This is a genomic window from Novosphingobium sp. 1529, from assembly GCF_040544855.1.
GTDB lineage: Bacteria > Pseudomonadota > Alphaproteobacteria > Sphingomonadales > Sphingomonadaceae > Novosphingobium > Novosphingobium capsulatum.
This window is the reverse complement of the sequence record NZ_JBEPKW010000007.1, coordinates 57,444-113,947: the sequence shown is the minus strand read 5'-3', so window position 1 is coordinate 113,947 and position 56,504 is coordinate 57,444. Positions and strand designations below refer to the sequence as shown.

Annotated in this window: 51 protein-coding genes, 2 tRNA genes and 1 pseudogene (2 of these 54 cut by a window edge); 30 read left to right on the top strand and 24 right to left on the bottom strand. The window is 67.6% G+C overall.

What is annotated here, in order from left to right; all coding sequences use genetic code 11:
* From ABIC78_RS14570 to ABIC78_RS14555, 4 genes and pseudogenes are all read left to right on the top strand, one after another.
* Positions 1-51 carry the 3' end of a RecX family transcriptional regulator gene (locus ABIC78_RS14570; RefSeq protein ID WP_354490480.1) on the top strand. The gene continues 528 nt to the left of window position 1, outside the view, so 51 of the gene's 579 nt are visible here — the last part of the coding sequence; its start codon lies beyond the left edge, outside the window; it ends in the stop codon at positions 49-51.
* Entirely contained in the window at positions 35-556 is a 522-nt protein-coding gene (locus tag ABIC78_RS14565) for a DUF192 domain-containing protein (protein WP_028657556.1), read from the top strand. Before ABIC78_RS14570 ends, ABIC78_RS14565 begins: the two co-directional genes overlap by 17 nt.
* Before the next feature lie 116 nt (positions 557-672).
* Positions 673-1,086: an NADH:ubiquinone oxidoreductase subunit NDUFA12 gene (locus tag ABIC78_RS14560; protein WP_022675162.1), complete on the top strand. Its 414-nt coding sequence runs from the start codon at positions 673-675 to the stop codon at positions 1,084-1,086.
* Positions 1,086-1,505: pseudogene (locus ABIC78_RS14555) on the top strand (DUF2155 domain-containing protein); the annotation flags it as partial. The gene ABIC78_RS14560 and the pseudogene ABIC78_RS14555, both read left to right, overlap by 1 nt.
* A 35-nt stretch (positions 1,506-1,540) precedes the next feature.
* On the opposite strand, the gene aat reads toward ABIC78_RS14555, so the two are convergent.
* Positions 1,541-2,347 (bottom strand): leucyl/phenylalanyl-tRNA--protein transferase, encoded by an 807-nt coding sequence (gene aat / locus ABIC78_RS14550; protein ID WP_309806160.1) that lies wholly within the window; start codon positions 2,345-2,347, stop codon positions 1,541-1,543.
* Positions 2,348-2,416: 69 nt separating this feature from the next.
* On the opposite strand from aat, the gene ABIC78_RS14545 reads away from it, so the two are divergent.
* A tRNA-Trp gene (locus tag ABIC78_RS14545) sits at positions 2,417-2,492 on the top strand.
* An 82-nt stretch (positions 2,493-2,574) separates the two neighbouring features.
* Here ABIC78_RS14545 and ABIC78_RS14540 read toward each other — a convergent pair.
* Positions 2,575-3,129: a hypothetical protein gene (locus tag ABIC78_RS14540; protein ID WP_062787784.1), complete on the bottom strand. Its 555-nt coding sequence runs from the start codon at positions 3,127-3,129 to the stop codon at positions 2,575-2,577.
* 493 nt (positions 3,130-3,622) lie between these two features.
* Between ABIC78_RS14540 and secE the strand changes: the two genes are divergently transcribed.
* The 5 genes from secE to ABIC78_RS14515 all read left to right on the top strand — a co-directional run bounded on the left by secE (position 3,623) and on the right by ABIC78_RS14515 (position 7,046).
* Positions 3,623-3,817, top strand: a complete 195-nt coding sequence (gene secE, locus ABIC78_RS14535; protein WP_022675304.1) for a preprotein translocase subunit SecE — start codon at positions 3,623-3,625, stop codon at positions 3,815-3,817.
* Between the two features lie 30 nt (positions 3,818-3,847).
* Entirely contained in the window at positions 3,848-4,384 is a 537-nt protein-coding gene (gene nusG / locus ABIC78_RS14530; protein ID WP_022675305.1) for a transcription termination/antitermination protein NusG, read from the top strand.
* A 181-nt stretch (positions 4,385-4,565) separates the two neighbouring features.
* Entirely contained in the window at positions 4,566-4,997 is a 432-nt protein-coding gene (gene rplK / locus ABIC78_RS14525; RefSeq protein ID WP_022675306.1) for a 50S ribosomal protein L11, read from the top strand.
* A gap of 4 nt (positions 4,998-5,001) precedes the next feature.
* Positions 5,002-5,703: a 50S ribosomal protein L1 gene (gene rplA, locus ABIC78_RS14520; protein WP_022675307.1), complete on the top strand. Its 702-nt coding sequence runs from the start codon at positions 5,002-5,004 to the stop codon at positions 5,701-5,703.
* A 218-nt stretch (positions 5,704-5,921) separates the two neighbouring features.
* Positions 5,922-7,046, top strand: coding sequence for an FUSC family protein (locus tag ABIC78_RS14515; RefSeq protein ID WP_354490475.1), 1,125 nt, complete (start codon positions 5,922-5,924; stop codon positions 7,044-7,046).
* Here the strand turns inward: ABIC78_RS14515 and ABIC78_RS14510 are convergent.
* The 4 genes from ABIC78_RS14510 to ABIC78_RS14495 form a co-directional block, all read right to left on the bottom strand.
* On the bottom strand, positions 7,019-7,588 hold the full coding sequence (locus ABIC78_RS14510) for a hypothetical protein (RefSeq protein ID WP_354490473.1): 570 nt from the start codon (positions 7,586-7,588) through the stop codon (positions 7,019-7,021). The genes ABIC78_RS14515 and ABIC78_RS14510 overlap by 28 nt on opposite strands.
* On the bottom strand, positions 7,585-9,612 hold the full coding sequence (locus ABIC78_RS14505) for a DUF3857 domain-containing protein (protein WP_354490472.1): 2,028 nt from the start codon (positions 9,610-9,612) through the stop codon (positions 7,585-7,587). The genes ABIC78_RS14510 and ABIC78_RS14505 overlap by 4 nt, the downstream gene beginning before the upstream one ends.
* Positions 9,613-9,761: 149 nt before the next feature.
* Entirely contained in the window at positions 9,762-10,538 is a 777-nt protein-coding gene (locus tag ABIC78_RS14500; RefSeq protein ID WP_354490471.1) for a competence/damage-inducible protein A, read from the bottom strand.
* Positions 10,535-12,049 (bottom strand): flavin-containing monooxygenase, encoded by a 1,515-nt coding sequence (locus tag ABIC78_RS14495; protein WP_354490469.1) that lies wholly within the window; start codon positions 12,047-12,049, stop codon positions 10,535-10,537. Before ABIC78_RS14495 ends, ABIC78_RS14500 begins: the two co-directional genes overlap by 4 nt.
* Positions 12,050-12,120: 71 nt before the next feature.
* Here ABIC78_RS14495 and ABIC78_RS14490 point away from each other — a divergent pair, with 71 nt between their 5' ends.
* From ABIC78_RS14490 to ABIC78_RS14480, 3 genes are all read left to right on the top strand, one after another.
* Positions 12,121-13,110: a magnesium and cobalt transport protein CorA gene (locus ABIC78_RS14490; protein WP_062787776.1), complete on the top strand. Its 990-nt coding sequence runs from the start codon at positions 12,121-12,123 to the stop codon at positions 13,108-13,110.
* Positions 13,111-13,262: 152 nt separating this feature from the next.
* Positions 13,263-15,041 carry a HAMP domain-containing methyl-accepting chemotaxis protein gene (locus ABIC78_RS14485; protein WP_167542922.1) on the top strand — a complete coding sequence of 593 codons (1,779 nt, stop codon included), beginning with the start codon at positions 13,263-13,265 and terminating at the stop codon, positions 15,039-15,041.
* An 87-nt stretch (positions 15,042-15,128) separates the two neighbouring features.
* On the top strand, positions 15,129-16,049 hold the full coding sequence (locus ABIC78_RS14480; RefSeq protein WP_022675036.1) for a cation diffusion facilitator family transporter: 921 nt from the start codon (positions 15,129-15,131) through the stop codon (positions 16,047-16,049).
* 20 nt (positions 16,050-16,069) lie between these two features.
* Here ABIC78_RS14480 and rimO read toward each other — a convergent pair whose 3' ends face one another.
* Complete coding sequence (rimO, locus tag ABIC78_RS14475) at positions 16,070-17,476, bottom strand: 30S ribosomal protein S12 methylthiotransferase RimO (protein WP_354490466.1); 1,407 nt, start codon at positions 17,474-17,476, stop codon at positions 16,070-16,072.
* A 197-nt stretch (positions 17,477-17,673) separates the two neighbouring features.
* Between rimO and ABIC78_RS14470 the strand changes: the two genes are divergently transcribed.
* On the top strand, positions 17,674-18,090 hold the full coding sequence (locus tag ABIC78_RS14470) for a DUF1761 domain-containing protein (RefSeq protein WP_210426922.1): 417 nt from the start codon (positions 17,674-17,676) through the stop codon (positions 18,088-18,090).
* Positions 18,091-18,226: 136 nt separating this feature from the next.
* Here the strand turns inward: ABIC78_RS14470 and ABIC78_RS14465 are convergent, their stop codons facing one another.
* Both ABIC78_RS14465 and serS read right to left on the bottom strand, forming a co-directional pair.
* Complete coding sequence (locus tag ABIC78_RS14465; protein ID WP_354490464.1) at positions 18,227-19,030, bottom strand: peptidoglycan DD-metalloendopeptidase family protein; 804 nt, start codon at positions 19,028-19,030, stop codon at positions 18,227-18,229.
* 5 nt (positions 19,031-19,035) lie between these two features.
* Positions 19,036-20,316 (bottom strand): serine--tRNA ligase, encoded by a 1,281-nt coding sequence (gene serS / locus ABIC78_RS14460; protein WP_354490462.1) that lies wholly within the window; start codon positions 20,314-20,316, stop codon positions 19,036-19,038.
* A 93-nt stretch (positions 20,317-20,409) separates the two neighbouring features.
* Here serS and ABIC78_RS14455 point away from each other — a divergent pair, with 93 nt between their 5' ends.
* Positions 20,410-21,195, top strand: coding sequence for an enoyl-CoA hydratase/isomerase family protein (locus ABIC78_RS14455; protein ID WP_354490460.1), 786 nt, complete (start codon positions 20,410-20,412; stop codon positions 21,193-21,195).
* Positions 21,196-21,222: 27 nt separating this feature from the next.
* Here ABIC78_RS14455 and ABIC78_RS14450 read toward each other — a convergent pair whose 3' ends face one another.
* From ABIC78_RS14450 to ABIC78_RS14415, 8 genes are all read right to left on the bottom strand, one after another.
* Positions 21,223-21,870 (bottom strand): GntR family transcriptional regulator, encoded by a 648-nt coding sequence (locus ABIC78_RS14450; RefSeq protein WP_354490458.1) that lies wholly within the window; start codon positions 21,868-21,870, stop codon positions 21,223-21,225.
* Between the two features lie 104 nt (positions 21,871-21,974).
* Positions 21,975-22,730, bottom strand: a complete 756-nt coding sequence (locus ABIC78_RS14445; RefSeq protein WP_084391098.1) for an MgtC/SapB family protein — start codon at positions 22,728-22,730, stop codon at positions 21,975-21,977.
* Between the two features lie 14 nt (positions 22,731-22,744).
* Positions 22,745-24,193, bottom strand: coding sequence for an efflux transporter outer membrane subunit (locus ABIC78_RS14440; protein ID WP_354490456.1), 1,449 nt, complete (start codon positions 24,191-24,193; stop codon positions 22,745-22,747).
* Complete coding sequence (locus tag ABIC78_RS14435; RefSeq protein WP_354490454.1) at positions 24,190-27,354, bottom strand: efflux RND transporter permease subunit; 3,165 nt, start codon at positions 27,352-27,354, stop codon at positions 24,190-24,192. The genes ABIC78_RS14440 and ABIC78_RS14435 overlap by 4 nt, the downstream gene beginning before the upstream one ends.
* A gap of 13 nt (positions 27,355-27,367) precedes the next feature.
* On the bottom strand, positions 27,368-28,555 hold the full coding sequence (locus ABIC78_RS14430) for an efflux RND transporter periplasmic adaptor subunit (RefSeq protein WP_354490452.1): 1,188 nt from the start codon (positions 28,553-28,555) through the stop codon (positions 27,368-27,370).
* A gap of 56 nt (positions 28,556-28,611) precedes the next feature.
* Complete coding sequence (locus ABIC78_RS14425) at positions 28,612-29,976, bottom strand: sensor histidine kinase (protein WP_354490450.1); 1,365 nt, start codon at positions 29,974-29,976, stop codon at positions 28,612-28,614.
* Positions 29,973-30,647 carry a response regulator gene (locus ABIC78_RS14420; protein WP_354490448.1) on the bottom strand — a complete coding sequence of 225 codons (675 nt, stop codon included), beginning with the start codon at positions 30,645-30,647 and terminating at the stop codon, positions 29,973-29,975. Before ABIC78_RS14420 ends, ABIC78_RS14425 begins: the two co-directional genes overlap by 4 nt.
* 238 nt (positions 30,648-30,885) lie before the next feature.
* Positions 30,886-30,960: transfer RNA gene (locus tag ABIC78_RS14415), tRNA-Val, on the bottom strand.
* A gap of 112 nt (positions 30,961-31,072) precedes the next feature.
* Here ABIC78_RS14415 and ABIC78_RS14410 point away from each other — a divergent pair.
* Entirely contained in the window at positions 31,073-31,411 is a 339-nt protein-coding gene (locus ABIC78_RS14410) for a DUF3297 family protein (RefSeq protein WP_022675621.1), read from the top strand.
* A gap of 26 nt (positions 31,412-31,437) precedes the next feature.
* Here the strand turns inward: ABIC78_RS14410 and ABIC78_RS14405 are convergent, their stop codons facing one another.
* Positions 31,438-32,286: a CHAP domain-containing protein gene (locus ABIC78_RS14405; RefSeq protein ID WP_354490446.1), complete on the bottom strand. Its 849-nt coding sequence runs from the start codon at positions 32,284-32,286 to the stop codon at positions 31,438-31,440.
* A gap of 218 nt (positions 32,287-32,504) precedes the next feature.
* Here ABIC78_RS14405 and der point away from each other — a divergent pair, with 218 nt between their 5' ends.
* From der to ABIC78_RS14370, 7 genes are all read left to right on the top strand, one after another.
* On the top strand, positions 32,505-33,884 hold the full coding sequence (gene der, locus ABIC78_RS14400; RefSeq protein WP_107718001.1) for a ribosome biogenesis GTPase Der: 1,380 nt from the start codon (positions 32,505-32,507) through the stop codon (positions 33,882-33,884).
* Positions 33,881-34,333, top strand: coding sequence for a DUF983 domain-containing protein (locus tag ABIC78_RS14395; RefSeq protein ID WP_168352391.1), 453 nt, complete (start codon positions 33,881-33,883; stop codon positions 34,331-34,333). Before der ends, ABIC78_RS14395 begins: the two co-directional genes overlap by 4 nt.
* A 203-nt stretch (positions 34,334-34,536) precedes the next feature.
* On the top strand, positions 34,537-34,842 hold the full coding sequence (locus ABIC78_RS14390; RefSeq protein ID WP_354490443.1) for a hypothetical protein: 306 nt from the start codon (positions 34,537-34,539) through the stop codon (positions 34,840-34,842).
* Positions 34,843-34,896: 54 nt separating this feature from the next.
* Entirely contained in the window at positions 34,897-35,634 is a 738-nt protein-coding gene (locus tag ABIC78_RS14385; RefSeq protein WP_354490570.1) for a response regulator transcription factor, read from the top strand.
* A 13-nt stretch (positions 35,635-35,647) separates the two neighbouring features.
* Positions 35,648-37,033: an ATP-binding protein gene (locus tag ABIC78_RS14380; RefSeq protein ID WP_107718004.1), complete on the top strand. Its 1,386-nt coding sequence runs from the start codon at positions 35,648-35,650 to the stop codon at positions 37,031-37,033.
* 107 nt (positions 37,034-37,140) lie between these two features.
* A complete protein-coding gene (locus ABIC78_RS14375; protein ID WP_062787749.1) occupies positions 37,141-37,836 on the top strand; it encodes a carbonic anhydrase in 696 nt (231 codons plus the stop codon).
* On the top strand, positions 37,833-39,374 hold the full coding sequence (locus ABIC78_RS14370; protein WP_354490441.1) for a SulP family inorganic anion transporter: 1,542 nt from the start codon (positions 37,833-37,835) through the stop codon (positions 39,372-39,374). The genes ABIC78_RS14375 and ABIC78_RS14370 overlap by 4 nt, the downstream gene beginning before the upstream one ends.
* Before the next feature lie 200 nt (positions 39,375-39,574).
* On the opposite strand, the gene ABIC78_RS14365 is transcribed toward ABIC78_RS14370, so the two are convergent.
* The 3 genes from ABIC78_RS14365 to ABIC78_RS14355 form a co-directional block, all read right to left on the bottom strand.
* Entirely contained in the window at positions 39,575-40,453 is an 879-nt protein-coding gene (locus tag ABIC78_RS14365) for a TorF family putative porin (protein ID WP_062787745.1), read from the bottom strand.
* 212 nt (positions 40,454-40,665) lie between these two features.
* Positions 40,666-41,562 carry a pirin family protein gene (locus ABIC78_RS14360; RefSeq protein WP_354490439.1) on the bottom strand — a complete coding sequence of 299 codons (897 nt, stop codon included), beginning with the start codon at positions 41,560-41,562 and terminating at the stop codon, positions 40,666-40,668.
* Positions 41,563-41,658: 96 nt separating this feature from the next.
* Complete coding sequence (locus ABIC78_RS14355) at positions 41,659-43,023, bottom strand: APC family permease (RefSeq protein WP_354490437.1); 1,365 nt, start codon at positions 43,021-43,023, stop codon at positions 41,659-41,661.
* 159 nt (positions 43,024-43,182) lie between these two features.
* On the opposite strand from ABIC78_RS14355, the gene ABIC78_RS14350 reads away from it, so the two are divergent.
* A complete protein-coding gene (locus ABIC78_RS14350) occupies positions 43,183-45,576 on the top strand; it encodes a TonB-dependent receptor plug domain-containing protein (RefSeq protein WP_354490435.1) in 2,394 nt (797 codons plus the stop codon).
* On the top strand, positions 45,573-46,457 hold the full coding sequence (locus tag ABIC78_RS14345; RefSeq protein WP_354490433.1) for a homocysteine S-methyltransferase family protein: 885 nt from the start codon (positions 45,573-45,575) through the stop codon (positions 46,455-46,457). The genes ABIC78_RS14350 and ABIC78_RS14345 overlap by 4 nt, the downstream gene beginning before the upstream one ends.
* Positions 46,458-46,492: 35 nt before the next feature.
* Here ABIC78_RS14345 and ABIC78_RS14340 read toward each other — a convergent pair whose 3' ends face one another.
* Positions 46,493-47,164, bottom strand: coding sequence for a helix-turn-helix domain-containing protein (locus ABIC78_RS14340; protein WP_022675447.1), 672 nt, complete (start codon positions 47,162-47,164; stop codon positions 46,493-46,495).
* 113 nt (positions 47,165-47,277) lie between these two features.
* Between ABIC78_RS14340 and ABIC78_RS14335 the strand changes: the two genes are divergently transcribed.
* Positions 47,278-48,462, top strand: a complete 1,185-nt coding sequence (locus ABIC78_RS14335) for a JmjC domain-containing protein (protein WP_354490431.1) — start codon at positions 47,278-47,280, stop codon at positions 48,460-48,462.
* 6 nt (positions 48,463-48,468) lie between these two features.
* The gene (locus ABIC78_RS14330) at positions 48,469-49,011 is read left to right on the top strand and encodes a pseudouridine synthase (RefSeq protein ID WP_354490429.1); all 543 of its coding nucleotides are present in this window, start codon (positions 48,469-48,471) and stop codon (positions 49,009-49,011) included.
* On the opposite strand, the gene ABIC78_RS14325 is transcribed toward ABIC78_RS14330, so the two are convergent.
* Entirely contained in the window at positions 49,008-52,289 is a 3,282-nt protein-coding gene (locus tag ABIC78_RS14325) for a DUF3857 domain-containing protein (RefSeq protein WP_354490427.1), read from the bottom strand. The two genes, ABIC78_RS14330 and ABIC78_RS14325, sit on opposite strands and share 4 nt — an antisense overlap.
* A 264-nt stretch (positions 52,290-52,553) precedes the next feature.
* Between ABIC78_RS14325 and ABIC78_RS14320 the strand changes: the two genes are divergently transcribed.
* The 3 genes from ABIC78_RS14320 to ABIC78_RS14310 all read left to right on the top strand — a co-directional run bounded on the left by ABIC78_RS14320 (position 52,554) and on the right by ABIC78_RS14310 (position 56,435).
* Entirely contained in the window at positions 52,554-53,204 is a 651-nt protein-coding gene (locus ABIC78_RS14320) for a hypothetical protein (protein WP_354490425.1), read from the top strand.
* 417 nt (positions 53,205-53,621) lie between these two features.
* Entirely contained in the window at positions 53,622-55,616 is a 1,995-nt protein-coding gene (locus ABIC78_RS14315) for an SPFH domain-containing protein (protein WP_354490423.1), read from the top strand.
* A gap of 150 nt (positions 55,617-55,766) precedes the next feature.
* Positions 55,767-56,435, top strand: a complete 669-nt coding sequence (locus tag ABIC78_RS14310) for a glutathione S-transferase family protein (protein ID WP_354490421.1) — start codon at positions 55,767-55,769, stop codon at positions 56,433-56,435.
* Positions 56,436-56,486: 51 nt separating this feature from the next.
* Here the strand turns inward: ABIC78_RS14310 and ABIC78_RS14305 are convergent, their stop codons facing one another.
* On the bottom strand, positions 56,487-56,504 hold the end of the coding sequence (locus ABIC78_RS14305) for an Lrp/AsnC family transcriptional regulator (protein WP_022678075.1). The gene runs 465 nt beyond the window's last position; the window shows 18 of its 483 coding nt (coding positions 466-483); its start codon lies off the right edge, out of view — the gene reads right to left on this strand; its stop codon occupies positions 56,487-56,489.

The following is a 56,504-nucleotide window of genomic DNA, read 5'->3' as shown; positions in this document are numbered from 1 at the left end:
GCAGCGGGCGAACGCGAAGCGGAAGATTGGGTTTATGACGCAGACGATTAAGACCGGGATGATGGGCGCGGCACTCGCCCTGGCACTGGGCATCATGGCCTGTTCCCCGGCCACGGCCGACGCCGGCCATCACAAGTCCGATGCGATGCCCGCGCCCACCGGCGCGGTTGGCGTCCATCCGATCTCGGGCCTCAAGGTCATTCCCCTGGCGATCGCCACCAAGGGCGGCACCCACCAGTTTCGCGTGGAAGTGGCCGTGACCGGCGAGGAACAGGAAAAGGGCCTGATGTTCCGCACCGCGATGGGCGCGGACGAGGGCATGATCTTTCCGATGGACCCGCCGCGCATGGCCGCGTTCTGGATGAAGAACACGGTGATCCCGCTCGACATCATCTTCATCGGCCCCAACCACCGCGTGCTCAACGTGGCGGCCAACGCCGTGCCCTATGACCTGAGCCCGCTACCCTCCACCGGGCCGGCGGCGGCCGTGCTCGAACTCAATGGCGGGCGCGCCGCGCAGATCGGGCTCAAGCCCGGTGACAAGATCGCCTGGTAAACGCCTGAAGGGATCGTCGGCAACGCAGGTGCAACAGCACCCTTGCCGACTCCCCCTTGCAGGGGCTAGGGGCAAGGAAACCCGCTGCGGCGGGCGGCAACTGGAACAAGAGCTTCATGAGCATTCTCGGCAAGATCTTCACCTGGTGGGACGGCGCCACCTTCGGCACCCTGCTCGACAGCGCCCGCAATGGCGAACTCGTGGGCCACGATGCCCAGGGCAACAAGTATTACCGGGCCAAGAAGCCGTATCCCAAGGGACATCCGTTCCAGGGCCGCGAGCGTCGCTGGGTGATCTATAACGGTGCCAACGACGCCAGCCGCGTGCCGGCCGAATGGCATGGCTGGCTGCATGGCACGCTCGACGGCGTGCCGGAAAGCAACCTGCCGCCGCCGCGCATCTGGGAAGTGGAATTCACCCCCAACGCCACGGGCACGGCCGCGGCCTATCGCCCGCAGGGCGCGCTGGAACGCGGTGGCCATCGCGCCGCTGCCACCGGCGATTACGAAGCCTGGTCGCCCGAAGGCTGATGCCTGCCCGCCGCGCGCTGTCGGTTGCGGTCCTGCTGGCCGGCGGCACGCTGTTGCTGGCCGGCTGCAACCACCGCGAGCCGGCCGAAACCGCCCCTCCGGGCGAGGCGACAGCCGCCGCGCCGATGCCGGCGGCCAGCGGCGCGGCCGAAAGCGATTACGGCACCCCGGTCAAAGACCGCGTCGCCACGCTGGGCTTCCTCAACAAGCGCAACAACATCACGCAGGACATCGTGCTGCGTTCGGGCGAGGCGCGGCGCATCGGCAATGCCATCGTGCGCCTGGGCACGTGCGAGCGCACCGCGCCGTGGGAAGACCCGGCCGAAACCGGCGCTTTCGTTCAGCTGTTTGTCGAAGAACGCGCCACAACCGAACAGAAGCTGACCTGGCACAAGGTCTTTTCCGGCTGGCTGTTCAAGAATTCGCCGTCGCTCAACGTCGTCGAGCATCCGGTCTATGATGTCTGGGTCAAGAACTGCGCGATGAAGTTCCCCGGCGAGGAAGACAGCCCAGCCTCGGCCGCTGCGGCCAAGAGCGCGGCAAAGCCTGCCGGCAAGCCCGCCGCCGCCCCTGCGGAAGAGCCCGATGACAACGCCCCGGCCGATGATGCCCCGGTGATGGAAGACGGCGGCACGCCTGCCGATTCGCCCACGCAGTAACGCCCCGCGTCGTCCAGCCGGGCAAGATAATCGGCCTGCGGGATTTCCACCGCCCCCAGCGAGGCCAGGTGCGGGGTGGAAAACTGGCAATCGAGCAAGACCACGCCGGCATGGCGCAGCGCCGCGACCAGCCAGGCCAGCGCCACTTTCGACGCATCGCTTTGCCGGCTGAACATGCTTTCGCCGCAGAATACGCGGGCAAAGCCCACGCCATAAAGCCCGCCCACCAGGGTGCGCTGGCCGTCTGGCCCGGTTGCCCAGGTTTCGATCGAATGGGCATGGCCCAGGGTGTGGAGCGTGCGATAGCTTTCGCGGATACGCTGCGAAATCCAGCTGTCCTGCGCGCCATCGCGCGGGGCCGCGCACGAATCGATCACGGCATCGAACGCGGCGTTGCAGGTGACGGTAAAGCGCCCCCGGCGCAGCGTGCGCGCCAGCGAGTGCGAGCAATGAAAGCCATCGAGCGGCAGGATCGCGCGCAGGCGCGGCTCCACCCAATAGACATCGGGATCGTCGCGGCTATCGGCCATGGGAAAGATCCCGGCGCGATAGGCCCTGAGCAGCAGATCGGGCGGAATGATGGAATTCACAGGTTGCAACATGATCGTTGAAAATCTTCATCCGCCGGTTGCGCTGCCCGCGTCAACCCATTAAGGGGCCGTCACGAGCACAGGAGCGTAGCTCAGTTGGTAGAGCATCGGTCTCCAAAACCGAGGGCCGTGGGTTCGAGTCCCCCCGCTCCTGCCATCACCACCGCGTGATGGCCATGTGTTGAAAAGAGGCCGCAACCCGTTTGGGATGCGGCCTTTTTCATTGGTTCACCGCCGTTTCACAGCCCGCCCGTGGTGCCGCTGGCAGCACCACCCGTGGTGGTGCCCGCGTGGCCGGCCCGGCTTCCCGTGCTACCCGCCGCGCCGCCGCCCAGGGTCGATCCCCCGGTGGCGCCGGTCATCGCCCGGCCCATCGGATCGACCGGGCTGCGCAGCGTGCTGCCCAGCGCGCTTTGCGCTGTGCCGGTTGCGCCGCCCTGGCCGATCGTGGTGCGGCGGCTGGTGCCAAAGCCGCCGGCCATGCCGGTGCTGTTGAGGCTGGTGGCTGCCGGATCGGCAGGCGTGCCCGGCTGGGGCCGGCCCGTACCGTCGCCGCCGGGAGAGCGCACTGGGCCGATGGCGGGGCTCACCCCGGTCATCGGGCCGATGCCGGCGCCGATCGTCGCCCGGCTGCTCACCCCCGGCGGGGTGCCCGGCAGCGGCGTGCGCGAAGTGGTGTCGGTGGTGGCCTGCTGGCCCATGGCTGGAAGGCTGATGGCGGTGCCCAGGATCAGGGCAGCGGTTGCGGCAATGGCGCGCATGGTCGGGCACTCCTTGAGGATGCGTTTGCTCACCTTAACGGATCAATGCCCGCTCGTATCCGAGTCTTTTACGCTGGCGCGCAGCAGGCGCCTTGGGTGCTAGGCGGCGTGGACCAATTCCACAGCGCCACGGCTGGAGGCAAAAACCGCCAGTTCAAGGAGGCGAGGAGGCGGAATATCGGGAATATTGCGCGACGAGCCGATGCGGGAATGGCGGTTTTTGGTCCAGCCCCAAAGGGGTTGCCCTATAAAAGGCCCTGGCAGCGTTGCTCGGCCTTGCAAGAGGCCCACTCTTGCTTCGTCCTCACGCCTCGCCAGGGCCTTTTATAGGGCAACCGTGGCGTTGTGGAATTGGTCCACGCCGCCTAGCCAGCCTGCACCCTTGCCAAGCGGCGCGCTTGGCCCTAGATACGGCAAACTTTCCGACATCGGAGCCCTGACCTGCCCCTCCCGGACCTGTCCGGGGCGGCGATGGCCCCTAGGCGGAAGGGACGAGATTCATTCAGGCAGCGAAGGCAGCACGGCTATGGCCAAGACCAGCCCCGGCGAATTCTTCAATCAGGTGAAGGCAGAGGCGCGCAAGGTGGTGTGGCCCACGCGCCAGGAAACCACCACCACCGCGATTTTCGTGGGCATCATGATGCTGATCCTGGCGGTGTTCTTCCTGGGCATCGACAGCGTGTTCGGCATGATCGTGCAGTGGCTGCTCAAGCTGGCCTGATCCACAAACCTTCGTACAAGAGACCCACTTATGGCCCGCTGGTACATCATTCACGCCTATTCCGGCTTTGAAAGCAAGGTCCGCGAATCGATCATCTCCGAAGCCGAGCGCATCGGCCTGTCGCAGCTGGTCGAAGCGGTGGAAGTGCCCACCGAAACCGTGACCGAAGTGAAGCGCGGCAAGAAGATCTCGGTCGAGCGCAAGTTCATGCCCGGTTACGTTCTCGCTAAGCTGGCGATGAACGACGACATCTATCACCTGGTCAAGAACACGCCCAAGGTGACCGGCTTCCTCGGCCACAATGGCAAGCCGCAGCCGATTTCCGAAAAGGAAGCCGCACGCTATTTCGGCGCGCGCGAACAGGCCGCTGCCCAGCCCGCCCGCCAGGTTGCCGTCGATTACGAAATCGGCGATTCGGTCAAGGTCAACGCCGGTCCCTTCGCCACGTTCAACGGCGTGGTGGAAGAGCTCGATTTCGACAAGCACCGCGTCAAGGTCTCGGTGTCGATCTTCGGCCGTGCCACCCCGGTGGAACTCGGCTTCGACGAAGTCGAACTGGTCAAGTAAGCACCAGCTTTTGCCGGGCGCGGCCGTTTCTGGTTGCGTTTCCAGCCTTGCCTGCTAAGGGCGCCCACTTCGCGGCGGGTTTCGTGCCCGCCCGATTCCGCGCGGTAGAGCAGTTTCGGCCGCTCGTTATCACCGCTTACTCTGCGGGGCACATGCCCCAACAGGATGAAAGGAGGCCATCATGGCCAAGAAGATCGAAGGCTATATCAAGCTGCAGATCAAGGCCGGCGAAGCAAAGCCTTCGCCGCCGATCGGGCCCGCGCTGGGTCAGCGCGGCGTCAACATCATGGGTTTCTGCAAGGAATTCAACGCCGCCACCCAGGAAGTGGAAAAGGGCACGCCGCTGCCGACCGTGATCACGGTCTATGCGGACCGCTCGTTCACCTTCGTGACCAAGACTCCGCCCGCCACCTTCTTCATCAAGCAGGCCGTGGGTATCAAGTCGGGTTCGAAGACCCCGGGCAAGGCTTCGGCCGGTACCATCAAGCGCTCGCAGCTGGAAGAAATCGCCCAGGCCAAGATGAAGGACCTGAACGCGAACAGCATCGAACAGGCCGCCAAGATCATCGAGGGCTCGGCCCGTTCGATGGGCCTGCAGGTTGTGGAGGGCTGATACCATGGCAAAGCAGACCAAGAAGCAGAAGGCCCTCGTCGAAAAGCTCGGCGACAACCAGAAGATCTACGGCGTGGATGAAGCCATCCAGCTGCTCAAGGATCTGAAGAGCGCCAAGTTCGACGAATCGCTCGAAGTGTCGCTGAACCTCGGCGTCGACCCGCGCCACGCCGACCAGATGGTCCGTGGCATGGTCAGCCTGCCCTCGGGCACCGGCAAGGACGTCAAGGTTGCCGTGTTCGCCCGTGGCGACAAGGCCGAAGCGGCTCTGGCCGCCGGCGCTGACCGCGTGGGCGCCGAAGACCTGCTGGAAGACATGCAGGCCGGCAACCTCGACTACGGTCGCGTGATCGCCACGCCCGACATGATGGGCCTGGTTGGCCGCCTCGGCAAGGTGCTGGGCCCCAAGGGCCTGATGCCGAACCCGAAGCTGGGCACCGTGACGCCGAACGTCGCTGACGCCGTGAAGTCGGCCAAGAGCGGCCAGATCGAATTCCGCGTCGAAAAGGCCGGGATCATCCATGGCGGCATCGGCAAGCTCTCGTTCTCGAACGAAGCGCTGCGCGCCAACTTCGACGCTTTCGTCGATGCGATCGTCAAGGCCAAGCCGTCGGGCGCCAAGGGCAAGTATGTCCGCAAGGTCGGCCTGTCCTCGTCGATGGGCCCTGGCCTGAAGATCGACGTTGCCCAGGTGCACGGCAGCTAAGCCGCACGCCGTCAAGGCAAACAAGATTTCGGGGCCGGGAGGGTTTGCCTTCCCGGCCCCTTTCCGTTGGGGCTAGAGCGCGATCGACTTTGACTGCGTCAAAGCCGGCGCTCTAGCTTTTTGATTTTCCGCATTTTCCGAGTCGGCAGGTGATTCCACCTGCCTTGAAAATGCTCTAGGCGCGCGTGCCCGCCTCGCCTAATCACAGGGCTGTGACCGTGTCTTCTGCCTCTCTCGCAGCGCCAGATCCCGATAGCGATCCGCTGGCGCCGCGCCTGGTGGACGAGGCGGAATGCGTCGCCTCGGTCCTGCTGGCGATCCTGGTGGCGCACCATATCGGTGCCACCCATGTTTCGTGGGCGGCTTTCACCGGCTACATGGTCATGCGCGGCTATCCGCTGGAAACGCTGCGCCGTGCGCTGCTGCGCATCATCGGCACGGCGCTGGGCGCGCTGGCGTGCCTCGCCGTGCTGGAAAGCCCGCTGGGCGGCAACATGGTGGTGCTGGCCATAGCGATGGCGCTGGCCGGCACGGTCAGCCTCTATGGCGCGATCACCGGGCGCCATGCCTATGCCTGGCTGTTCCTGGGCCTGACCTTTGCCATGATGCTCTACGATCGCGTGGCCATGCCGCTGGCCGATCCGCGGGCCTTTGCGGTGATGCGCATGATCGAAACCCTGGCCGGCACGGCCGCCTGCATGGTGGTGAGCCTGGCGTCGGCCTGGACGCTGCGCCGCCGCTGGCCGGCGATCCGCGCACCCAAGCCGCAGGGCGTGGGCTGGCGTCCCGATGCGCTGCTCCACGGCGCGCGGGGCGGCCTGGCCCTGGCGCTGTTGCTGGGTCTGGCCACGCTGTGGGATCTGCCCTCGCTGGTATCGGGCGCGATCACGATCATGGCGGTGATGCTGATTCCCGTGACGGCGGTGGATGGCCCCAATGGCCTGCGGCAGGTCAGCCGGCGGCTGTGGTATCGCCTGCTCGGCTGCCTGGCGGGTGGCGCCCTGGCGGCGCTGGTGCTGGGGCTGGCCGCGCTGCTGCATGGCCCGGCGCGGGCCGCGCTGATGCTGGCAGGCACCGCGATGGGCGTGGCGCTGGGCCGCCATCTGGAAAACGGCAACCACGGGCGCGGCTATGTCGGCACGCAGTTCACCCTGGCGGTGCTGGTCGTGCTGGTGCCCGATAGCTGGGAAGCGGCGCATATCGCCCCCGGCTTTGATCGCCTGGTCGGCATCCTGGTGGGTATGGCCGTGCTCGAACCGGTGCTGCTGCTGGGCGCAGCGCTTTCGCGGGTGCGCACGGCGGTCGTTCCGGCCAATCAGCGCAGCGAGGCAGGCGGGGTCTGAACGCTGGCGCGGGTATAGCATTCCACCACCAGGCTGATCGCTGCGCCATCGGGGCGGCGCAGCACGGCGCGGTGTGACAGCACGGTGCCGGCCGGGCATTCGGCCATGCGGCCGCGCTGCGCGGCCAGGCGCTGGCGCGTGAAATGCAGCGGCGCCACCACGGTGCCGAACGGCGTATCACTGCTGGCCAGGGTCTGGTTCATCGCCGGGGTCAGCCGCGCCGGCACGAACCAGTTCTGCGCGTCAGACAGCACGACATTGCCGCACGACAGGCGCACATGGCGATAGCCCAGCGGCGCATCCGCCCCCACACCCAGCGCAGCGCGCACGGCCGCAGGCGCCGCGCGCGGCGTGCGATCGGCCGCGGCATGGATCGTGGCCGGATCAGCCAGGTGCTGCACCGCGCACCATTGCGCCAGGGCCGCCGTGGCGCTGGGCTGGGCGGCGAGCGTCGCCTCCAGCGCCGGCAGGCGCGCTGGCACGCAGCCCGCCAGCGTGGTGCCCAGTAAAGCGGTTACCGCCAAGGTGCGACCGACGATCATGGCGCAGTGCATGGCGTCTTGGCGGCCAGCCAGTCGGTATCGTCGGCAAACGGCGCGGCGTCGTGGTTGGCCGGGGCCACGCCTTTCACCGCAGTCTGTTCGAACACTGATGACATGTCGTTGTCGAACTTGGGAATCTGGCGGTTGAGTTCGGCCGCCTGGGCCGCGCTGATTTCCGGCAGCAGCACGCGCCGGCTCATCACCGTGCGCATCACCGTGCCGGTGAGCCCGGCCTTGCGCCAATAGGCGACACCGCCCAGCGAACGGTCCACCGGCTTGGCGTAATAGGTCCAGTCGTGCGCGGCGGCCGGTGCCGGCAGGCGCACCGTGGTGGCCCAGCAACGAAACGCCGGGTAATCGGTGGCATAGGGCAGGGTCTGGTCCTGGTCGGCGCGGCGGCGCAGGCGATCGGGCGGACTGAAGCCGGCGCCCGGCAGGTAATAGCGATGCGCGCCATCGCCCATGTCTTCCCAATCCATGTCGCCCAGGCCTTGCGCGCTGAGCACCACGGCGCCATGCGCTTCGTCTGCTTCCCACGAAACCTTGTCGGCAACCAGCCAGTTTTCCTGCGCTTCCCAATACTTGCGCAGCGCCCGTTCGGCGTCCACGGCCGGCAGGCTGCTCAGATAGCTGCGGATCATCAGCGCTTCGTCACCGCGCAGGATATGGCGCGCGCGCACTTTGGCACGGGCAGACAGCCCCGCGCTGGCATCGATATCGAGCACCGCCACCATGCGCGGCAGCACCGGTGGCGGCGTGGGCAGCGACAGGATCGGCGCGCCTTCGGCCGTGATCGGCAAGCCCTGGCGCCACGGCGGCGGCAGGATCATCGCCAGCGAGCGATCGCCCAGCCGCGTGCCGTCGAGCAGCATGGGCTTGCCGGCGATGGTCGCGCGCACCACGACATGATCGAACAGCGCGGCATTGGGCAGGCGATCGGCCAGGCCATCGCCCCCCTTGGTCTGGATCAGCAGCGGCTGCGCCTCGATATCCAGTTCGCGCAGCAGCGCCAGCAGCAGGGCGGTCTTGCCCTTGCAATCGCCATAGCGGCGCTGCCACGTGGTATCGGCATCGGCCGGGGTCAGGTTGGCGCCATCCATGCCGACATAGACATAGCGCACCTGCTCTTCCACCAGGCGCAGCGCGGCCTCGGCGCGGCGGGCGGGGTCGGGCGATGCGGCCGCGATCCGCGCCACTTCGGCCTTGAGCGGGCTATTGACGGCCAGCCGCGCGGCCTTGTCATAGAGAGGGAACAGCCGGCGTGAAAAATCGGGCCAGCTGGCATAGTTGGTGAATTCCACCAGGCGGCGCAAGCCATAGCGTGCCGGCGCGCCCTGCGGCACGTCGGCCGGCGGATCAGGATCGTGCAGTTCCAGCGCGATGCCGTCCAGCTTGCCGCCGCCGGGCAGCGGGGTGGGGGCAAGATCGGGCGTTGTCTGCCAGTGCATCGCTTGGCCCTGCGGCCACGACACGCGCAGGCGGAACGTGCCCGTGGCGCTGGCCTGCGGCATGATATAGAGATCGCCGCGCGCATCGCTCAGCGTCGGGTCGCGCGCGGTCAGCGTGGTGGCCAGTTCCACCTCGTCCCCCACTTCCAGTCCGGGGATCTGATAGGCGGCGGTCAGCCGGCCATCCAGCGTGGCCAGTTCCAGGTTCTGCTCGCGCTGCATCACCGAAAAGGTGGCGGTATGCGTCAGATCGCGCATCGCCCCGGCGTGGAACACGCGGAGGCGGTGCAGCACCATGCGCCCGGCATCGGGTGACCAGGTCAGGGTAAGGTTGCCGGCGGCCAACCCTTGCGGCTTGACGATGCGATAGCGCATCGCGTTGTAGACCTGCAGGCCATCGGGGCCGGCCATGTATTGCGTGTCGCTATAGATCGCGGCGAGCGCGGCATCGGTGGCAGGCGGCGTGGCGGTGGCCGGCTGTGGCGGGGGCAAGACCCAGGGTGCCGGATCGGCCACGATCACCTCGCGCGTGGTGCTGCGCGCGGCTGCGCAGGTGGGGCTTGCTGCCAGGACCATGGCAGACGCCGTTGACAGCCCGGCCGCAATGACCAAGCCCCTGGATATGTTCACGCCGTTCCCCCCATGCGGCGCGCCATGCGCCGCCCATCGGCGGGAATAATGCCCCAAGCGCCAGCCAAGTCTAGAGAGATTTCCGTCGCTTGCGGTCAGATCCCGCCGGTCACGCCCTGCCGGCCCAGCGCGGCAAGGCCAGTCATGAGATCGGCCATGCAGGCATCGATAATGTCCTGGTCGGTGGCGCGGATGACGAAATTGGCGCCCACCTTGCCTTCGCGGAAAAACGGGTAGGAACCGATCTGGCAGCCTTGGTGGGCCTGCTCGGTTTCGCGCAGCAGATCGGCCACTTCGCTTTCGGCCACCCAGCAGCCGATCGTGCCAGACAGCACCGGCAACCCGCCTTGCAGCGTGCCGGTCAGTGCCGCCAGCATCTCTGCCGCGATGTGCGGCACGCCGGCCAGCAGGTGGATATTGGCCACGGCAATGCCCGGCGCGCCCGACAGCGCGTTTTCGATCAGCGTGGCGCCCGCCGGCACCCGCGCCATGCGTAGCCGCGCCTCGTTCACGCCGCCGCGCGGGCCGTAATAGTCTTCCAGCATCGCGCGGGCGGCCGGGTGGATCACCACCTCCACCCCCAGCGCGGCGGCCACCGCGTCCACGGTGATGTCATCATGGGTGGGGCCGATCCCGCCGGTGGTGAACAGGTAGTCGTTGCGCGCGCGCAGCGCGTTCACCGCCTCGACGATCGCGGCCATGTCATCGGCCACCACGCGTACCTCTTTGAGGCGGATGCCCTGGACGTTGAGCCAGGTGGCAACCTGGGCGATGTTCTTGTCGTGGGTCCGGCCAGAGAGAATTTCATCGCCGATCACCAGCAGGGCTGCGGTCCAGATGCGGGCGGGGTCTATGCGGGATGCGTCGCTCATCGGGGCGTATCGATAACGCAATCGGGCGCGGGCGCAAGCGGCTGGGGCGCACGGTCAAAGCGTAGTACGCCATCCTCCAGGGGGTCTTTGGCCAGAAACGCGCGATCGGCGAGGTAATCGTGATTGAGCCGCCAGCGCCGGTCGGTGCTGCTGCGCGGCAGCATGGCTTGCCCACGCAGCAGATAGCCCGAGGAAAACGCGGGCGTATCGTCCATTTCCAGGCCATGGTCTGCCCCCAGCACAGGGGTGGCCACGTGCGTCCCGGTGCGCGCCATGTGGGCGAGCACCCGCGTGGTGAACGTGGCCACCAGATCGGCGCGCAGCGTCCACGAGGCGTTGAGATAGCCGAACACCTGCACCAGGTTGGGCAGGTTCGACAGCATGCAATCCTTGTAGTTGACGTGATCGGCCAGGTTCACCGCCACGCCATCGCGGCTGAGCGCGATCTTGCCGGCCACGGCCAGTTTCAGGCCGGTGGCCTTGACGATCACGTCGGCCGGCAGGCGCTGCCCATCGGCCAGCACCACGCCGCCGGCCTCCATCCGGGCGATGTGGCCAGTGACCACTCTGGCTTGTCCGGCGCGGATCGCGGCAAACAGATCGCCATCGGGCACCAGGCACAGCCGCTGCTGCCACGGGCCATAGGGCGGGGTGAACGCCGCTTCGTTCCAGGCCGGGCCGAGCGCGCGGGCTGCCCGCCGCTTGAGCCAGGCGCCCACCTTGTCGGGCGCGCGGCGGGCGCGGTTGTAGAACCAGGCACCCAGGCGGATGTTGCGCGCCCGCACCAGCCGCGCGGCGAGGCGGGCCGGGAGCACGCGGTGCAGAAGCTGCGCGAGCCGGTCTTGCCGTGGGCTGGCAATGAACCAGGTGGGCGTGCGTTGCAGCATGGTGACCTGCGCCCCGCGCTGCGCCAGTGCCGGCACCAGCGTGGCCGCCGTGGCGCCCGATCCGATCACCACCACCTGCCGGCTCGCCACGTCCAGATCCTGCGGCCAGAACTGCGGCAGCACGATCGGCCCGGCAAAGTCCTGCTCGCCAGCGAGCGGCGGATCGTGCGCGGCATCGTGATCGTAATAGCCCGCGGCCAGCACCAGGAAGCGCGCCGTCAGGCGCTGCTCCGCCCCCGCTGCGTCGGTCAGTACCAGGCGCCAGCAGCCGGCGGCACTGTCCCAATCCGCCGCCGTCACGCGGGTGTTGCGGCGGATGTGCCGGTCCAGATCGAACAATGAAACGGTTTCGTTCAGATAATCGCGGATCGCCGCGCCATCGGCAATGGCATCGGCGCCGCGCCACGGGGCAAAGCCGAAGCCCAGGGTGTGCATGTCGCTATCCGATCGCACGCCGGGATAGCGAAACAGATCCCAGGTGCCGCCCAGGCTGGCGCGCCGCTCCAGCAGGGCGAAGCGGTGGCCGGGGCAATCGCGGGCGATGTGGGCGGCCATGCTGATGCCGCTGATGCCCGCGCCGATGATCGCCACATCCAGGTCGGGCGTGTGTATCGTCATGGCCATGGACGTAAGGCTTTGCCCGGCATTTGCCAGCACGATTGCGCTTTTCCCGCGCCATTGCCACATAGGCCGCCATGACGATCATTGCCGCGCGCCGCTATGTGCCCGATCCCACTGGCCGCTCGGCCGTCCGCATACCTGGCCCGCTTGCCCTGGACGACAGGTTCTCCGCCGTGCCCGACGGGGCATTCGACTGGATTGGCCTGTGCGAGCCCTCGCTCGAGGAGATGACGCAGGTCGCCAGCCACTATGGCCTGCATCCCCTGGCGGTGGAAGACGCCCTCAACCCCCAGCAGATGCCCAAGCTGGACCAGTACCAGAAGCACCTGTTCGTGGTGGCGCGCACCGCCACGCTGGAGCCGGGTGAGACGCTGGCCTATGGCCAGACGGCGTTTTTCCTGGGCGCCGACTTCATCATCTCGGTCCGGTTCGGCTCCAGCCGGGCGCATCTGGGCCTGCGGGACAAGCTCGAGGCCGATCCCGAGCGCCTGGCCGAAGGCGCCGACTATGTGCTGCATGCCGTGCTCGATTTCATCGTCGATGGCTATCTGCCGATCATGGAGCGCCTGGAAGCCGTGGCCCATGCCATGGAAGAATCGGCGATCGACGTCTTTCCCGAACAGCAGACGATCCGCCGCATCTTCCGCCTGCGCCGGCAATTGCGCCGGTTCGAGCGGATCATCGGCCCGATGGAGGAAGTGTGCCAGCGCCTGGCCGAATCCCACGTGGCGCTGATCGATCCCACCGCGCGCATCTGGTTTCGCGATGTGCTCGACCATGTGCGCCGCGCCATGGCGCGCCTGCGCGGGTTGAAGGAAACGCTGGCCGCGATCGTCGAAACCGCCAGCCTGCTCGAACAGCATCGCCAGGGGGAAATGACTCGCCAACTGGCCGCATGGGCGGGCCTGCTCGCCGTGCCGACCGCCGTTGCCGGCATCTATGGGATGAACTTCGAGTACATTCCCGAACTCAAATGGCACTATGGCTATTTCTTCGTCTGGGGCGTGATCCTGACGATATGCGGCGGGCTCTATTGGCGTTTTCGCCGGATCGGCTGGCTGTGACCGGCTGATTCCGGCCCGCATCGCGCATCGCCCCCCTCTCGCATAATCCCCTATGCCGGCATCGGCGCAGGCTTAACGCGGCATGGTCCATGCACTGCGAAACGCCGCGCCATGTGTCGCGCGGGATGATGCAAGGCAAGGGTGGCTCTCACATGTCTGTTTTCGGGTCTTTGCGAATTCGCACCATTTCCCTGCTGGGCACGCTGCTGCTGGCCCTGGCGGCCGTGGGCAGTGCGGCCATGGCCATTTCGGCCACGAGCAGCCTGGGCGGGCGGTTGACCGGAATGTCAACCGACACGGTTCCGACGCTCACCGCGCTGACGCAGTTGCGTGGCATGCTGGGCGATCTGCGGCTGACCATCGCCAAGCACATCCTGTCGAACGAACTGACCGAAACCCGCCGCCTCGATGCCGAGTTCGACCAGCGCGTGGCGGATTTCGACAAGGCCCTGAACGACTATCGCGCCTTGCAGGAGCCGACCGGCGATCAGGACGAGCTGAACGCCGTGGGTGAACTGCAGCAGATCTTCCACACCTGGGTCAAGGAAGCCCGCCCGGTGCGCGACTATTCGCTGCAAAACCGCAACGACGAAGCCTATAACCAGTTTCGCGACCGGATGAATCCCCTGGGATTGACCATGGGCAAGCGCATTGCTGGCCTGGCCACGCGGAATGCCACGCTGGCCAAGGCAGACACCGCAGCGGGCGTGGCCCAGGCAGACCATCTGCGGTCCATGGCCGTGGGGGCGGGTGTGCTGGCCGTGATCGTTGCTCTGGGCGTCGCCCTGCTGTTCCGCCTGCGCGTGTCGAACCCGCTGATGCGCCTGTCCGAGGCGATGCAGGACATGGCATCGGGGCAGATCGATCGCAGCATCCCGGGGCATGAGCTGACCGACGAAGTGGGCGACATTGCCCGTGCGCTGGAAGGGATCAAGGATTTCGTGGCGCGGCGGGCTGCGCGTGCCGGTGAAGAACGCATGGCGGTGCAGCAGCAGGTGGTGGGCGCGTTGGGCGCGGGGCTTGCCTCGCTGCGCGAAGGGCGCCTGCAGCACCGCATCACCGAAACTTTCCCCGGCGATTACGAGCAGCTGCGCGTCGATTTCAACCAGTCGATGGCGACCTTGGCCGATGCCCTTGGCCAGGTGACCCAGGCCGCGCAGGGCGTGCGCGTGGGTGCCAGCGAGATCGCATCGGCCAGCCATGACCTGTCGAGCCGCACCGAAAACCAGGCCGCCGCGCTAGAAGAATCCGCCGCTGCCGTGCGCCAACTGAGCACCACCGTGGCGCAGACCGCGCAGACCGCCAAGGACGCCAGCGACACCGCGCGGCAGACCCGCCATGAGGCGCGTGCCAGCGGCGAGACGATGACCCAGGCCGTCTCGGCCATGGAAGACATCGCCAAGTCGAGCAACCGCATGCAGGAAATCGTCGCGCTGATCGAAGGCATCGCGTTCCAGACCAACCTGCTCGCGCTCAATGCCGGGGTGGAAGCGGCCCGCGCCGGAGACGCTGGCAAGGGCTTTGCCGTGGTCGCCAGCGAAGTGCGCAGCCTGGCGCAGCGCTCGTCCGAAGCGGCCAAGGAAATCACCGCGATCATCCGCGAGAGCGATCGCGACGTGGGCAATGGTGTGCAGATGATCGGCGAAACGCAAAGCGCGCTGGGCCAGATCGTGGAGCGCACCTCGCGCCTGTCGGAAATGATCGAGGCGATCGCCCGCTCGGCCGAAGAGCAGGCCGGCGCGATCGGCCAGGTCGATACCGTGGTATCCGACATGGACCGCATCACCCAGGCCAACGCCGCGCTGGTGGAAGAAGCCACGGCCGCCTCGCGCAGCCTGTCGAATGAAGCCAATGCCCTGGGCCAGCTGGTCGGCCAGTTCGACCTGGGCACCGGCCATGCCCCCGCCGGCCATACCCGCCTGGCGGCCTGAGCGACCGGCGCAACTAATCGGGTGACATTCACCGTCCTTGCGCGTTAGCCCCGTGCTTCGTCACGACAACAGGGGACCTGACCGCGCATGGCCGGTGGATCGACACGCACCATTCTGATTGCCCTGGGGGCCAACCTCGGGATTGCCGTGGCCAAGTTCGTGGCTGCCGCCTTTACCGGCTCTTCCGCGATGCTGACCGAAGGCGTGCACAGCATGGTCGATTCGACCAACCAGCTGTTGCTGCTGCACGGCCGCTCGCGCGCGGTGAAGCCGGCCGATGCGCTGCATCCCTTCGGCTATGGCCGCGAGCTCTATTTCTGGAGCTTCATCGTCGCGATCCTGGTCTTTGCCCTGGGCGCGGGGGTTTCGGTATTCGAAGGGGTGATGCACATCCTGCATCCCGAGCCGGCGGAAAGCCCGCTGATCGCCTTTGCCGTGCTGGGCGTGGCCTTTGGCCTGGAAGGCTGGTCGATCCTGGCGGCGCTGGGCGATTTCAACCGCGGGCGGCGCGGCACGGTCTGGGCCGCGATCCGCGATACCAAGGATGCGCCCACGCTGGTCATCCTGCTGGAGGATTCAGGCGCGCTGGTCGGCCTGGTCGTCGCCGCGCTGGGCCTGGGCCTCAGCCTGCTGACCGGCAATCCGCTGTGGGACGGGATGGCCTCGGTGGTGATCGGGCTGGTACTGGGCGCGCTCGCGCTGATCCTGCTCTATGAAGCCAAGGGCCTGCTGATTGGCGAAAGCGCCGATCCCCAGCTGGTCGCGGCGATCCGCGCCACCGCAGCTGCCCACACCGGGGTGGTGCGCGTGCACGAAGTGCTGACCGTGCACAGTGCGCCAACGATGGTGACCGTGATCATCAGCGCCGATTTCGACGATACGATCACCGCGCGCGACGTGGAGCGCATCGTGCTGGCGATCGAGACCGAGGTATCGAGCCGCTTTCCCCTGGTGGCGCGCGTCTATGTTCGCCCGCGCGACAGCGCGACCGAGGCCCTCGACGGCTGAACAGCGGGGCGTTCAGGTGGTCAGGCGATAACGCCATAGAGGTCGTGGGCATCGGCCTCTTCCACCACCACGTCGACGAAATCACCGGCCTTGAGGCTGGCTGGCACGTTGCGCAGATAGACCGCGCCGTCGATTTCCGGGGCATCGGCCTGGCTGCGACCGGTGGCGCCGATATCGCCGTCTTCGTCCGGCTCGCCGACGTCGTCGATGATCACACGGATAGTGCGGCCCACCTTGACCGCCAGGCGCGCGGCGCTGATTGCCTCGGTCTTGGCCATGATCCGGGCATAGCGCTCTTCCTTGACCGCTTCGGGCACGGCATCGGGCAGGCTGTTGGCCGCCGCGCCTTCGACCGGCTCGAACCGGAAAGCGCCGACGCGATCGAGCTGGGCTTCATCGAGCCAGTCGAGCAGGTACTGGAAATCCTCTTCGGTCTCGCCGGGGAAGCCGACCACGAAGCTGGAGCGGATCGCCAGGTCGGGGCAGATCTCGCGCCAGGCCTTGATACGGTCGAGCACCTTGGCTTCGTTGGCCGGGCGCTTCATCGCGCGCAGCACCTTGGGGCTGGCGTGCTGGAACGGGATATCCAGATAGGGCGTGAGCAGCCCTTGCGCCATCAGCGGGATGACCTGGTCGACGTGCGGATAGGGATAGACATAGTGCAGCCGCACCCACGGCACCTGGCCATCGGGCGTGCGCAGCTGGCCCAGCTCGCGTGCCAGGTCGGTCATGTGGGTGCGCACCTCGCGGCCTTTCCAGGTCCGTGTCTCGTGGCGCACATCCACGCCATAGGCCGAGGTATCCTGGCTGATCACCAGAAGTTCGCGCGTGCCGGCGGCTACCAGCTTTTCCGCCTCGCGCAGCACGGCATCGATCCGCCGGCTGGCCAGCTTGCCGCGCAGGTCGGGGATGATGCAGAACGAGCAGGCGTGGTTGCAGCCCTCTGAAATCTTGAGATAGCTGTAATGGCGCGGGGTGAGCTTGACCCCGCCCATGTCATCCAGCGCCTGGGGGATCAGGTCGAAATAGGGGCCCATGGCCGGCGGCGCGGCTTCGTGCACCGCTTCCACCACGGCTTCGTACTGATGCGCGCCGGTCACGGCCAGCACATCGGGGAAACGCGCGCGGATCACCTCGGCCTCGTTGCCCATGCAGCCGGTCACGATCACGCGGCCGTTTTCGGCAATCGCCTCGCCGATCGCGGCCAGGCTTTCCTCCTTGGCCGAATCGAGGAACCCGCAGGTATTGACCAGCACGACATCGGCCCCGGCATAGTCGGGGCTCATGGCATAGCCATCGGCGCGCAGGCGGGTGAGGATGCGTTCGGAATCGACCAGCGCCTTGGGGCAGCCCAAGCTGACCATGCCGATGCGCTTGGGCTCGGGGGCGGGGGTGGTGTCGCGGGAATCGGGGGGAAATGTGGCCATTGTGCGCGCGCCCATACGCGCAAAAGGCGCGCGCGTCACCTCATCATGGCTTTTCCCCGGCCTTGCTGGGCTTGGGCGCCGATCGCTGCGACGGAGCGTGGAAGGAAAACGATGATTTCCTGTCACATGTTTGCGCTTTGCGTGCGCTGGGTCTAGGCACAGGCACACACGGGGGCGTGGCACGGGAAAGAGGTGCAATGGGTCCGGTAAACTGGTTTGCAGTGATTTTGGCCGTCCTGGCGGCGCTGGCGGTGCAGGGCCTGTGGTATGGCCCGCTCTTTGGCCGGGCACGCCTGGCCGAAGTGGGGCCGGGCGGGCTGGGCCTGCGCATGGCGCCCTGGCGCACGCTGGCGATCACCGCGGGCCTGCTGCTGGTCAGTTCCACGATGATGGGGCACATGTTTGCCCGCGTCGGCGCGGCCACCCTGGCGGCCAAGCCCTGGCTCTTCTTCATGATGTCGGGCGGCCTGGCCGGTGCCTTTGTCATTCCCGGCCTGTGGATCGGCTATACCCAGCAGCGCACCTCGACGCGCCTGGCGATGATCGATGCCGGCTGCGTCATGCTGTGCTATCTGGCCATGGGCACGGTGTTCTGGCTGCTGGGCCGGTTCTGATATTCTAGAGTCGGCATAAGGCCTCGCACCACCCCCCAACCCCCTCCTCTAAAGAGGATGGGGAGAGCAGCGTTAAAGCCCCATCCTCTTTAGAGGAGGGGGTTGGGGGTGGTGGAATCCCGCACAATCTTTGCAGTTACAACCGCACCGGCAGATAGGGTGCCGGATCGCGCGGTACGTTGTCGCGGCGCAGTTCGAAATGCAGCGTCGGCTTTTGCGCTTCGCCGCTGCGGCCGATCCGCGCGATCGGCTGGCGGGCGGTCACGCGCTGGCCCTCCACCACGTCAACCCGGCCGAGATAGGCATAGGCGGTGACCCAGCCACCGCCGTGGTCGATCACGATCAACTGGCCAAAGCGCTGCGGCTCCGTGCCGGCGAACAGCACGCGACCAGCGGCGGCAGCGTGGACCGACATGCCAGTAAACGCGGCCAGATCGATGCCGTTGTTGGCCCGCCCCTGCGCCTGGCGCACGCCAAAGCGCGCCACGATCGTGCCTGATGTGGGCCAGGACAGGCGCGGGGCGCCAGTTTCGCGCTGGTGTGCCGGGGCCGTTTCGGGGGCCGGGCGTAGCGGCGGCGCGGGGCGTGCGACGGGCGCCGGGCGGGGTGCCGGCCGAGGCACTGGCGCCGGGCGTGAAGCACGGGTGGATGAGGGCGGCACGGCGTCACCTGCTGGCGACGGCCGGCGCAACACTTGCCCCTGGGTAATCAGATAGGGCAGCGGCACGCGGTTTTCCGCCGCCAGCGCCGCCATCGAAACGCCCATGCGGCGGGCAATCGCGGCAAAGGTATCGCCCGGCTGGACCACGTAGGTCCAGGCGATGATCGGGCTTTCATAGGGCGGCGGCGGCGGTGCGGGCGGGGCGGGCGGCGCAGCCAGCGATGCCGACGGCAGCAGCGCGAGCAGCAAGCTCAGGCCGCGCCGTTGCATCCGCCCCATGGCGTTCAGCCCTGCGGCACCAGGCGGGTAAGCCCGCCCATGTAGGGTGCCAGCGCCGCCGGCACCTCTACCGAGCCGTCTTCCTGCTGGTAGTTTTCCAGCACGGCCACCAGCGTGCGGCCCACGGCCAGGCCCGAACCATTGAGCGTGTGGACGAATTCGGTGCCCTTGGCATTGTCTGGCCGATAGCGCGCGTTCATCCGCCGCGCCTGGAAATCGCCGCAGTTGGAGCACGAGGAAATCTCGCGATAGGCATCCTGCCCCGGCAGCCACACTTCCAGGTCATAGGTGATGCGCGCGGTGGCGCCCATGTCGCCGGCGCACAGCAGCATCTTGCGATAGGGCAGGTCCAGCGCCTGGAGCACCGATTCCGCCGCCGTCGTCATCCGTTCGTGCTCGGCGGCCGAATCCTCGGGCTTGCAGATCGTGACCAGCTCCACCTTGTCGAACTGGTGCTGGCGAATATAGCCGCGCGTGTCGCGACCGGCGGCACCGGCTTCGCTGCGGAAGCACGGGGTCAGCGCGGTCATGCGCAGGGGAAGCGCGCTTTCGGGCAGGATCTGTTCGCGCACGGCATTGGTCAGCGAGACTTCGGCCGTGGGGATCAGCCAGCGCCCGTCGGTGGTGCGGAACAGGTCTTCGGCAAACTTGGGCAACTGGCCCGTGCCGAACACCGCCTCGTCCTTGACCAGCAGCGGCGGGGCGCATTCGACATGGCCGTTCACGCCGGTCTGGTGATCGAGCATGAACTGCGCCAGCGCGCGTTGCAGGCGGGCCATCTGGCCGCGCAGGAAGGTAAAGCGCGCGCCGGAAATCAGCGCGCCGGTTTCAAAGTCCAGGCCCAGCGCCGGCCCCAGATCGGCATGTTCCTTGGGCGCAAAGGCAAAGCTGCGCGGGGTGCCCCAGCGGGCCACTTCCACGTTGCCGGCTTCGTCTTCCCCCTCGGGCACGGCATCGGCGGGCAGGTTGGGCAGGGCGGCCAGCGCAGCCAGGCTTTGCGCGGAAAGCTGGCGCTCTTCCTCTTCCAGCGCGGGCAGCGTGGTTTTCAGCGTGGCGACTTCGGCCTTGAGCGCTTCGGCAGTGTCCTTGTCACCCTTGGCCATGGCCGCGCCGATCAGCTTTGAGGCTTCGTTGCGGCGGCCCTGCGCCTCCTGCATCCGCGTGGCCACCTCGCGGCGGCGGGCGTCGAGCGCCAGGATGTCGGCAGAGACGGGGGCCACGCCACGGCGAGCGAGGGCGGCGTCGAAGGCTTGCGGGTTTTCGCGGATCAGGCGGATATCATGCATGGTTGCCGGGCTATGCCCGCAAGGCTGCGCGGATGCAATCGGCCCGATGCGATGAGACTTGCCGGAAAAGGGCAGATCAGGAACAAGGCGCGCATGACGCAGACCCCGCACCGCCTCGCTCTTCAGGTTGCCGATCATCTTGGCATCATCACGCTTGCCCATCCGCCGCTCAATTTCCTCTCGGTGGAATTGCTGGGCGAGATCGCCGATGCGGTGGAGGCCTGCGATGCCGATCCCGGGGTGCGCGCGATCGTGCTGCGCGCGCAAGGCAAGACGTTCTGCGCCGGGGCAGACCTGGTTGGCGGCGCAGCCGGGGAAAGCGGGCCCGATGGGCTGGCCGCGATCCGCCGGCTCTATGACCAGGCGCTGCGCCTGTTTGGCCGGCGCAAGCCGATGATCGCGGCAGTGGGCGGCGCGGCGGTGGGCGCAGGGCTGGGCCTGGCCCTGGCCGCCGATTTCCGCATTGCCAGCCCGGCAGCGCGCTTTTGCGCCAATTTCGTGGCGCTGGGCTTTCACCCCGGCTTTGCCATCAGCCACACCCTGCCGCGCGTGGTGGGGGAACAGCGCGCGGCGTGGATGATGCTCTCGGCCGAGCGGGTAAAGGGAGAGCAGGCGCTGCAATGGGGCCTGGTCGATCGCCTGGTGCCAGCAGAGGAACTCGATACGGCGGCCCTGGCCATGGCCGGCACCGTGGCCGCGAACGGGCCGCTGGCCCTGGTCGACGTGCGGGCCACCCTGGCGCGCGGCCTGGCGCAGGAAGTTGCCGCCACGCTCTACCACGAACTGGCGCGGCAGACTGCGTTGCGCGATACGGCCGACTATGCCGAAGGCGTGGCCGCCGTGTTCGAGCGGCGGCCGGCGCGCTTTATCGGGGCGTGACGCCGCGGCAGCGTTGGCCAGGCGGGATCAGGTCTGGTGCAATTGCTGGCGCAGGTCTTGCAACGTGCCGGTGATATGGGCGGCGGCCAGTTCCTCGGCCCGTGCGGCATCGCCGGCCAGCCAGGCCTGCAACAGGCCGCTATGCTCGTCATGGGCGCGGTCGCCGCGTCCGGCCGGGGCGAGATGGGCCACGGTATAGCGTTCCGACAGGAACTGCAGCCGCTTGATCAGTTGCACGGTCAGCACGCGGCGGCAGGGCCGGGCCAGCGCAACGTGGAACTCGCGGTTGCGCATGGCCACCTGCTCGGCTTGGCCGGCAGCGGCCTTGTCCAGCGCGTCCATCGCGGCGGTGGCGGCGGCGCGTTCGGCGTCGGTGGCGGCCAGTGCCGCCAGGCCAACCGCCGCCGGTTCGATCGCTAGGCGCAGGGCATAGATTTCCTCGGCCTCGTCAGCGCTCATCGCGCGGACGAAGTAGCCACGGTTGGCATGGGAAACCAGCAGGTTCTCCTGCTCCAGCCGGGCCAGCGCCTCGCGCAGCGGGATCTTGCTCACGCCAAATTCGGCGGCCAGCGCATCCTGCCGGATCGGCTGGTCCTGCGCCAACTCGCCCGACACCACTTTCTCGCGCACGAGATCGAAAATCCGATCGGCCAGCGTGCGCACGACAAGGCTCATTCCCGCTTACTCCAGCAGCCGCGGCGATGGGGGCAATTCCTGTTCCGGCCGGGCGCGACCATATATGCCACGCGCTGGTAACCGCAATGCCTGCCGGCACCCGATCAATGCGTGGTGCTGACCGTCCAGGTGGCGCTGGTAATGGCAGCGTGGCGGCCGATATGGGCGGTGATCGCATCGAGATCGGCCGGGTTGGCGGTGGTCGGCACCAGGATCGCGCCAAGTTCGACCTGGGTATCGCCATCGGTCAGCGTCTCGATCTCGCGGATCGGATAGTGGTGCATGTCGAGTTCCTCGAACAGCAGATCGCGCGCGGTGGCGACGTTTTCCGCCGCGCAGACCACGTGCACGCGATAGAGCGCCTCGGTCTCGCCCGGCGTCAGCGGGCGGCGGTTGACGGCATCGACCAGCGGGCGCAGCAGCGTGTTGCCGGCCAGCACGAACACGGCAACCAGCACGGCTTCCGCCGGTTTGCGCGCGCCAGCAAAGCTGCCCACCGCGGCACTGGCCCACAGCGTGGCCGCTGTGTTCAGCCCGCGCACTTGCGTGCCTTCCTTCATGATCACGCCGGCGCCGAGAAAGCCGATGCCCGATACGACATAGGAAATGACCCGCACCCCGCCATCCACCCCGGCAACCCGCAGGCCAAGATCGGTGAACGCGGCCGCGCCCACTGCCACCAGCACATTGGTGCGCAGCCCGGCGGTACGCTGGCGCCATTGCCTCTCCAGCCCGATCAGCGTGCCCAGCACGAACGCGGTCGACAGGCAGATCAGGCTGGTGATCAGCCCGACCAGATCGACATCGAACAGCGCGGCGATCGAGGCCGGATCGGGCAGGTTGTGTGATGCAACGGACATGACCGGCACCTAGATCAGCCGGCCGGAGAATGCCACCCGCCGCCCAGTGCCTCATAGAAGGCGGCGGTATCGCTCAACCGCGCGGCCTGCGCTTGGGCCAAGGCCTGGTCGGCCTGAAGCAAGGCGATGCGGGCTTGCAGTTCGGCCGTGGGCGCCACGGCGCCATCGCGGGCCTGGCGTGCCGTTGCTTCCAGGGTGTCACGTGCCGCCTCGCGCGTATCTTGCGCGGCGGCGAGGCCCGCCGCATCGGCTGCAAGCGCGGCGAGCGTATCGGCGACGTTCTGGAAGGCGGCCAGTACGGTGGAGCGGTATTGCGCGTCGGCCTGGTCGTAGGCGGCGCGCGCCGCGCGTTGGCGGTGGAGCAGGGCGCCGCCGGCAAAGATCGGCTGGGTCAGGCCTGCCCCGGCTGACCAGAACGCATTGGCGGCCGACAGCAGGCTGGACCAGCCCGCAGAATTGCCGCCCGCGCTGGCGCCGATGGTGATCTGCGGCAGGCGGTTGGCGGTCGCGATGCCCACCCCGGCGCTGGCGGCGTGCAAGTTGGCTTCGGCCGCGCGGATATCGGGCCGGTTGCGCACGAGCTGCGCCGGCAGGCTGAGCGGCAGTTCGCGCGGCAACGTTACCTGCGACAATGCAACCGGGGCCAGCGGTCCATCGGCCGCGCCCTGTCCGGTGAGATAGGCGAGCAGGTCTTGGCTTTGCGCCAGGGCATGTTCGAGTGGCGGCAGCGCGCCTTGCGCCTGCGCCAGTTGCGCCTGCTGCGCCATCAGGTCGACGCCGGCGGCCTGGCCCACGGCCAGCTGGTGGCGGGTGATCGCCAGCAGTTCCTGTTGCAGGGCGATCACCTGGCGCTGCTGATCGACCTGTTCCTGCAGGGCGGCGCGCTGAAACGCGGTGGCCGCCACGGTGTTGATCAGAGTGATCCGCGCGGCCTGCGCCTGATAGGCCTGGGCATCGTATTGCGCGCGCGCTTGCTCCACGCTGCGGCGGTTGCCGCCGAACAGATCGAGTGTGTAGCCCACGTTCACCTGCGCGGTCTGGAGGCTGTAGGTGAAGCTTGAGTTGTTGGGCACCGGGGCCAGGTATTGCGATCCCTTGACGCGGTTGGTGGTGGCCCCGGCATCGACCGTGGGAAACAGCACCCCGCGCTGCGCCAGCCACAGCTCGCGCGCTTGTCTCAGCCCGGCGCGCGTGGCGGCCAGATCGGTATTGGCTGCCAGCGCCCGGTCGATCAGCGCATCGAGCGCGGGCGAGCCGAAGGCGTGCCACCATTCGCCCGCCACCTCGCCCGATGACAGCACCTGCGTGCCGCCAGCGACGCCTCCAGGCGCAGTGATCGCCGTGGGCGTGGCGGGGGCATAGGCGGTTTGCACAGGCGGCGCGGGAGCGTGGAAATCGGGCCCCACGGCACACCCGCTTGCCAGCACGCAGGCGGCCGCTGAAAGGACTTGCCGCGCGCTCATGCCGCCTGCTCCGGTTCCTGGGCCGGGCGAACCGAGCGGTTGGAAAACAGATCGATCATCACCGGCAACACGATCAGGATCAGCACCGGCGCCAGAAGGATGCCGCCCACCACCACCATGGCCAGCGGGCGCTGCACCTGGCTGCCGATGCCGGTCGATACCGCCGCCGGCAGCAAGCCGACACAGGCCGCGATGCAGGTCATCATCACCGGGCGGAAGCGGGTGCGTGCGGCATGCAGCACGGCCTGCGCCCGGTCCATGCCATTGCCGATCAACTGGTTGAAATAGGCCAGCACGAGAATGCCCTCCATCACCGAAATGCCGAACAGGCCAATGAACCCGATCGCCGCCGAAACGCTGAACGGCGTTCCGGTCAGCGCCAGGATCAGCACGCCACCGACCAGCGCCATGGGCATCACGCTGGCCGCCAGGGCGGTGTCGCGCACCGACCCGAAGTTGAGGAACAGCAGCATGACGATCAGCGCCAGACTGATCGGCACCACCACTTCCAGCCGGGCGAGCGCAGCCTGGAGATCGCCGAATTCACCCACCCATTCGATGCGGCTGCCGGGCGGCAGCTTCACCTCGGCGGCGATCTTGTGCTGCGCTTCCAGCACCGCGCTGCCCAGGTCGCGCCCACGCACCGAGAACTTGATCGGGATGTAGCGCGACTGGTTTTCGCGATAGATGAACGAATAGCCCGAGACGAGGCTGACATCGGCCACGGTCGAGAGCGGAATCTGGCTGACACCGCCGGTGGCATTGGGCACCGCCACCGGGATGGCGCGGATCGCGGCCAGATCCTGGCGGAACTGCGGCGCCAGGCGGATCACGATCGGGAAATTGCGGTCAGAACCATATTCATAGAGGTTGCCCGCCGCCTGCCCGCCGATCGCGGCCTGGACCACGGCGTTGATGTCTCCGGGGGCAAGACCATAGTGCGCGGCCTTGTCGCGGTTGATCTTGATGTTCAGCGTGGGCTGGCCCAGCGCATCGAACACCGACAGGTCGGTAATGCCGGGGATCTTGGCCATGATGACCTTGATCTGATAGGCGGTTTTTTCCAGCGCCTGCAAATCGTTGCCATAGAGCTTGATCGAATTGGCGCCCTTCACGCCGCTCGCGGCTTCCTCGACATTGTCTTCGATGTTCTGGCTGAAATTGAACTCCACGCCGGGGAAGGGCGCGGCCAGTTCGGCGTTCACCTGGCGGGTCAGCGCGTCCTTGGTCACGCCCTTGGGCCATTGGCTGGCCGGCTTGAGCGGCACGTAGAATTCGGCATTGAAGAAGCCGGTGGTATCGGTGCCGTCGTCGGGGCGGCCAAGCTGGCTGATGACGGTCTTCACCTCGGGATACTTCATCAGCATGTGCCGCATGCGGTTCACCTGGCCCTGCGCCTCTTCCAAGCTGATCGAGGGCGGCAGGGTGGCGCGAATCCAGAAATTGCCCTCTTCCAGCTTGGGCAGGAATTCCAGGCCCAGCCCATGCATGGCGATGCCCGCGGCCAGCAGCAGCGCCGCCATGGTGCCCAAGGCCACCACGCGGTTGGCCAGGGCAAAGCGCAGCGCCGGATCATAGACGCGGCGCATCGCGCGCACGATCGGCGTCTCGCGCTCTTCCTCCTCGTCCTTGAGCAGGAAGGCCGAAAGCACCGGAGCGATAGTGAACGTGGCGATCAGCCCGCCGACGATGGCATAGGCATAGGTCTTGGCCATGGGTCCGAAGATGTGCCCTTCCACCCCGGTCAGCGTGAACAGTGGCAGGAAGCCGGCGATGATGATCGCCGCGGCAAAGAAGATCGCGCGGTTCACCTCGGTGGCCGACATTTCGATGATGCCTAGCTTGCCAAAGAAGCTGGCGATGCCCCCCTGGTGATCGAGCGCGCCAGTGGCGGCAAAGCGCGCGCGCGGTGGCTGGGCCAAATGGCGGAAGATGTTTTCCACCATGATCACCGTGGCATCGACGATCAGCCCGAAATCGATCGCGCCGACCGACAGCAGGTTGGCCGATTCCCCGCGCAGCACCATGATCAGGATCGAGAACGCCAGGGCAAAGGGAATCGTGGCGGCCACCACCAGGGCGCTGCGGAACGTGCCCAGGAAGATCCACTGCACGGCAAAGATCAGCGCGATGCCGAACACCATGTTTTCCAGCACGGTATGCGTCGTCACGTCGATCAGGTCGGTGCGGTCATAGATCTTTTCGAGATGGACGCCGGGCGGCAGGATGCCCTCGTTGTTGATCTTGTCGACCTCGGCCTCCACCGCCTTGAGCGTGGGCAGGCTCTGTTCGCCGCGGCGCATCAGGATGATGCCCTGGACGATGTCATCGTCATTGTCCTGGCCGACGATGCCCAGGCGCGGCTGGTTGCCCACCTCTACCGTGGCAATGTCCTTGACCTGCACCGGCTTGCCCGCCGCCGGGGTGGCCACCAGCGTATCGCGGATATCGTCCATCGAATGGATCAGACCCACGCCGCGCACCACCGCCGACTGCGGGCCCAGGTTGATCGTCTGGCCGCCGACATTGCCGTTGGCATTGTTGATGGCGTTGAGCGCCTGGCCCAGCGACAGGCCATAGGCAACCAGCTTGCGCTGATCGATCGTGACCTCATAGGTCTTGCTCTTGCCGGCCCAGCCGTTGACATCGATCACGCCCGGCACCGCCTTGAAGCGCCGCTGCAGGATCCAGTCCTGGATGGTCTTGAGATCGGTGACGGAATAGTTCTTGGGCCCGACGATGCGATAGCGATAGATTTCGCCGATCGGGCTGGTCGGTGAAATGCCCGGCTGCGCCCCGCCGGGCAGCGGCGGCACTTGCGACAGGGCATTGATGACCTGCTGCTTGGCCTGGTCATAGTCATAATCGAACGTGAACTGCACGCGCACGTCCGACAGGCCGAACAGCGAGATCGTCTCCACCTTCTTGACGTTCTTGATGCCCGCCAGCTGGATTTCGATCGGCATGGTGACGGTGCGCTCGATCTCGCCGGCAGACTGGCCGGGGTTCTGCGTCACCACCTCCACCATCGGCGGCACGGGATCGGGATAGGCCTCGATATTGAGCAGGCGGAAGGCTATGCCCCCGCCCACCAGGAACAGCGCCAGCAGGACCAGCACAAGCACGCGATGGCGCAGGGCCAGGGCAACGACAGGGTTCATGCGTCGCGCTCCCTCAATCCGCCTTGGCGCCACGGTCGATGAACAGGCTGCCCGCCGTCACCACCGTTTCGCCCGGTTTAAGCCCGCTCGTCACCTCCACAATGCCGCCGCCCACCTGGCCCGTGCCGATCGGGCGCAGCATCAGGCTGTGGCGGCGCATGTCGGCCACCCAGACGCGCGCAGTGTCCCCTTCAAAGATCACCGCCTCTTCCGGCACGATCAGCCCCTGGCGTGCGCCGCCCGTTTCCAGCGCAAAGCTGACATAGGTTTCGGGCTTGAGCCGTTCATCGGGATTGGCGATCTGGGCGCGCACGATCAGCCGGCGCGTGGCCGGGTCGATCATCGGCGCCACATAGGTCAGCGGCGCGCGCAAGGTGGTGCCATCGGGCAGGCGCACCAGCGCCATCTGGCCCAGGCGGGCCAGCCCGGCGTCTTCCTCGCGCAGGTTGCCGACCAGCCACACGCGCGAGAAATCGGAAATGGTAAAGGCCTGGGTGGCCGCGCCGCCGGTGGCACTGGCCACGTTCTGGCCCATGCCGATCAACCGCTGGGTGACCACGCCGCCCACTGGCGCGCGGACAATCCCTTCGCCATGGTTGATGCTGCCCAGCGCGCGGCGGCGGCCCTGCGCAGCCAGCAGATTGCCTTGCGCGGCGGCAAGATCGGCATCGGCCTGCTGCGCATCCTTGAGCGCGGCGCCCTTGTTGGCGGCTAAATCGTGCAGGCGGGCGGCATTGGCCTGCGCCACCTTGACCGCGGCGGCGGCCGTCATGATGTCGGCGTCGCTTTGCGCGGCTTCGTTGGCGGCCACGGCAAACAGCGGCTGGCCGGCGCGCACGCGGTCTCCCGCTTTGGCGAACACGCGCGTGACCTGCCCGGTGAACGGCGAAAAGACCGGCGTGGTCAGGTCATCGTCCACCGCGATCTTGCCATCGCTTTGCGTCGCATCGCCCAGCGGCCCGGTCTGTACCGTGGCAAAGCGCAAGGTATCCCACTGCGCCTGCGTGGCGGAAAAGCTGCCGTCGCTGCTGGCCGGGGGCGGCGTGGGGTCAGGGTCGCCATCCAGCCCGAGCATGCGCGGCGCCAGCCAGCCCCCGGCAGCGACCAGCACGACCAGCGCAGCGGCCAATTGCCATTGCATGCGGCGCGACAGAACTGGCACGGGCCGTTCCGGCTCGTCGGAGGGAAGATGATCCATCATGGCAGGCCTCGATCTTGAAATCGGGCCGGGCCTAGGCAGGCTCGCTTACATCAACCTTACGGCAAAGCGTATTCTGCCAGCGACAGAGTGAAGCACGCCCCGCCGCTGGCGGCGCGGGAAATCACCAGGCGGCCATGATGGACGTGGGCGATGCGCTGCACGATCGACAGGCCCAGGCCGGCGCCGTCGCTGCGGCGATGGTCGGCCCGCCAGAACCGCCGCGCCAGGCGCGTGGCGTCTTCCTCGGTCACGCCGGGGCCATTGTCGGCAACGCTGACCTGCGCCGGGCGGGCAACGCTGACTTCGATCGCCGTGCCCGGCGGGGTGTGCAGCCGCGCGTTGTCGAGCAGGTTGGCAATGGCCATGGCCACAAGGCCGGGGTTGCCATGGATCATCATCACCTCTTCCGCCCCGAACAGGGCAATGCTGCGCCCGCCCGCCAGCACATCGGGCGTGCGTTCGGCCACGACGGCCACGGCCAGCCCGGCCAGGTCGAACCGCTCGAACGCGGGCGCGGCATCGTGCTCCAGGCTGGCCAGATCGCGCAACTGGTCGAGCACGTGCGCCATCCGCGCGATCTGCGCCAGCGCCTCGTCGCGCGCTGGCCCCGCGGCCATGCGCCCCACTTCCAGCCGCAGGGTGGCAAGCGGGGTGCGCAGTTCGTGGGCCACGTTGCCGGCAAATTCCTGTTGCAGCGCCAGAGCTGCCTCCACCCGGTCGAGCAGGCCGTTGATAGCGCTGACCATGGCGGTCGCCTCGGCCGGCAGGCCCGCCGCATCGAGCCGGGCGCCCGGGTCCTGCGGGGCCAGCTGCGTGGCGGCCCGCGCCGTGTGGCGCATCCGGCGCAGCAATGGCCACAGCATGGTGATATTGGCCAGCGGCATCAGCAGCAGCAGCCCCACCAGCCAGACCAGGTAATGCGCCAGGAAGCTGCGCACCACATCGTCGACCACGGCGCCAGGGCGGGTCTGGTCCTGGGTCACGAGGATGCGCACGTTGTGGTTGGCAAATGCCCGCGGCACGCTCAGGCCAACCAGCGGCCCGCTGGTCAGGGCTTGTTCGTGCCAGGCCCGGGGCGGCTGCGGCCAGATATCGGGCAGGAAGAACGGGCTGTGGGCCAGAACCTGCCCGCGCGCATCGATCACGGCAAAGGCGCGCCCGTCATAGCCGGTGGCATAGATCGCCATCTCCTCGCGCGGCAGGGCCACCTGCCAATGGCCGCCTGGTGCGGGGATGACATGGCGCGCCACCAGTTCGGCCTGTTGGCGCAAGGTATCGCGCTCGATCGCGCGGACGCTGCTTTCCAGCACGGTGCGCGCGGCAAAGGGCATGGCAAGGCTCGCCACCACAATGGTGATGCCCTCTACCAGCAGGATGCGCGTGAGCAGCGAGGTCGCCGCGCGGCGGACCAGCCGCTTCATGCGCGTGGCTTGATGATATAGCCCACGCCGCGCACCGTCACGATCTCCGCCTCGCCCTGCGCGGCATCGAGTTTCTGGCGCAGGCGATGGACATAGACCTCGATCGCGTTGGAGCCGAGCGGATCGTTGGCGCCGAACAGTTGGTCTTCAGCCAGGCGCTTGGTCACCACCTGTCCTTCGCGGCGCAGCAGGAGGCCGAGCAGCCCGGCTTCGCGCGCCGAAAGCGCCACAACGCGCCCCCCGACCCTGAGCGAGAGATTGTCGAGATCGAAGACCAGGTTGGCGCAGGCGATTTCACGGCCCTGGAACGTGCCGTTGCGGCGCAGCACGGCGCGCAGGCGGGCGAGCAGTTCGTCGGGCGAAAAGGGCTTGGCCATGTAATCGTCGGCGCCTGCGTCCAGTCCGGCGATGCGCGCCTGCACCTCGCCCCGCGCGGTGAGCACGACAACCGCAAGGCCATGCCCGGCGCGGCGCAACCGGGCGAGCAGGGCCAACCCGTCGCCATCGGGCAATCCCCGATCGAGCACCAGCGCGGCATAGGTATTGGCGGCCAGGAACAGCTCCGCCTCCTCGCTGCTGGCAGCATGATCGACAGTCAGCCCGGCACCGGCCAGCCACGCTTCCAGCGCACGGGCGAGGGGGGCATCGTCTTCGACAAGCAGTATGCGCATGCAGGAACCCGGTGATGTCTGGCCACAACAACGGACAGCCCGCCCGGCCCTGCGCCGCCGCTGCCGCATCAGGCGCGCGCTTGTCCCTGTGCCAAACGCAGGGCGCCGCAAATCCCTGCGCGATGCATCCAGATTGGCATGAATTGGGCGGTCGCCGGCTGGCGTGCGAGAAGGCGAGCAAGTGTGATGCAGGACATTACCTGCCGTGACCATAAAATCCGGATCTGTTGGGATTTTATGGTGGGCGCGACAGGGATTGAACCTGTGACCCCACCCGTGTGAAGGGTGTGCTCTACCGCTGAGCTACGCGCCCGCCGAAATGGCGTCCCGCGGTGGTCGATCGTGTCGGCCCCGGGGTGTGGAGGCGGCCTCTAACGGCGTTGCGCAACGTTGACAAGTGGGCATGTGAAGATATTTCGCTCCCCATGACCGATCCAATCGAAACGCCCGAAAACGCGGACGCCGTCGCCGCTCCTTCCACCGCACCTGCCACGTCCGGCGCCGATGTGCCGCCCGATCGCCTGGCGATCAACCCGCGCAGCGCGTTCTTTGACGCAGACAAGCTGGGCCGTGGCGTGGGCATCCGCTTCAAGGGCACCGTGCGCAACAATGTCGAGGAATATTGCATTTCCGAAGGCTGGGTGCGCGTGCAGGCCGGCAAGACCATGGACCGCAAGGGCAACCCGCTGACGCTCAAGCTCTCCGGCCCGGTCGAGGCATGGTATGAAGACCTGGGCGAAGACGCCCCGGTGGCCAAGGCCTGATCTGTGGGTTGTTCGGGTGCCGGCGTTTAGCGCAGGCGCCCGATCCCCATGCCGGCGCTGCCCATCCCGGCGCCGCCGGTGCGGCTGGCAATGATGCGGCCGATGGGATCATCGTCGCGCGCCAGGCTGGCCTGATCGCGCCGCGCCGGAGCCGGCAGCGCGGCACTGGCCGCAATGGTGGCCTGCGCCATCCTGATCCGCGCCGTGGTGCGCACGGGCGCGGCCGGTTTTGGCGCTGCCGTTTCCACCGCAACGCCACTCAGAAAATCGCCATCGATCGGGCTGCGCGCCGGGGCCGTGGCGCGCGTGGCCATCAACACCTGGCGCTGCACGGCCGGCTGCGTCATGCTGCGCGGCGCAGCGCTCGCACTCGCCAGGCGCAGCGGCGTGGCGGTGCCGAGGTGGCGCGCGGGCGGGCGATTGTAGATGAAGCCGTCGACCGGCCAATGCGTGGTGCCCAGGCCCTGGATCGGCGCATACCACACGCGCACCGCGCTCCAGTCGTTGGCGTCGGACACGTCGACCGCGCGTACATCGTTTTCCTTTTGCCCGCGCGTGCCGTTGATCGGTGACCAGTTGGCATGGCGCAGCAGCACGGTGCGCGAATCGATCACCCGGCTGACCATGGCGACATGGCCCAGGCGCATCGCGCCATAGGGATGGAAGCTCATCACCGCGCCGGGCTTGGGCGTGAAACCGCGTTCATAGCGGCCCTCGGCCTGGTCCCACCAGGTATGCGCATCGCCGAACAGCTGAATGCCTGAAACCTGCCGGGCATAGGGCACGCATTGCAGGTAAGGCAGCGCGCCGGCGGTATCGGCCGGTGCGCCATCGGATTGATCCGGGCCGGGAATCAGGGCGATCGGGGCGGCCATGGCAGCCCCTGGAGCGATCATCCCGGCGATCAGTGCCGCCCCCGCGGCCAGGCCCAACGGCCCTGTTCTTGTCCACCACACCATGGCGCTGTTGTGCCGGCAAATGGTCAATGCCCGCCTGACCGGCTTGGTTAATGGCGGTTTTACGAATCGCGACCAACCGGGCCTGGTATGCAACGCCCGCTTGCCTTTGGCGCCAAGCCGGGCCAACGGGGGCTATGCGTCCCCAGGTTATCATCATCGGACGGCCCAACGTGGGCAAGTCCACTCTGTTCAACCGGCTTGTCGGCAAGAAGCTGGCGCTGGTTGACGACCAGCCCGGCGTCACCCGTGACCGTCGCTTTGGCGATGCGTCGCTGCTGGGCCTTGAATTCACCATCGTCGACACCGCCGGGTGGGAAGACGAAGATCCCTCCAGCCTGCCCGGCCGGATGCGGATGCAGACCGAAGCATCGCTGGAAGGCGCCGACGTGGCGCTGTTCGTGATCGATGCGCGCGCCGGCATCACCCCGCTGGACGAGGAAATCGGCCGCTATCTGCGCGGGCACGATATTCCGGTGATCCTGCTGGCCAACAAGGCCGAGGGCCGCGCCGGCGATCATGGCCTGTTCGAGGCGTTCTCGCTGGGCTTTGGCGATCCCGTGGGCGTTTCGGCCGAGCACGGCGAAGGCTTGGGCGACCTGTTCGAGGCGCTGCTGCCCCATTTTGCCGAGCAGGAAGCCGAGGACGAGGCAGAAGCCACCGACGAGGAGGCCGAGTACGATCCCAAGGCCGTGCTCAAGCTGGCCATCGTTGGCCGGCCCAATGCCGGCAAGTCCACATTGATCAACCGTTTCCTGGGTGAAGACCGCCTGCTCACCGGGCCGGAAGCGGGCATCACCCGCGATTCGATCGCCATCGACTGGAACTGGACCGATCCCAAGGACGGAGAAGAACGCCCGATTCGGCTGATCGATACGGCCGGCATGCGCAAGAAGGCCCAGGTGGTCGACAAGCTGGAAAAGCTGTCGGTGGCCGATGCCCGCCGCGCGATCGATTTTGCCGAAGTGGTCGTGCTGCTGCTCGATGCCACGCGCGGGCTGGAACACCAGGATCTCAAGATCGCCTCGATGGTGCTGGAAGAAGGGCGCGCCCTGCTGATTGCCATCAACAAGTGGGACGTGGCCGAAGATGCCAGCGGCCTGTTCAACGGCGTGCGCCAGGCGCTCGACGATGGCCTGGCGCAGGTGCGCGGCGTGCCGCTGGTGGCGGTTTCGGCCCGCACCGGCAAGGGGCTGGACACGCTGCTGTCGGCCGCCTTTACGCTGCGCGATGCCTGGAGCAAGCGCGTGCCGACTGCGGCGCTTAACCGCTGGTTCGACGATGCGCTGGCGGCCAACCCGCCGCCCGCGCCAGGCGGCCGCCGCATCAAGCTGCGCTATATCACCCAGGCCAAGACGCGCCCGCCCAGCTTCGTGATGTTCGGCACGCGGCTCGATCAGCTGCCCGAAAGCTATCGCCGCTATCTGGTCAACGGCATCCGCCGCTCGCTGGGGTTCGAGGCGGTGCCGATCCGGCTGACCCTGCGCAGCCCCACCAACCCGTTCGCCAAGAAATGACCCGCAACCCCCCGCGCCGCCTGGCAGATGCCCTGTGGCGCGGGGCGCGGGGCCATTGCCCGCGCTGTGACGGCGCGCGCCTGTTTGCCGCCTGGCTGCGCCCGGTGGCACAGTGCCCGGCCTGCGCGCAGGACTGGCGCGGCCATAGCGCCGACGATTTTCCGCCTTATGTGGCGATCCTGATCACCGGCCATGTCATGGCGCCGGTGATCATCGCGCTGGGCCTGCACACCACGCTGTCATGGCCGGTGATGATGGGCGTGTGCCTGACCATGACGGTGACGATGGTGCTGGGCCTGTTGCAACCGGCCAAGGGCGCGGTGATCGCGCTGCAATGGTGGCTGGGGCTGCATGGTTTTGCCGCAGCGCCGGGCAAGGCCCTGGCGCCAGGCGCTGCGTCGACGCGCGAAAGCGCCGCGATCGAGACACGCCCGCGCAACGAAACGTAATTGCTTTAACAGCTTCGTCCCTATGCCGGCGCCATGCCGCACCGGCACTTTGCTGCGGCATGGCGCGCAGGGTGGACATGAAGGCGCAATCTTTTCTTGCGCAGCAACACTTCTTCACGAAGCCGCACCCATCGCGCAAAAGGCATGGTGTTACCCCGGACACGACCAATTTCACGACCAATTACTTGCGGAGTGTCCCCCTCATGATCCTCGCTTCCTTCCTCGCCCTGGCGACGCTTTCGGCTCCGGCTGCCCCGCTGCTGGCCGCTCCCACTGCCGCTGCTCACCCGGCCCCGGTGTGCCGGGGCGCGCCTGGCCGTCCCGCGCTGTGCCGCCCGGCTGCCGTCGCCGCGCCGGTGGCGGAGCGCACCGATGCAGCCGCTGGCCGTGTCGCCGTGGTGGCCTGCCATCCCGATCCGGGCAAGAACCGTGGCTGTTTCCGCCGCACCGCCATCGGCACTGATGCTGCCCTTGCCCAGAACGCCGTGGTGCGCGAGGATGCGCGCTGAGGCGGCGGTATGATCGAGCCTGGAACCAAAGGAGCGCCATTGCGTAGCACAGCCATGCTGGCCACTCGTCTTGCCCCCTCCATCGTGCTTGTCGAAGACGATGGCCCCCTGCGCACGCTGACCGCCCGCGCCCTGCGCGAGCATGGTTATGAAGTGCGCCCGGCCGCCACCGGCGCGGAAATGTGGGTGCTGCTCGATAGCGCGCCGGCCGACCTTGTCGTGCTCGATATCATGCTGCCCGGCACCAACGGGATCGAGCTGTTCCGCAAGCTGCGGCGGTTGAGCGACGTGCCGATCATCTTCATTTCCGCCCGTGGCAGCGAGGAAGACCGCGTGCTTGGCCTGGAACTCGGCGCGGACGACTATCTCGCCAAGCCGTTCGGCACGCGCGAACTGGTCGCCCGCGTCGGTGCCGTGCTGCGCCGTGGCGCACAGGGTGGCGATAGCCTGGCCGCGACCGAACCGGGCGAACGCGCCAGCGAAATCCGCTTTGACGGCTGGACGCTCTCGCTCGCCCGCCGCGAACTGCATGCCCCCGATGGTGTGATGGTGGACCTGACCGGGGCGGAGTTCGATCTGCTCGCCACGTTCGTGGCGCAGCCGCAGCGCGTGCTGGGCCGCGAACGCCTGATCGAGCTGTCGCGCACCCGCCTGGGTGACAGTTCAGACCGCAGCATCGACGTGCTGGTGTCGCGCCTGCGCCGCAAGTTGACGGCGGCCGGGGGCGAAGCCCCGATCGCGACGGTGCGCGGGGTTGGCTACATGTTCAAGGCGCAAGTCACCCGCACGTGATGCAGCGCCGCTCATGATTTCCCGGCGCCGGCTGTCGCTGCGCCGGGCCATGCGCCGCTTCGGTTTGCCGGAGCGGCTTTTGGCCATTCTGGTGCTGATGGCGGCGATCGATTTCGGCTCCAACGCCGTGCTGTTCGATCGCGCCAGCAACTTTGCCCTGCGCAGCGATGATGCGGCGCGCATTGCCGAAAACCTGGTAATCGCCAGCCGCGCGCTGGAAGCAGAAGAGCCCGCCGACCGCCCGGCGCTGGCCGAGCGATTGTCTTCACCGCGCTTTTCCCTGGCGTGGAAACCGCGCCTGGCCCACGGCGACGATGCCCTTTCGCTCGACCGGCTGCGCGCGCAGGTGCTCGATGCCGCGCCCGAATTGGCCTCGGGCGATCCGCGCTTTTCGCTGAAATCGCTCGCCTCGCCCGGATCGGTAAACGGGGCGATGCTGCTCAAGGATGGCTCGGGCGTGGTGTTCCGCACCCAGGCAAGCGAGGCTTGGACGCTCAATGCCGGACGGCTGGCGGTGCTGCTGGTGCCAACGCCCTTGCTGGTGGTTCTGGCCTGGGTGCTGTTTCGCGCCACGATCCGCCCGCTCAAGGCGCTGGTATCCGCCACCGGGCGGGTTGGCGCCGGCCCGCCCGAACCGCTGACCGAGCGCGGCCCGGACGAAGTGCGCCGCCTGATCCGCGCGTTCAACCGCATGCAAAGCCGCATCTATCGCCAGATGCTCGATCGCACGCAGTCGATGCTGGCGATCGGTCATGACTTGCGCACACCCCTTGCGCGGCTGCGGCTGCGGCTGGACGATGCCGGCATCGACCGCGAAACCCAGGCCGACATGGTCCACGACATTGACGAGATGATGCACCTGCTCGCCTCGCTGCAAGCCTATGTCGAAGGGGAAGGGCGGCAGATCCCGGCAGAGCCGGTGGACCTGGCGGCCATGGCGATGACGCTGGTGGACAACGCCTATGACCAGGGGGGCGATGCCACCTATGACGGGCCAGACCGGCTGGTGATCCAGGCGCGCGCGGTGTCGCTGCGCCGCGCACTGGGCAATCTGGTGGAAAACGCGCTGCACTATGCCGGGCATGTGGAAGTGATCGTGCGCGCCGATGGCGATTGGGCCGAAGTGGTGGTGGCCGATCGCGGGCCGGGCATTCCGGTGGACCGGCTGGATGAAGTGACCCAGCCGTTCGTGCGCCTGGATGCGGCGCGCGGGCGCGATACGCCGGGCATGGGGCTGGGCCTGGCCATCGTCAAGCGCGCGATCCGGGCCGAAGGCGGCACGCTGATTCTCGCCAATCGCCGCCCCGAACCGGGCGAGGCCGGGCCGGTCAGCGGCCTTGTCGCCACGGTTCGTCTGCCGCGCAAGGCCGGCTACCCCGCTGCCAAGCCAGGGAAATAGTTCCTTACAGTTGCGACGGCTGCGGGCAAAGACATCCGCGTACCTCTTGCATCAAGCGCAACGGCATTCGCCCCGCGCATCAGATATTCAAGAGGAGGTACCTCCCCATGAACGAACTTATCGGCCGGGTTTTCCGTTTCGAAAAGACCGTCTTTCCGCAGAGCAGCGAGCTTTATGGCCAGCTTTCTGCCCACGGCCAGGCGCCCAAGGCGCTGATGGTGTCCTGCGCGGATTCGCGCATCGTGCCCGAGCAGATCATGCAGGCCCAGCCTGGCGACCTGTTCGTGTGCCGCAACGCTGGCAACATGGTGCCGGCCTATTCAACGATGAACGGCGGCGTCTCGTCCACGGTGGAATATGCCGTGGTGGCGCTGGGCGTGCGGGACATCATCGTGTGCGGCCACTCTGACTGTGGTGCGATGAAGGCGCTGGCCGCGCCCGAGCCGCCGCAGGGCATGCCCAACGTGGTGGCCTGGCTGCGCCATGGCGCTGCGGCCGAGCATGTCGTGTCGAGCTGTTCGCCGCATTTGCACGGCAGCGAGCGCGTGCGCGCGGTCAGCCTGCAGAACATCATCGCCCAGATCGATCATCTGCGCACCCATCCTTCGGTTTCGGCGGCGATCGCGCGCGGCGAAATGTCGCTCCATGGCTGGTTCGTGGATATCAGCGCTGGCCAGGTACTGGGCCTGGATGGCGATACCGGCGAATTCGTGCCGCTGCGCGAAGATCGCCCGCTGCCGGTTGCCCTGGCGGCCGCACCGCGCTTTGCGCGCGAACCGGCCCTGGCGGAGGCGGCCGAATGAGCCAGGCAGCAGTCGCTGCATCGCCCGAGGCTGCCCCCGCAAGGGGTGGCCTCGTTCGCGATTTCACCGCGTCGATCGTGGTGTTCTTGGTGGCCATGCCGCTGTGCATGGGCATTGCCATCGCCTCGGGCGTGCCACCGGAAAAGGGCCTGGTGACCGGCATCATCGGCGGCATCGTCGTCGGCCTGCTCGCCGGCTCTCCCTTGCAGGTTTCCGGCCCGGCGGCGGGCCTTGCCGTCATCGTGTTCGAATTCGTGCGCGACAATGGCCTGTCCGCGCTGGGCCCAGTGCTGCTGGTTGCCGGGCTGATCCAGCTGGTGGCCGGTATTGCCCGCCTGGGCGGCGTGTTCCGCGCCATTTCCCCGGCGGTGGTGCATGGCATGCTGGCCGGCATCGGCGCCTTGATCGTGGTGGGCCAGTTCCACATCCTGTTCGATGCCAAGCCGATGTCCAATGGCCTTGCCAACCTGTCGATGATCCCGGCGCGCGTGCTGGGTCTTTCGCCGTTCGATTGGCGCGCCAGCGAAATGGCGCTGGTGCTGGGCCTGGTGACGATCGTGGGCATGCTGACTTGGGACAAGCTCAAGCCCAAGGCGCTGTCCCTGGTGCCGGGCGCCCTGATCGGTGTGGTCGCTGCCACCGTGCTCGCCGCCGTGCTGGGCCTGCCGGTGGCGCGCATTGCCGTGCCGGATTCGCTCAGCGCCGCGTTTGCCGCGCCGGGCGGCGCGTTCCTCGATCCGCTGCTGGCCAAGCCGGCGCTGCTGGTCTCGGCCGTGGCCATCGCGTTTATTGCCAGCGCGGAAACGCTGCTGTCTGCCGCCGCGGTCGATCGCATGCACAATGGCGTGCGCACGGATTACAACAAGGAACTGCGCGCGCAGGGCATCGGCAACCTGCTGTGCGGCATGGTTGGCGCCCTGCCGATGACCGGCGTGATCGTGCGCTCTTCGGCCAACGTCCAGGCCGGTGCGCAAACCCGCTGGTCGGCCGTGCTGCATGGCGCGTGGATCCTCGGCTTTGTCGCGCTGCTGCCCTGGCTGCTGCGCGAAGTGCCGATGGCGGCGCTGGGCGGTGTGCTGGTGGTGACGGGCTGGAAGCTGGTCAGCCTCAAGCATGTGAAGCACCTGTTCACCCACTATGGCCCGCTGCCCGCCGCGATCTGGGCGGTGACCTTTGCCCTGGTCGTGACGACCGACCTGTTGACCGGCGTGCTGGTGGGCATGGCGCTGTCGCTGGTGGAGCTGCTGCCCCACGTGAAGCACCTCAACCTGGGTGTTCATGCCCACGACCATGGTGACGCCACCAACGTTGAACTCAAGGGCGCGGCCACGTTCCTGCGGCTGACCAAGCTCAACGCCGTGCTTGAAGACCTGCCGGCCGACCGCCGTGTCCACCTCGATCTCGGCCGGGTCAAGGCGATCGACCATACCACTGCCGAAACCCTGCGCGAATGGCTCGCCCGCCGCCGCCAGCAGGGCAACGCGGTAACCGTCTCGGGCCCCGAGCCGATCCTGCGCGCGGTGCCCCACGCCGCCTGATCGCGCAGAGCCCCTGTCGAACTCCTGAGCCCACCCCCATCCCGGCTCATGGATGGCGCACCACGCGCCGCTGCCCCCACGGCCTCTGGCCTGTGGGGGCAGTTTCGTTGAGGGAACCGGCCGACAACGGCACATAAAAAGTCCCCCGCCAGCTTGGGGCTGGCGAGGGACAGTCGTGCGTACCTGGTGGAAAGGGTGGGTTAGAAGTTGACGGTGGCCGACAGCACCACGCGCGAGGACGAGATCGAGGCGCCGTCCTGGACCTGGTACTTGGTGAAGTTGGGCCGCAGATAGGCGGCATCGGCATCGCTGATGTTGGTGTCGATATAGGCAATGCCCAGCACCACCTTGCCCAGCGCCAGGTCTGCGCCCAGCAGCCAATCGGCATAGGAACCGGTCGGCGCCACGCTGGTGCCGTTGGGGCCGAGACCGGGGTTGCCCTTGGAATAGCCGAGGTGGGCCTTGAGCGTGACCGGGGTAGTCGGGATTGCGCCGCTCACATCGCCCCAGACATAGAGGTTGTCGTTCTTGGCACCGGGATGTTCGGGCGTGCCCGCCACATAGCTGGCGCCCGAATCATACCACTGGCCCAGCGCCTGCTGCTTGGGCGCATAGGCCACGCCGGCCAGCGCCGAGACCGGGCCGACGGTGCCCGACAGCTTGACGAAGGGTTCGGCAAAGTCGGTCTTGGCCGCGCCGCCCGGATACATGTACCAGGTCAGGCCAACGTCGAGCGTTGCCGGGCCGAACGACTTCTTGAAGCCGCCGATCGCGTCGAGTTCCAGGTTGGGGCCCCCGAACGTGCCCCAGCCGGCGAGGTTGGAGCCCCAGGTGCCGACGTAGAAGCCGCTTTCATGGGCGATGGTGACGCCGGCCTGCAGGGCAAAGCCGTTGTTGGATTGCGACACGCCGCGCAGGCGATAGTCGGTCACCACGGCGGCGCTGCCGGAAATGGTGATGGCCGAAGGCGGCGCGGTGTCTTCCGCCTTGGCCGCGCTGGCCAGGGCCATGGATGCGCCGGCCAGCGTGGCGGCCAAGGCGATACGGCCGGCCCGGCGGCGTGCAGAGCGTTGAATCATCGGAACTGTCCTTCCCTCACGGTCATCGAGAAACGGTTCCGCCTGCGTCTCGGCGCCTGCCCGTCTCGGACGATGGCAAGGGAAAGCCCGGCCATCTCCGGCAGCAGGTTGCGCCGAGATGACCGGGGTTAGGCTGCGATGCTGTCTGTTCCTTTTCCCTTATGCAACGAAGTATTGCTGTGTTTCTGCTGTGGCTTTTACGTCACAGCCACTTATTCGGGCAGCGGAATGAACTCGTGCTCTTCGGGAACATGGGCAAAGCGGTCTTCCTTCCAGTCTGCCTTGGCCTGTTCCAGGCGATCGGGCCGCGACGAGACGAAGTTCCAGAAGATGTGGCGCTTTTCGGGAAACGGTTCGCCACCCATCAGCATCACCCGCGCGCCGGTCGTGCTTTCGATCACCACTTCGGCGCCGGGCTTGAGCACGATCAGTTCGTTGGTGGCAAAGCCGCCGGTCTGGCCGCCCACGCTGATTTCGCCACTCACGACATAGAGCGCCCGCTCCACGTGATCGGCCGCGACGCGATAGCGTCCGCCCGGCGCGATCACCAGTTCGGCATAGACCAGGTCCGACAGGGTCTTGACCGGCGAGGTCAGGCCATCAACCTGCCCGGCGATCAGCGTCAGGCGGGTGCCATCGACCTCGCCTGTGGGGATTTCATCCGCCTTGTGGTGGGCAAAGGCGGGATCGGTTTCCTCGGCATGGGTGGGCAGGGCAACCCAGGCCTGCAGGCCGAACAGCGGGCCGCCGCTGCTGCGCATTTCCGGGCCGGTGCGTTCGGAATGGGTGATGCCGCGCCCGGCGGTCATCCAGTTGACCTCGCCGGGGCGGATCGCCTGGACCGAGCCGAGCGAATCGCGGTGCAGGATCTCGCCCTCCACCAGATAGGTCACCGTGGCGAGGCCGATATGCGGGTGCGGGCGCACGTCGAGCCCCTCGCCACCGGCAAAGGCGGCTGGGCCCATCTGGTCAAAGAAAATGAACGGCCCGACCATGCGGCGGTGGGCCGAAGGCAGCGCGCGGCGCACCTTGAAGCCTTCGCCCAGATCGCGGACCGGGGGCAGGAGGGCAAATTCGATGCCCGGCACATCGGGGGTGCGGATGGTCATGGCGGTGTTCCCAAAGCTGGCGCCCGTGACGGGCTATGTGGCCGGTTTAAAGCGCGCAGCTATTCAAGGAAATACCGATAAGGCTGGTCGAATTGTTCAGGTTTGTTGGACGGCTTGGGCAGTCCTCCCGCGCCGCTGCACCAGTTGGCCAAGCACCAGGCCCAGCAGCAGAACGGCGGCCCCGGCCAAGGCACCCGGCCCCAGCTGGGTGAGCGAAGACCACAGCATGGCGGCCGACAGCGCCATGAAGGCTAGCGGGAACAGCGGAAACAGCGGCGTGCGCACCGGCCAGTCGTGCGCCTTCATGGTGCGGCGCAGGCGGATCAGCGCGGCCATGCCCAGGATCACGAACAGCCAGTACACCGGGGTCATGTAATCGACCATGGCGCCAAAGCCGCTTTGCGACAGGCCTGATACTGCCGTCAGCAGCAGGGAAAATCCGCCCACCGCCAGCGTGGCGCGCGCCGGCGTGCCGCGCGCATCGTGCCAGTTGCCCAGCGCGGACAGTGCCGGCAGGTCTGCCGCGGCAGAGGCGGTGACGCGCGAACACACGATCAGCGTGGAATTGATGCTGCTGATCGCCGAGATCGCCACGATCCCCACGGTCAGCCACGCGCCGGCCGGGCCGAACGCGGTGCGCGCCAGATCGGCGCCGGGCGCGGTGCTCGCGGCCAGGCCCGCCGGCCCCAGCCCGCGCAGCAGCGCCCAGTTCATCGCGCAATAGATCAGCATCAGCAGGGCGAGCGCCCCGATCACCACCACCAGCATGGCCCGCCGCCCGCCGCGCACCTCGCCTGACAGCGTCGCCATGTCGCTCCACCCGCCATAGGCCAGGAACACATAGATCAGCGCCACGCCCACGCTGCCGCCACTAGCCAGCGGCGCGCCGGCGGCGGGCGCGGGCACGAGCAGGCCGGCCGCAGTAACACAGGCAAAGCCGGCCGCCACCAGCGCCACCAGCAGCGCCTGGGTCAGAAAGCCAAGCCTGACATGCACGAGGTTGAGCGCGGTGAGTGCCGCCACGATCGCCAGCGCCAGCACGGTCCGCCCGGCATGGCCCAGCGGCCACAGCGCGCTGGCATAGTCGGCCAACAGGTGTGCCATCAGCGCGATCCAGCCGGTGTGCATGATGGCAAAGCGCGACCAGGCATAGAGCGCCGCCACGCGGCCGCCCCAGGCCCGGCGCAGAAAACTGTATTCGCCGCCCGAATCCGGAAAGGCCGCCGCCATTTCGACATAGCATAGCGCGCCCACCATGGTGACCAGCGCGCCGGCTACCCACAGCAGCAGCACATGCCCGCCCGGCGCATTGGCCGCCACGGTCGGCGCGGTCTTGAGGCTGTCGGTCGACATGACCATCCCCAGTGCCACCAGCATGGCATGGCCGACGTGCAGATGGGCGCGTGGGCCAGAAGTGGAACGGCCGGAAGTAAGGGGGCTGGAAGGGGGCAGATCGGTCAAGCAGGCACTTTCCGCAGGCTGGGGGCCACGAGCAGCGCACCTAGTGCGCGATTGCCACAGTCCGTGCAAGGATTGGCATGTTTCGAACTGCTCATTTGACCGAATAATACTCAAGTCATTAGGTGGATTTTTCCGACGTCCAACCGATCCGGGGTTTTCGTGGCACTTTCCGTCGTTTCCTATCGCGCGCCGCTGCGTCTGGCGCTGGTTTCCCTTGGCCTCTCGGCCAGCAGCATGGCGCTGGCCGCGCCCCAGGCACCGGCACCAGCCACCGATGCGCCGGCTGCCGACATCGGCACCAGCGGCGATGCCATCATCGTCACCGGCACGCGCGAAAGCGGCCGCCTGGCCCGGCAGAGCGCCACCCCGATCGACGTGGTCAAGGCCGATACCCTGACGGCCACGGGCCAGTCCAACCTGGTCGATTCGCTGCGCAGCGTGCTGCCCTCGTTCAATGCCCCGGCCGTGGGCTATGACGTGGGCGCCCTGGCGCGCACCTTTGCGCTGCGCGGCCTGTCGCCCAGCCAGACGCTGATCCTGGTCAACGGCAAGCGCCGGCACCTGTCGTCCAGCATCTATGCCGACAGCGATCCATCGCAAGGGTCCAATGTCGTCGATCTCGACATGATCCCGCTGGCCGCCGTGGGCCGCGTGGAAGTGCTGCGCGATGGCGCGGCGGCGCAATATGGGTCTGACGCGATTGCCGGGGTGATCAACGTCATCCTCAAGGACGATGCCAATTCGGGCGGCGTTTCGGTGCAGGGCGGCAAGTATTATGCCGGCGATGGCACCTCGATCCAGGCCAATGCCGACAAGGGCGTTGCGCTCAAGGATGGCGGCGTGCTGCATCTGTCGGCCGGCTATCGCTATCAGGATTTCACCAACCGCAGCGGCGACAGCGGCGGCGTGCAGCCGGCCAAGGTGCAGGGCATGCCGCGCTCGGTCGTGGTCAGCGGCGGCTATGACTATACCCGCCCGCTGGGCGAAACCCTCGATTTCTACAGCTTTGGCACCTATGCCTGGCGCAAGGCCCGGGCCAACGAAAACCCGCGCCAGCCCGGCTGGTTTTCCGATGCGGTCGATGCGCTTTATCCCCAAGGCTTCACTCCGCAGGAAACGCTGAACGAACACGATTTCAGCGTGACCGGCGGCATCAAGAGCCATGGCGACTGGGCGATGGACCTTTCCTCCACCTATGGCCGCGACACGGTCAAGCTGCGCAATATCAGCACGATCAATCCCGATCTGCTGGCCGACACCGGCAATGCCCAGACCGATTTCAACGTCGGTGGCTTTGCCGCGTCGGAATGGACCAGCAACCTCGATGTGAAGCACCAGTTCGACCTGGGGCTGGCCGGTCCGGCGACGTTCGCGTTCGGCGCGGAAAACCGCTATGAAACCTATGAGATCCGTGCCGGCGAGCCGACCTCGTATTACAGCGGCGGGCCTCAGGCGTTTCCGGGCTTCCGCCCCAGCGACGCGGCCAATGTCCACCGCAACAGCGTGGCCGGCTATGCCGACCTGACGCTGCGCCCGGTCAAGGCGTGGGAGCTTTCGGGCGCCTTGCGCTGGGAGCATTACAACGGCGTGGGCAGCCGCCTCAACGGCAAGCTCGCCAGCCGCTATGACGTGACCGACCGCTTTGCCCTGCGCGGCAGCGTCAGCACCGGCTTCCACGCGCCGACCCTGGCCCAGCAGAACTATTCTGCCACCACCGTCACCACCGGCTATGCCTCGATCCAGCTGCCGCTCGGCTCGCCCGGCGCCAACCTGCTGGGCGCGCCCGCGCTCAAGCCGGAAACCTCCACCAGCGCCAGCCTGGGCTTTGTGGCAGAGCCGGTCCATGGCCTGTCGATCACGGTCGATGCCTATCGCATCGATGTGAAGAACCGGATCATCGAAAGCGCCTATCTCTATGGCGATCTGGCCCAGGCGGCGATTGCTGCCAACGGCACCACGATTCCCGCCGGGCTCGATCCGGGCAATGTCAGTGCGGTGTTCTTCACCAACGGCGTCGATACCCGCACGCAGGGCGTGGACATGACCGCCAGCTGGGTGATGCCGGCCGGCGCGCTGGGCACGATCCGCTGGGATGCGGGGCTGGCTTACGTGGATACCACGATCCGCCGCGTGCATGCCGCGCCGGCGGTCCTGGCCGATGCCGGTCTGGCGCTGGTCGATGCGGTGCAGCGCACCAATCTCACCAACGCCACGCCATCGTGGAAGGCCTCGCTGGCTGCCGCATGGACCAGCGGCCCGTTGGATCTGACGCTGCGCAACACGTTCTACAGCAATGCGCGCCAGGCGCAGGGCTATGCCGAGCCCTATTACATCATCGATACCGGCGCGCGCGTGATCACCGATCTCGACATCGGTTATCGCGTCACCCCGCAAGTGCGCGTGGGCGTGGGCGCCAACAACCTGTTCGACGTGCACCCGCGCATGATCCCCACCGCGATCGGCCAGGCGCTCAACTATGATCGCTATTCCCACGTGGCGCCCTATGGCATCAACGGCGGATCGTATTACCTGCGCCTGACGGTGAACCTGTGAGCCTGGTGATCCTTGATGGCGGCACGGGCCGCGAGCTGGCGCGCTGCGGCGCGCCGTTCCGCCAGCCCGAATGGTCGGCCCTGGCGCTGATCGAGGCGCCTGAGTTCGTTGCCCAGGTGCATCAGCGCTATGTCGATGCCGGGGCCGATGTGATCACCACCAACAGCTATGCCGTGGTGCCGTTCCACATCGGGCAGGACCGCTTCGATGCCCATGGCGCGCAGTGGGCGGCACTGGCCGGCAGCCTGGCGCGCGCTGTGGCCGATGCCGCGCCGCGGGACGTGAAGGTGGCTGGATCGCTGCCGCCGGTTTCGGGGTCTTACCGCCCCGACCTGATCGACCTGGAGCGCAGCCGCGCGGTGCTGGCGGTCCTGGTGGCCGCGCTGGCGCCGCATGTGGATCACTGGCAGGCCGAAACCCTTTCGGCGATTGCCGAGGCAGAACTGGTCGCCGATCTGATCGCGCCCACGGGCAAGCCGCTGTGGCTCTCGTTCACCTTGGCCGATGAAGACCCGGCCGCAGCCCCGCAGCTGCGCTCGGGCGAAAGCGTCGAAGCCGCTGCGGCCGCCGCCCTGCGGCTGGGCGCCCAGGCGCTGCTGTTCAATTGCAGCCAGCCCGAAGTGATGGCCGCCGCCGTGGCCCAGGCCAAGGCCGCCTTGGCCGGCAGCGGGGTGGCGATCGGCGTCTATGCCAATGCCTTCCCGCCGCAGGGCGCCGATGCCGAAGCCAACAATGGCCTGAGCCCGATCCGCGCCGATCTCACGCCCCAGGGCTATGCCGCCTTTGCCCGCGCCTGGGCGGCCGAGGGCGCCACGATCCTGGGCGGATGCTGCGGCATCGGGCCCGAACACATCGCCGTGCTGCGCAGCGAACTGGGCTAACCTGCCCGGCGGTTACCCAGCAGAGCGAGGGCGCGTCAGGCCCCCGCCTGCCCGCGCGGATAGGCGATGATCGACAGATAGCGGATCGTGCCCGGCCCCATGGTTTCCGGACCATGCTGGGCCTGGCTGTCGAACAGCAGCGTGTCGCCGGGCTTGAGGTCATAGCGCCGGTCGCCATGGCGATAGGACAGTTCGCCTTCCAGCACGTGGATCAGTTCGGTGCCGGCGTGGGAAAAGCTGGTATAGGGGCTGGCCCGGTCCGACAGCGTGATCAGGTAGGGTTCGATGACCAGGTCGCCGCGCATCAGGTGGCCCAGCAATTGATAGACGTGGCCCGATTTGGTGCCGCGCCGATCGATCTTCACGCCTTCGCCTGCCGCCACGAACGAGCAGTCCTGCCGCTCTTCGGCCAGGGCGAACAGCGACGAGATCGGCGCGCTGAGCGCCTGGGCCAGCGAGTGGATCGAGGTGAGCGAGGCGGAAATCTGCCCGTTCTCGATCTTTGAGAGCATGCCGGTGGAAAGCCCGGCAGCGGTGGCCAGATCGGCCACCGACAGATCCTGCTGGCGGCGCAACTGGCGCACACGCAGGCCCAGCGCCTTTTCCAGCGCGCGCGGATCGTTGCTGGGGGCGCCCGATCCGGTGGTCAATTGTTCGATAACTGCTTCTGAAGGCTCTGCCTGTTCGGCTTTTGCGCGCTTGGCCATATCGTCTCCTGCTGGCCCTGCATGGAACGGCGGCACGGCAAATTCAAGCTTGGCAGCCCGGGTGACGGGCCACCTTTTGACAAGGGGCGGTGCATCGGCGCATGAGCGGCGCCATGCACCTTGCCCACTTCGACATCGCCCGGTTCCTCGCCACTGCCTGGCAAAAGCAGCCCTTGCTGATCCGCAATCCGTGGGGGGCGTGGCACAATCCGCTCGATCCCGATGAACTGGCCGGCCTGGCCTGCGAAACCGGGGTGGAATCGCGCCTGATCGTGCGCGGCGCGGGCGGCCCGGTGCTGGAACACGGGCCCTTGCCCGAAGACCGCTTTGCCAGCCTGGGCGCCGATCCCTGGACGCTGCTGGTCCAGGCAGTGGACCAGCAGGTGCCGCAGGTGGCCGATCTGATCGCGCCGTTCCGCTTCGTGCCCGATTGGCGGATCGACGACGTGATGATCAGCTATGCCACCGACGGGGCCGGGGTGGGGCCGCATTTCGACCAGTATGACGTGTTCCTGATCCAGGGGCTGGGCCGGCGGCGCTGGCGCGTGGGTCCGCGCTGCGATGCCGCCACGCCGCGCCAGCAGCACGCCGATCTGGCCCTGATCGCGGATTTTGCCGCCACCGGCGATTGGGTGCTGGAACCGGGCGACATTCTCTATGTCCCGCCCGGCTTTGCCCACGATGGCGTGGCGCTGGGCGATGATTGCATGACCTATTCGATCGGGTTTCGCGCCCCCTCGCGCGCCGAACTGGTGGAGGGCTGGGGCGCCCATGTGGCCGACCAACTGGAAGCGGCGCCCGATCACGAGGCCGATCGCTATGCCGATCCCGATCTTGTCCTGCAGGATCACCCCGGAGAGATCACCCCGGCCGCGCTCGACCGGCTGCACGCCATGACGCTGGAAGCGCTGGGCGATCGCGCGGCCTTTGCCCGCTGGTTTGGCCAGATGAACACCCAGGCCAAATACGCCGATACCGACTGGCGCCCCGAAACGGCGGCAGACCCGGCCGATGTCGCCGCGCTGCTGGCGCAGGGCGTGGCGCTGCGCCGCAATCCGGCCCACCGCTTGACCTATATCCGCGAGGGGGCCGGCACGGTGCTGTTTGCCGATGGACAGGCGTGGCCCTGCGCCGACGTGGCCCTGGCCCAGGCGCTGTGCGGTGGGGCGCTGGTGCTGCTCGATCCGGGCCTGGCCGGCGCGCCGGGCACCGCCGCGCTGGTCACCGCGCTGATCGACCAAGGCACGCTCGCTTGCGATGATGGCGAGGACGACGAAGACGGCGACTGGGCGGATTGAGCGCCCATGGCCCTGATCGCTTTCAACAAGCCCTATGGCGTGCTGTGCCAGTTCACCAACGAGAGCACGGGCCCGGCGCGGCCCACCCTGGCCGATCACATCACCATGCCGGGCGTCTATCCCGCCGGGCGGCTGGATCTCGATAGCGAGGGGCTGCTGCTTTTGACCGACGATGGCCGCCTGCAGGCGCGGATCGCCGATCCCCGGTTCAAGGCGCCCAAGACCTATCTGGTGCAGGTGGAGGGCGAGCCGGACGAGGCGGCGCTCACCGCCTTGCGGCGCGGGGTGCGGCTCAAGGACGGCATGACGCTGCCGGCCGGGGTGCGCCGCATCGATCCCCCCGCGCTGTGGCCGCGCGTGCCGCCGGTGCGCTTTCGCAAGAGCGTGCCCGATTGCTGGCTGGAGCTGATCCTGCGCGAAGGGCGCAACCGCCAGGTGCGGCGCATGACGGCGGCCGTGGGCCACCCCACCCTGCGCCTGGTCCGCTGGGCCATCGGCGCCTGGACGCTCGATGGCCTCGCGCCCGGAGAGTGGCGCCAGGTGGATTAAGGCTGGCTGCTCGGGGCAAATCCGACGGGCAGTTGCATGCCATATTCGGCCCAGGTTTTGTCCACGCCCGGAGACAGGCTGCGCGCGCGGGACAGATCGGCCAGCGCGCGGTCGCGCTCGCCCAGGCGGGCATAGGCCAGCCCGCGCCCATAGAGCGAGGCGATCAGGGTCGGCGCCATGCGCAGCGCGGTGTCGTAGTCGGCAATCGCGCCCTTGTTGTCACCCTGGCGCAGGCGCAGGAAACCCCGGCTATCGATGAAATCGGGGCGGCCCGGCGCGAGGCGCAGGGCGTTGTCGCAATCGCCGCCGGCACTGTCGAGCGCCAGGTTGTGCGTGGCCTTGAACCAGCACACCAGGTTGTGCGCCTCCGGGTCTTGGGCATGGCCGGCCAGCGTGGTGCCGGCCAGTTGCAGCGCGGCGGCGGTGCGCCCCTGCGCGGCCATCATGTCCATCTGCGCGGCCGCCACCTTGAGCGAGGTGGGCGCCAGCTTGGCCGCGTGGGTGACATCGGCGGCCATCGCGTCAGTGGCGGCAGCGTCTCGTTCCAGGGCGGCGCGTTGCAGCAGGGCATCGATATTGTCGGGATCGCGCTTCAATGCGGCGGTCACGTCGGTCATGCGTCCGGCATTGTCGCCCACCGGCCGCATCGCCGCGTGAGTCAGCAGGTCTGCCGCCGTGCCGTCATGCGCCACCAGCCAGTCGGCATCGGCCAGGGCACCGGTGCGGTCTCCCTCCTGCGCGCGCAGGGCAGCGCGCAGGCGGCGCATGTCGCGCGCGTCGGGGGTCTTGGCCAGCAGCGCGTCGGCCCCCTCCAGTGCCTCGGTCGTGCGGCCCAGCATCGAGAGCGCGACCACGCGCACGGGCTGCAGCGGCAGATCGGGCGCGAGGACAAGCGCGGCGTCGGTATCGGCCAGGGCCGGGCCATAGTGGCCCATCGCCAGGTGCGCGCTGGCCCGCCCGGCCAGAGTGCGCGGGTTGCGCGGATCGATCGCGATGGCGTGGTCATAGGCAGCGATGGCGTCGGCCATCTTCTGCGCCTTGAGCGCGACCAGCCCCTTGGCCGCCCAGGCCATGTCGTATTTGTCGTCCAGCGCCAGTGCGGCATCGGCCGTTTGGGTGGCGCGGGCATCGCCCTGGCTGGCATAGGCAAAGGCCAGCAGCCCTTGCGCGATCGGCTGCTTGGCATCGACCGCCAGCGACGCATTCAGGCCGGCGATGGCGCCGGGCATGTCGCCCCGGTCAAACGCTGCCGCGCCGCGCACCAGCCAGGCATGGGCCAGCGCCGGCTTGTCAGTGGCCAGGGCGGCCATGTCGGCATCGGTCGCTTCATACATCGCGGGCAGGCGGATGAACTGGCCATGGTTGCCCAGTTCGGCCATACGATCGCGCACTTTGGCGGCGTCGGCGGCGGGCAATTCGCCCTTGAGCGCGCGGGTGTCGTTGTCCATCGTCACCGTATCGCTATCCAGCGTCACGCGGCGGTGAAAGGCATAGAGGCCGCCCACGGTTTCATCCACGTCGCTCGCTTGCAAGGCAAAGTCCTTGCCGCCACGCGGCAGGCGCACGGTTTCGTGGTTGGCCCACCAATCGGGATAATCAAACGCAAAGGGCGCATCGGCCAGCAAGGTGCCCTCGCGTTGCACATCGGGTTTCCACCCCACGCGCGCGCGATCGAGTTCGTACCAGCGCATCGATCCGCTTGAGGTCCACTCCATCTTGGCGGTGCCGGTCATGCCCAGCACATAATCGCCGCTGGCCTCGTCCAGAGTGGCCGTCACGGTTTGCGGGGTGATGAAATCATAGACATCGCGCCACAGCTTGCGCAGCTGGCGTTCGCGCTCGGCCGTGGCAAGACCGGCATATTTCATCCGCCAGCGCGCCGCCGTATCGCCCCGCGCGCGCATCTCCGCCCGCGCCGGGGCGGGTACCTCCACCCCGGCCGAGGCATCGAGCGCAAGGCTGGTCACCACCTGCGGCGCGCTGGGCGCGGGCGGCACCATCGCCACCAGGCCGCTGCCTTGCGCCGTGGTGGGCAGGCCACTGGTGTAATTCGGCACTTCCAGCCGGTCGAGCCGGCTATCGCCCTGGCGCGTGCCGTCCAGCCAATAGCTGCGCCCGCCGATCTGCGCCTCGACCAGCACATGATCGAACAGGTTCATCGCCGGCAGGCGCGCGGCCACGGCATCGCCGCTGTCGGTATCGACAAAGACCGGCCGCGCCGCGATGCCCAGCCCCTTGAGCAGGGCCACCAGCAGCGCGGTCTTGCCCTTGCAATCGCCAAAGCGGCGCTGCCACGTCAGGTCTGCCGGGGCGGGCACGAAACCGCCATCGTTCATGCCGATGAACAGATAGCGCACCTGTTCCTGCACCAGGGCCAATGCCAGTTCGGCGCGGCGCACCGGATCGGCGCTGGCGGCGGCAATGCGCGCGATCTCGGCCTTGAGCGGGCTATCGGGTTTGAGCGTTTCGGCGGTTTCGAACAGGGCGTGGCCGGTGCGCGAGACGCTGGGCCAATCGGCAAATTCGGTCAGCTCCACCAGGTTGACCAGACCAAACCGCGCGGGCGCACCGGTGGGCGCCCGCTCGGTGGAAAAGTCGGTGCGTTCGGCCAGCAGTTCCATCGTGTCACCCTGCCGCGTCAGCTTGGGCTGCACCACGCCGGGCCAGGCGCGCCATTGCACCGCGCGGCCCACCGGCCAGGTTATCCTCAGGCGATAGTGGCCCAGCGGGAAACCGTCTGCCGGGCCCATCACCAGTTCGGCACGACCACCGATCGCCGGATCGCGGCGCGTGCGGGTATAGGCAACATCGATCACATCGCCGACGCGCAGGTCATCGGGCTGGAGCGTGGCGGTCAGCTTGCCATCGAGCATCGCGTCTTCGAGGTTCTTTTCGCGACGCACCACGGAAAGCGCGCTGCCATCACCCAGCAGGTCGATCACGCTATCGCCGCGCAGGATGCGATAGCGGTGCAGTGTCAGCGTTTCGAGGCTCGGATCCCAGCTCAATTGCAGGGCGGCATCGTCCAGCCCCTGGGTGGTGGCAATGCGAAAGCGGTTGGCGCGATAGACACTGCTGCCGCCATCGATCAGGTGCGCCTGCTCATCGATCAGCAGGTCGATCGTAGCGGCCCCTTGCGCACCGGCGCCGGTGGGCGTGATCGCGGCGCCGGGCGGCAAGACCCACGGTTCAGGCGGGGCAATGGCCGGGCGGGCCAGCGCCGCGCTGGCCGCGCTGGTCTTGCCCTCGGGCGCGGCGTGGGCGCTGATAGGTGCCACGCCCAACCCCAGACCCAGGCCCAGCAGGGCGAGCGCTGCATATGGCCGCGAAGAAGCGGCGGCCAACGCCGCGGCTGCACGAAAAACCCCCAAGAATGCCCCCACCTTTGTGCCGCATGGTTACGGCAGATTTGTCTTTGTTGCCATTGCTATCGCCTGCGCCGGGAACCGTCCAGCCAGGGTTGGCGCGAAATTGCTTCAAGTTTCGCGGGAAGCGGGGCAGATGGGCAAGGCCGCAGCGCGCGGTGCCTGGATCGATGCACAATGGCCGCAGACAGACCGCCGGTTTACCTCGCTGATCAGTCGGCCGTGCTCGGCGTGCCTGCCCGTTCGGCCGGTCGCCCGATCCGGCGCGGACGGCTGGTGGCGGGCATTGCCCTGCATTTCCTGGCGCCCGGTTATGGCCTGGTCCTGGTGACCGATGCCGCGCTGGGCCATGCCCCGCATGCGTGGGCGGCCTGGCTGCCCCATGCCCTGCATCTGGGCGGCTGGTTCCTGGCCGCTTATGGCGCCGCCGCCGTGGTGGCAAGCGGCGTGGCGGCGCTGGCCGATCGGCGCCAGCGCGCGGTGGCGGCACCGCCGGCAGTGTCGTTGGCCCCGGCCCTGGCCGCAGCACAGGGCCGCTTTGGCGCGGCGGCAGACGCGCAACTGGTACGCATCGCCAGCCTGGCCGCGCCCGCCGAAGCCGGCCCGATCGCCCAGGATATCATCCGCCTGCTCGCCGCCAGCAGCGCCGCGCCCGCATCCGATCCCGGAGTGCAGCACGGCACGGCCCAGGCCCTGGCAATCTTGGCCGATGCCCTGGAGCAGGACGTACGCCAAAGATCAGGCGCAGCACAGGACCAGGCGCGCGTCATGGCGCGGTATATCGACCTCAAGTATCGGCCCGGTTCTGACGGGCAGGATACTGTGTGACATTGCGATTGTTGTGGATTTCGCTGTGAAAACGGCCTAGATGAGTCGGTGGCCGCATCGAGCGGCTTTTAACAGGGCAACAGCACCCATGGGTGTGCAATTCTTCCCTTCGGCCCGGCGCATCGCCCGGCTCACTTTCACCAAGCACAGGTTTGAAAGCCCAGGCCGCTTGCGGCCTTAACGGCGCACAGTCCGCGCCAGGCATCAACCACGCCTGACCGTGGCCGCGCGCCCATGCGCAACCGCACCACCCCATCCGCACCATTCCCGCACGCCGGCATGCCATGCCGGGCGCCATGCTTGCCCTAGCCGGGCCGGATAGCCGGCGCAGTTGGCAGGCATGCGTGCGGCCTGCTGTGAGGGTTGCGTCACCCCGGTTGCTGTTTCCCCTGATCCAGACTCCACAGGATGTCATCCATGCTTGATCCCATCATGCTCGGCACTGCTGCCGTGCTCGTCGTGTTCGTCTTCGTGCTGTTCGTGGCGTCGCGCTGCGTGCGCTATGTCGGCAACAATCGCGTGGCGATTGTCGAAAAGCTGTGGAGCGGCGCCGGTTCGATCACCGACGGGCTGATCGCTCTGCGCGGCGAAGCCGGGTTCCAGCCCGATGTGCTGCGCGGCGGCTATCACTTCTTCTTCCCGTTCCAGTACCGCATCCATAGCCAGTCGCTGGTGACCATTCCCCAGGGCCAGATCGGCTATGTCTTTGCCCGCGATGGTGCGCCGCTTGGCCCCACGCAGACTCTGGCGAGCAATGCCCACACCGCCGATTTCCTCGATGTGCGCGCGTTCCTGTCGGCCGGTGGGCAAAAGGGGCCGCAGCGCACGATCCTGCGCGAGGGCACTTATGCCATCAACACCGCGCAGTTCGTGATCATCACGCGTGATCGCATCCATGGCCTGATGCTCAATGCCAATGATGGTGATCTGTTCGGCCAGATGCAGACGCTGATCGCCGGGCGCGGCGGGTTCGAAGCCGTGGTGATCAAGGATTCGGCCGACCAGATCGGCATTGTCACCGTGCACGATGGCCCTGCGCTCAGTGCCGATCACATCATCGCGCCCGAAGTGGGCACGCAGCAGGGCGATGCCGCCACGTTCCACAACTCGTTCCAGGACCCGGAAAAGTTCATCGCCGCCGGTGGCCGGCGCGGGCGCCAGCTGCAGGTGCTGGTCGAAGGCAGCTATTACATCAACCGCCTGTTCGCCACGGTGGAAATGGTTGCCAAGACGGTGATCGAGGTGGGCCATGTCGGCGTCGTGATCAGCTATACCGGCAATGACACGGCCGATACCTCGGGCGACGATTACCGCCACGGCGAGCTAGTCGCGCGCGGGTCACGCGGGGTGTGGAGCGATCCGCTGCTGCCGGGCAAATATGCGTTCAACACCTATGCCGGCAAGATCCTGATCGTGCCCACCACCAACTTCATCCTGAAGTGGGAAAGCGACACGATCGGCCAGCACAAGTTCGATGAAAACCTCTCGGAAGTCTCGCTGATCACGCGCGACGCGTTCGAACCCACGCTGCCGCTCTCGGTGGTGGTGCATATCGATTACCGCAAGGCGCCGCTGGTGGTGCAGCGCTTTGGCGATATCAAGAAGCTGGTCGAACAGACGCTCGATCCGATGGTCTCGGCCTATTTCAAGAACATCGCCCAGAAGCGCACGCTGATCGAACTGCTGCAGGAACGCAGCGACATCCAGGAGCAGGCCGGCGCCGAAATGCGCGCCAAGTTTGCCACCTACAACCTGGAAATGCAGGAAGTGCTGATCGGTACGCCACGCGCCAGCGCCGGCAACGACCAGATCGAGAAAGTGCTGCAACAGCTGCGCGAACGCCAGGTGGCTGAAGAACGCGTGACCACCTATGAAAAACAGCGCATCGCCGCCGAAGGTGAAAAGGCCCTGCGCGAGGCCGAGGCGCGGGCCAACCAGCAGACCGCGATCACCCAGTCGGAACTGTCGATCATCGTGCGCGAAAACGAGGGCAAGGCGGCCCTGCGCCAGGCCACGCAACAGGCCGAACAGACCCGCACCCTGGCCAAGGCCGAAAGCGAGCGCGTGCGCATCATCGGCGAGGGCGAGGCAGCCAGGATGATCGCCCTGGCCGCAGCCGATGCCGAACGCATCACCAAGACCGGCCTTGCCACCGCCGAAACCATTGCACGCCAGGCAGAGGCATCGGGCGGGGCGCAGAACCAGCTCACCCGCCAGATCGTGGAGCGCCTGGCCGATGCGCTGGAAAAGTCGGGCGTGGACATCGTGCCCCGCATCCAGATCAGCACTGGCGGCGACGCCAGCGGCGCTGCCGGTGGGCCATTGGCCGCGCTGATCGGCATGATGCTGGGCGAGAAGGGCCGGGACATGCTGGCCAGCGACGCGGCGGCAGAGCCCGCGCAGACTCACTGACGCATCCCGCACGGCCCCGTTTCGGTGAAACGGAACGGGGCCGTTTCATTCCCCATGGTTCTACCGTCGATAGCGCCAGGTAGCGTGATCCGGCGCCATCCCGGCGCAGATGTGCTATCGCCGCTGCGACGCAGCAGGAGACAGCGTGACATGCCGATCGATCCGCAAGCCGCCATCGAAATCACCGCCTACGACTGGGTGCCCGAACTGGCGCGCGGACGGGTCAAGGATCTGCGCGTGCGATGGGCGCTGGAGGAAATCGACCTGCCCTATCGCGTCCGTCTTGTCGGCGGGGCGGGCACCGAAAAATCCGCAGAGCACCTTGCCGAGCAGCCCTTTGGCCAAGTTCCGGTCTATCGCGAGAACGGCCTGACCCTGTTTGAATCCGGGGCGATCCTGATCCACATCGGCGAAAAGGACGAACGGCTGCTGCCCCGCGACCCCGCCGGGCGGGCGCGGGCGATCGGCTGGGCGTTCGCGGCGCTCAACAGTATCGAGCCGTTTCTCGGCACGCTGACCATCCTGCGCTTCTTCGCCGATGGAAAACCGTGGCAAGACGAAGCCAAGGCCGCGGTGCGCCCCTTGGCCGTCATGCGGCTGGCGCAACTGGCACGGGAAATCGGGGATCGCGACTGGCTGGAGGATCGCTTCACGATCGGTGACTTGCTGACGATCGACGTGCTCCGCAATGTTCCAGAACCCGGCCTCGTGGCAGCCCACCCCAACCTGGCCGCCTACGTCGAACGCGGCAGGGCGCGCCCTGCTTTCCAGGCGGCATTGGCGGCGCAGATGGCCGTGTTCCAGCAGGCGCGGCGATGACCCTTCTCCGTTCGAACGCAGGATCGCGGGCACGGCACCACGCCGGGATCGTCACACGCTGGCAAAACC

Coding starts and splice junctions, on each gene's coding strand:
- ABIC78_RS14565 (WP_028657556.1), top strand. CDS start 35: ATGACGCAGACGATTAAGACCGGGATGATGGGCGCGGCACTCGCCCTG.
- ABIC78_RS14560 (WP_022675162.1), top strand. CDS start 673: ATGAGCATTCTCGGCAAGATCTTCACCTGGTGGGACGGCGCCACCTTC.
- aat (WP_309806160.1), bottom strand. CDS start 2,347: ATGTTGCAACCTGTGAATTCCATCATTCCGCCCGATCTGCTGCTCAGG.
- secE (WP_022675304.1), top strand. CDS start 3,623: ATGGCCAAGACCAGCCCCGGCGAATTCTTCAATCAGGTGAAGGCAGAG.
- nusG (WP_022675305.1), top strand. CDS start 3,848: ATGGCCCGCTGGTACATCATTCACGCCTATTCCGGCTTTGAAAGCAAG.
- rplK (WP_022675306.1), top strand. CDS start 4,566: ATGGCCAAGAAGATCGAAGGCTATATCAAGCTGCAGATCAAGGCCGGC.
- rplA (WP_022675307.1), top strand. CDS start 5,002: ATGGCAAAGCAGACCAAGAAGCAGAAGGCCCTCGTCGAAAAGCTCGGC.
- ABIC78_RS14510 (WP_354490473.1), bottom strand. CDS start 7,588: ATGATCGTCGGTCGCACCTTGGCGGTAACCGCTTTACTGGGCACCACG.
- ABIC78_RS14505 (WP_354490472.1), bottom strand. CDS start 9,612: ATGGTCCTGGCAGCAAGCCCCACCTGCGCAGCCGCGCGCAGCACCACG.
- ABIC78_RS14500 (WP_354490471.1), bottom strand. CDS start 10,538: ATGAGCGACGCATCCCGCATAGACCCCGCCCGCATCTGGACCGCAGCC.
- ABIC78_RS14495 (WP_354490469.1), bottom strand. CDS start 12,049: ATGGCCATGACGATACACACGCCCGACCTGGATGTGGCGATCATCGGC.
- ABIC78_RS14490 (WP_062787776.1), top strand. CDS start 12,121: ATGACGATCATTGCCGCGCGCCGCTATGTGCCCGATCCCACTGGCCGC.
- ABIC78_RS14485 (WP_167542922.1), top strand. CDS start 13,263: ATGTCTGTTTTCGGGTCTTTGCGAATTCGCACCATTTCCCTGCTGGGC.
- ABIC78_RS14480 (WP_022675036.1), top strand. CDS start 15,129: ATGGCCGGTGGATCGACACGCACCATTCTGATTGCCCTGGGGGCCAAC.
- rimO (WP_354490466.1), bottom strand. CDS start 17,476: ATGGCCACATTTCCCCCCGATTCCCGCGACACCACCCCCGCCCCCGAG.
- ABIC78_RS14470 (WP_210426922.1), top strand. CDS start 17,674: ATGGGTCCGGTAAACTGGTTTGCAGTGATTTTGGCCGTCCTGGCGGCG.
- ABIC78_RS14465 (WP_354490464.1), bottom strand. CDS start 19,030: ATGGGGCGGATGCAACGGCGCGGCCTGAGCTTGCTGCTCGCGCTGCTG.
- serS (WP_354490462.1), bottom strand. CDS start 20,316: ATGCATGATATCCGCCTGATCCGCGAAAACCCGCAAGCCTTCGACGCC.
- ABIC78_RS14455 (WP_354490460.1), top strand. CDS start 20,410: ATGACGCAGACCCCGCACCGCCTCGCTCTTCAGGTTGCCGATCATCTT.
- ABIC78_RS14450 (WP_354490458.1), bottom strand. CDS start 21,870: ATGAGCCTTGTCGTGCGCACGCTGGCCGATCGGATTTTCGATCTCGTG.
- ABIC78_RS14445 (WP_084391098.1), bottom strand. CDS start 22,730: ATGTCCGTTGCATCACACAACCTGCCCGATCCGGCCTCGATCGCCGCG.
- ABIC78_RS14440 (WP_354490456.1), bottom strand. CDS start 24,193: ATGAGCGCGCGGCAAGTCCTTTCAGCGGCCGCCTGCGTGCTGGCAAGC.
- ABIC78_RS14435 (WP_354490454.1), bottom strand. CDS start 27,354: ATGAACCCTGTCGTTGCCCTGGCCCTGCGCCATCGCGTGCTTGTGCTG.
- ABIC78_RS14430 (WP_354490452.1), bottom strand. CDS start 28,555: ATGATGGATCATCTTCCCTCCGACGAGCCGGAACGGCCCGTGCCAGTT.
- ABIC78_RS14425 (WP_354490450.1), bottom strand. CDS start 29,976: ATGAAGCGGCTGGTCCGCCGCGCGGCGACCTCGCTGCTCACGCGCATC.
- ABIC78_RS14420 (WP_354490448.1), bottom strand. CDS start 30,647: ATGCGCATACTGCTTGTCGAAGACGATGCCCCCCTCGCCCGTGCGCTG.
- ABIC78_RS14410 (WP_022675621.1), top strand. CDS start 31,073: ATGACCGATCCAATCGAAACGCCCGAAAACGCGGACGCCGTCGCCGCT.
- ABIC78_RS14405 (WP_354490446.1), bottom strand. CDS start 32,286: ATGGCCGCCCCGATCGCCCTGATTCCCGGCCCGGATCAATCCGATGGC.
- der (WP_107718001.1), top strand. CDS start 32,505: ATGCGTCCCCAGGTTATCATCATCGGACGGCCCAACGTGGGCAAGTCC.
- ABIC78_RS14395 (WP_168352391.1), top strand. CDS start 33,881: ATGACCCGCAACCCCCCGCGCCGCCTGGCAGATGCCCTGTGGCGCGGG.
- ABIC78_RS14390 (WP_354490443.1), top strand. CDS start 34,537: ATGATCCTCGCTTCCTTCCTCGCCCTGGCGACGCTTTCGGCTCCGGCT.
- ABIC78_RS14385 (WP_354490570.1), top strand. CDS start 34,897: ATGCTGGCCACTCGTCTTGCCCCCTCCATCGTGCTTGTCGAAGACGAT.
- ABIC78_RS14380 (WP_107718004.1), top strand. CDS start 35,648: ATGATTTCCCGGCGCCGGCTGTCGCTGCGCCGGGCCATGCGCCGCTTC.
- ABIC78_RS14375 (WP_062787749.1), top strand. CDS start 37,141: ATGAACGAACTTATCGGCCGGGTTTTCCGTTTCGAAAAGACCGTCTTT.
- ABIC78_RS14370 (WP_354490441.1), top strand. CDS start 37,833: ATGAGCCAGGCAGCAGTCGCTGCATCGCCCGAGGCTGCCCCCGCAAGG.
- ABIC78_RS14365 (WP_062787745.1), bottom strand. CDS start 40,453: ATGATTCAACGCTCTGCACGCCGCCGGGCCGGCCGTATCGCCTTGGCC.
- ABIC78_RS14360 (WP_354490439.1), bottom strand. CDS start 41,562: ATGACCATCCGCACCCCCGATGTGCCGGGCATCGAATTTGCCCTCCTG.
- ABIC78_RS14340 (WP_022675447.1), bottom strand. CDS start 47,164: ATGGCCAAGCGCGCAAAAGCCGAACAGGCAGAGCCTTCAGAAGCAGTT.
- ABIC78_RS14335 (WP_354490431.1), top strand. CDS start 47,278: ATGCACCTTGCCCACTTCGACATCGCCCGGTTCCTCGCCACTGCCTGG.
- ABIC78_RS14330 (WP_354490429.1), top strand. CDS start 48,469: ATGGCCCTGATCGCTTTCAACAAGCCCTATGGCGTGCTGTGCCAGTTC.
- ABIC78_RS14320 (WP_354490425.1), top strand. CDS start 52,554: ATGGCCGCAGACAGACCGCCGGTTTACCTCGCTGATCAGTCGGCCGTG.
- ABIC78_RS14315 (WP_354490423.1), top strand. CDS start 53,622: ATGCTTGATCCCATCATGCTCGGCACTGCTGCCGTGCTCGTCGTGTTC.
- ABIC78_RS14310 (WP_354490421.1), top strand. CDS start 55,767: ATGCCGATCGATCCGCAAGCCGCCATCGAAATCACCGCCTACGACTGG.